At 66.1% G+C, this 57,671-nt stretch carries 50 protein-coding genes and 1 pseudogene (1 of these 51 running past the window's edge); 27 read left to right on the top strand and 24 right to left on the bottom strand.

What is annotated here, in order from left to right; genetic code table 11:
- The 4 genes in view from NG696_RS04150 to NG696_RS04135 are tightly spaced (at most 42 nt apart) and all read left to right on the top strand, a layout consistent with a single transcriptional unit that may run on beyond the window.
- Positions 1-15, top strand: partial view of an aldose 1-epimerase family protein gene (locus NG696_RS04150; protein WP_252566422.1) — the end only. Its footprint begins 945 nt before the window's first position; the window shows 15 of its 960 coding nt (coding positions 946-960); the start codon falls outside the window, past its left edge; its stop codon occupies positions 13-15.
- A 40-nt stretch (positions 16-55) separates the two neighbouring features.
- Positions 56-1,369: an AI-2E family transporter gene (locus NG696_RS04145; RefSeq protein WP_252566419.1), complete on the top strand. Its 1,314-nt coding sequence runs from the start codon at positions 56-58 to the stop codon at positions 1,367-1,369.
- 42 nt (positions 1,370-1,411) lie between these two features.
- Positions 1,412-2,650: a threonine ammonia-lyase gene (gene ilvA, locus NG696_RS04140; RefSeq protein WP_111906269.1), complete on the top strand. Its 1,239-nt coding sequence runs from the start codon at positions 1,412-1,414 to the stop codon at positions 2,648-2,650.
- 8 nt (positions 2,651-2,658) lie between these two features.
- Positions 2,659-3,276 (top strand): rhomboid family intramembrane serine protease, encoded by a 618-nt coding sequence (locus NG696_RS04135; RefSeq protein ID WP_252566417.1) that lies wholly within the window; start codon positions 2,659-2,661, stop codon positions 3,274-3,276.
- A gap of 53 nt (positions 3,277-3,329) precedes the next feature.
- On the opposite strand, the gene greA is transcribed toward NG696_RS04135, so the two are convergent.
- Positions 3,330-3,824, bottom strand: a complete 495-nt coding sequence (gene greA / locus NG696_RS04130) for a transcription elongation factor GreA (protein WP_056343498.1) — start codon at positions 3,822-3,824, stop codon at positions 3,330-3,332.
- Positions 3,825-3,975: 151 nt separating this feature from the next.
- The gene (locus tag NG696_RS04125; RefSeq protein ID WP_248761972.1) at positions 3,976-4,434 is read right to left on the bottom strand and encodes a DUF4307 domain-containing protein; all 459 of its coding nucleotides are present in this window, start codon (positions 4,432-4,434) and stop codon (positions 3,976-3,978) included.
- Positions 4,435-4,578: 144 nt separating this feature from the next.
- Here NG696_RS04125 and mca point away from each other — a divergent pair, with 144 nt between their 5' ends.
- Both mca and NG696_RS04115 read left to right on the top strand, forming a co-directional pair.
- Positions 4,579-5,484 (top strand): mycothiol conjugate amidase Mca, encoded by a 906-nt coding sequence (gene mca, locus NG696_RS04120; RefSeq protein ID WP_252574167.1) that lies wholly within the window; start codon positions 4,579-4,581, stop codon positions 5,482-5,484.
- 114 nt (positions 5,485-5,598) lie between these two features.
- Positions 5,599-5,958 (top strand): hypothetical protein, encoded by a 360-nt coding sequence (locus NG696_RS04115; RefSeq protein WP_252566413.1) that lies wholly within the window; start codon positions 5,599-5,601, stop codon positions 5,956-5,958.
- 39 nt (positions 5,959-5,997) lie between these two features.
- On the opposite strand, the gene trhA is transcribed toward NG696_RS04115, so the two are convergent.
- The gene (gene trhA / locus NG696_RS04110; protein ID WP_252566411.1) at positions 5,998-6,720 is read right to left on the bottom strand and encodes a PAQR family membrane homeostasis protein TrhA; all 723 of its coding nucleotides are present in this window, start codon (positions 6,718-6,720) and stop codon (positions 5,998-6,000) included.
- Positions 6,721-6,874: 154 nt separating this feature from the next.
- Between trhA and NG696_RS04105 the strand changes: the two genes are divergently transcribed.
- Together NG696_RS04105 and phoH2 are read left to right on the top strand one after the other, a co-directional pair.
- Positions 6,875-7,636 carry an isoprenyl transferase gene (locus tag NG696_RS04105; protein WP_252566700.1) on the top strand — a complete coding sequence of 254 codons (762 nt, stop codon included), beginning with the start codon at positions 6,875-6,877 and terminating at the stop codon, positions 7,634-7,636.
- Between the two features lie 241 nt (positions 7,637-7,877).
- Positions 7,878-9,308: an RNA 5'-3' helicase PhoH2 gene (gene phoH2, locus NG696_RS04100; RefSeq protein WP_252566410.1), complete on the top strand. Its 1,431-nt coding sequence runs from the start codon at positions 7,878-7,880 to the stop codon at positions 9,306-9,308.
- Positions 9,309-9,373: 65 nt separating this feature from the next.
- On the opposite strand, the gene NG696_RS04095 is transcribed toward phoH2, so the two are convergent.
- On the bottom strand, positions 9,374-10,021 hold the full coding sequence (locus tag NG696_RS04095; protein ID WP_252574164.1) for a GNAT family N-acetyltransferase: 648 nt from the start codon (positions 10,019-10,021) through the stop codon (positions 9,374-9,376).
- 70 nt (positions 10,022-10,091) lie between these two features.
- Positions 10,092-10,886: a hypothetical protein gene (locus NG696_RS04090; protein WP_252574162.1), complete on the bottom strand. Its 795-nt coding sequence runs from the start codon at positions 10,884-10,886 to the stop codon at positions 10,092-10,094.
- 59 nt (positions 10,887-10,945) lie between these two features.
- Here NG696_RS04090 and NG696_RS04085 point away from each other — a divergent pair, with 59 nt between their 5' ends.
- Positions 10,946-11,503, top strand: a complete 558-nt coding sequence (locus NG696_RS04085; RefSeq protein WP_058929652.1) for a prepilin peptidase — start codon at positions 10,946-10,948, stop codon at positions 11,501-11,503.
- 138 nt (positions 11,504-11,641) lie between these two features.
- On the opposite strand, the gene NG696_RS04080 is transcribed toward NG696_RS04085, so the two are convergent.
- From NG696_RS04080 to NG696_RS04060, 5 genes are all read right to left on the bottom strand, one after another.
- Positions 11,642-13,345, bottom strand: coding sequence for an MDR family MFS transporter (locus NG696_RS04080; protein ID WP_252574159.1), 1,704 nt, complete (start codon positions 13,343-13,345; stop codon positions 11,642-11,644).
- Positions 13,342-13,860, bottom strand: coding sequence for an acyl-CoA-like ligand-binding transcription factor (locus tag NG696_RS04075; protein ID WP_308291941.1), 519 nt, complete (start codon positions 13,858-13,860; stop codon positions 13,342-13,344). Before NG696_RS04075 ends, NG696_RS04080 begins: the two co-directional genes overlap by 4 nt.
- Before the next feature lie 317 nt (positions 13,861-14,177).
- Positions 14,178-15,599 carry a class II fumarate hydratase gene (locus NG696_RS04070; protein ID WP_056348011.1) on the bottom strand — a complete coding sequence of 474 codons (1,422 nt, stop codon included), beginning with the start codon at positions 15,597-15,599 and terminating at the stop codon, positions 14,178-14,180.
- A 76-nt stretch (positions 15,600-15,675) separates the two neighbouring features.
- Positions 15,676-16,290 (bottom strand): carbonic anhydrase, encoded by a 615-nt coding sequence (locus NG696_RS04065; RefSeq protein ID WP_252566397.1) that lies wholly within the window; start codon positions 16,288-16,290, stop codon positions 15,676-15,678.
- A gap of 9 nt (positions 16,291-16,299) precedes the next feature.
- Positions 16,300-16,980 (bottom strand): DUF4245 domain-containing protein, encoded by a 681-nt coding sequence (locus NG696_RS04060; RefSeq protein ID WP_252566394.1) that lies wholly within the window; start codon positions 16,978-16,980, stop codon positions 16,300-16,302.
- A gap of 219 nt (positions 16,981-17,199) precedes the next feature.
- Here NG696_RS04060 and glpX point away from each other — a divergent pair, with 219 nt between their 5' ends.
- Positions 17,200-18,222 carry a class II fructose-bisphosphatase gene (gene glpX, locus NG696_RS04055; protein ID WP_252566698.1) on the top strand — a complete coding sequence of 341 codons (1,023 nt, stop codon included), beginning with the start codon at positions 17,200-17,202 and terminating at the stop codon, positions 18,220-18,222.
- Between the two features lie 48 nt (positions 18,223-18,270).
- Here the strand turns inward: glpX and NG696_RS04050 are convergent, their stop codons facing one another.
- The 6 genes from NG696_RS04050 to NG696_RS04025 all read right to left on the bottom strand — a co-directional run bounded on the left by NG696_RS04050 (position 18,271) and on the right by NG696_RS04025 (position 25,019).
- On the bottom strand, positions 18,271-18,915 hold the full coding sequence (locus tag NG696_RS04050; RefSeq protein ID WP_252574156.1) for a putative endonuclease domain-containing protein: 645 nt from the start codon (positions 18,913-18,915) through the stop codon (positions 18,271-18,273).
- Between the two features lie 347 nt (positions 18,916-19,262).
- On the bottom strand, positions 19,263-20,237 hold the full coding sequence (locus tag NG696_RS04045; protein WP_252566388.1) for a lipid II:glycine glycyltransferase FemX: 975 nt from the start codon (positions 20,235-20,237) through the stop codon (positions 19,263-19,265).
- A 3-nt stretch (positions 20,238-20,240) separates the two neighbouring features.
- Positions 20,241-21,491, bottom strand: coding sequence for a mannose-6-phosphate isomerase, class I (manA, locus tag NG696_RS04040; RefSeq protein ID WP_252566385.1), 1,251 nt, complete (start codon positions 21,489-21,491; stop codon positions 20,241-20,243).
- Between the two features lie 87 nt (positions 21,492-21,578).
- Entirely contained in the window at positions 21,579-23,228 is a 1,650-nt protein-coding gene (locus NG696_RS04035) for an LCP family protein (protein WP_252566382.1), read from the bottom strand.
- 10 nt (positions 23,229-23,238) lie between these two features.
- A complete protein-coding gene (gene purE / locus NG696_RS04030; protein ID WP_252566379.1) occupies positions 23,239-23,826 on the bottom strand; it encodes a 5-(carboxyamino)imidazole ribonucleotide mutase in 588 nt (195 codons plus the stop codon).
- The gene (locus tag NG696_RS04025) at positions 23,823-25,019 is read right to left on the bottom strand and encodes a 5-(carboxyamino)imidazole ribonucleotide synthase (RefSeq protein WP_308291940.1); all 1,197 of its coding nucleotides are present in this window, start codon (positions 25,017-25,019) and stop codon (positions 23,823-23,825) included. Before NG696_RS04025 ends, purE begins: the two co-directional genes overlap by 4 nt.
- A 173-nt stretch (positions 25,020-25,192) precedes the next feature.
- On the opposite strand from NG696_RS04025, the gene NG696_RS04020 reads away from it, so the two are divergent.
- Positions 25,193-25,768, top strand: coding sequence for a GtrA family protein (locus NG696_RS04020; RefSeq protein WP_252566376.1), 576 nt, complete (start codon positions 25,193-25,195; stop codon positions 25,766-25,768).
- Positions 25,769-25,778: 10 nt separating this feature from the next.
- Here the strand turns inward: NG696_RS04020 and NG696_RS04015 are convergent, their stop codons facing one another.
- A complete protein-coding gene (locus tag NG696_RS04015; protein WP_252574154.1) occupies positions 25,779-26,477 on the bottom strand; it encodes a TIGR03089 family protein in 699 nt (232 codons plus the stop codon).
- Positions 26,478-26,889: 412 nt separating this feature from the next.
- Between NG696_RS04015 and NG696_RS04010 the strand changes: the two genes are divergently transcribed.
- Genes NG696_RS04010 through NG696_RS04000 form a run of 3 tightly spaced genes read left to right on the top strand, consistent with a single transcriptional unit; the run spans position 26,890 to position 32,382 of the window.
- A complete protein-coding gene (locus tag NG696_RS04010) occupies positions 26,890-27,435 on the top strand; it encodes a WhiB family transcriptional regulator (RefSeq protein WP_252566370.1) in 546 nt (181 codons plus the stop codon).
- A 29-nt stretch (positions 27,436-27,464) separates the two neighbouring features.
- Positions 27,465-30,797: a glycosyltransferase family 2 protein gene (locus NG696_RS04005; RefSeq protein WP_252574152.1), complete on the top strand. Its 3,333-nt coding sequence runs from the start codon at positions 27,465-27,467 to the stop codon at positions 30,795-30,797.
- Positions 30,790-32,382, top strand: a complete 1,593-nt coding sequence (locus NG696_RS04000) for a DUF5719 family protein (protein ID WP_252566365.1) — start codon at positions 30,790-30,792, stop codon at positions 32,380-32,382. Before NG696_RS04005 ends, NG696_RS04000 begins: the two co-directional genes overlap by 8 nt.
- A gap of 19 nt (positions 32,383-32,401) precedes the next feature.
- Here NG696_RS04000 and NG696_RS03995 read toward each other — a convergent pair whose 3' ends face one another.
- The gene (locus NG696_RS03995; RefSeq protein ID WP_252566362.1) at positions 32,402-32,917 is read right to left on the bottom strand and encodes a metallopeptidase family protein; all 516 of its coding nucleotides are present in this window, start codon (positions 32,915-32,917) and stop codon (positions 32,402-32,404) included.
- 120 nt (positions 32,918-33,037) lie between these two features.
- Here NG696_RS03995 and NG696_RS03990 point away from each other — a divergent pair, with 120 nt between their 5' ends.
- The 4 genes from NG696_RS03990 to NG696_RS03975 all read left to right on the top strand — a co-directional run bounded on the left by NG696_RS03990 (position 33,038) and on the right by NG696_RS03975 (position 36,635).
- Entirely contained in the window at positions 33,038-33,427 is a 390-nt protein-coding gene (locus NG696_RS03990) for a DUF3499 domain-containing protein (protein WP_058929636.1), read from the top strand.
- A gap of 78 nt (positions 33,428-33,505) precedes the next feature.
- Entirely contained in the window at positions 33,506-33,760 is a 255-nt protein-coding gene (locus tag NG696_RS03985) for a Trm112 family protein (RefSeq protein ID WP_252566359.1), read from the top strand.
- Between the two features lie 94 nt (positions 33,761-33,854).
- Positions 33,855-35,333, top strand: a complete 1,479-nt coding sequence (gene ahcY / locus NG696_RS03980; RefSeq protein ID WP_252574150.1) for an adenosylhomocysteinase — start codon at positions 33,855-33,857, stop codon at positions 35,331-35,333.
- Positions 35,334-35,396: 63 nt separating this feature from the next.
- On the top strand, positions 35,397-36,635 hold the full coding sequence (locus NG696_RS03975; protein ID WP_252566353.1) for a L,D-transpeptidase: 1,239 nt from the start codon (positions 35,397-35,399) through the stop codon (positions 36,633-36,635).
- A 30-nt stretch (positions 36,636-36,665) separates the two neighbouring features.
- On the opposite strand, the gene NG696_RS03970 is transcribed toward NG696_RS03975, so the two are convergent.
- Positions 36,666-37,466, bottom strand: a complete 801-nt coding sequence (locus NG696_RS03970; RefSeq protein ID WP_252574149.1) for an RDD family protein — start codon at positions 37,464-37,466, stop codon at positions 36,666-36,668.
- Positions 37,467-37,534: 68 nt separating this feature from the next.
- Between NG696_RS03970 and NG696_RS03965 the strand changes: the two genes are divergently transcribed.
- Positions 37,535-38,527, top strand: coding sequence for a stage II sporulation protein M (locus NG696_RS03965; RefSeq protein ID WP_252574148.1), 993 nt, complete (start codon positions 37,535-37,537; stop codon positions 38,525-38,527).
- 123 nt (positions 38,528-38,650) lie between these two features.
- On the top strand, positions 38,651-39,745 hold the full coding sequence (locus tag NG696_RS03960; RefSeq protein WP_252566345.1) for a TIGR01906 family membrane protein: 1,095 nt from the start codon (positions 38,651-38,653) through the stop codon (positions 39,743-39,745).
- Between the two features lie 44 nt (positions 39,746-39,789).
- On the opposite strand, the pseudogene NG696_RS03955 reads toward NG696_RS03960, so the two are convergent.
- Positions 39,790-41,211 (bottom strand): annotated as a pseudogene (locus NG696_RS03955) (AMP-dependent synthetase/ligase); the annotation flags it as partial.
- A 66-nt stretch (positions 41,212-41,277) separates the two neighbouring features.
- Entirely contained in the window at positions 41,278-42,960 is a 1,683-nt protein-coding gene (locus tag NG696_RS03950) for a dolichyl-phosphate-mannose--protein mannosyltransferase (RefSeq protein ID WP_374211169.1), read from the bottom strand.
- A gap of 46 nt (positions 42,961-43,006) precedes the next feature.
- Here NG696_RS03950 and rsmI point away from each other — a divergent pair, with 46 nt between their 5' ends.
- Together rsmI and NG696_RS03940 are read left to right on the top strand one after the other, a co-directional pair.
- Positions 43,007-43,966 carry a 16S rRNA (cytidine(1402)-2'-O)-methyltransferase gene (rsmI, locus tag NG696_RS03945; protein WP_374208667.1) on the top strand — a complete coding sequence of 320 codons (960 nt, stop codon included), beginning with the start codon at positions 43,007-43,009 and terminating at the stop codon, positions 43,964-43,966.
- A gap of 174 nt (positions 43,967-44,140) precedes the next feature.
- A complete protein-coding gene (locus NG696_RS03940) occupies positions 44,141-45,640 on the top strand; it encodes an NAD-dependent succinate-semialdehyde dehydrogenase (RefSeq protein ID WP_252566342.1) in 1,500 nt (499 codons plus the stop codon).
- Between the two features lie 82 nt (positions 45,641-45,722).
- Here NG696_RS03940 and NG696_RS03935 read toward each other — a convergent pair whose 3' ends face one another.
- The 3 genes from NG696_RS03935 to NG696_RS03925 are packed head-to-tail and all read right to left on the bottom strand — an operon-like array spanning position 45,723 to position 50,732.
- The gene (locus NG696_RS03935; RefSeq protein WP_252574147.1) at positions 45,723-48,209 is read right to left on the bottom strand and encodes a transglutaminase TgpA family protein; all 2,487 of its coding nucleotides are present in this window, start codon (positions 48,207-48,209) and stop codon (positions 45,723-45,725) included.
- A complete protein-coding gene (locus NG696_RS03930; RefSeq protein WP_252574145.1) occupies positions 48,206-49,609 on the bottom strand; it encodes a DUF58 domain-containing protein in 1,404 nt (467 codons plus the stop codon). Before NG696_RS03930 ends, NG696_RS03935 begins: the two co-directional genes overlap by 4 nt.
- Positions 49,610-49,622: 13 nt before the next feature.
- Entirely contained in the window at positions 49,623-50,732 is a 1,110-nt protein-coding gene (locus NG696_RS03925; RefSeq protein ID WP_252566334.1) for an AAA family ATPase, read from the bottom strand.
- A gap of 163 nt (positions 50,733-50,895) precedes the next feature.
- On the opposite strand from NG696_RS03925, the gene NG696_RS03920 reads away from it, so the two are divergent.
- The 5 genes from NG696_RS03920 (at position 50,896) to NG696_RS03900 (ending at position 57,115) form a co-directional block, all read left to right on the top strand.
- Complete coding sequence (locus NG696_RS03920; protein WP_252574143.1) at positions 50,896-51,798, top strand: TatD family hydrolase; 903 nt, start codon at positions 50,896-50,898, stop codon at positions 51,796-51,798.
- Between the two features lie 283 nt (positions 51,799-52,081).
- Positions 52,082-53,233, top strand: a complete 1,152-nt coding sequence (locus NG696_RS03915; RefSeq protein WP_252574142.1) for a resuscitation-promoting factor — start codon at positions 52,082-52,084, stop codon at positions 53,231-53,233.
- Positions 53,234-53,417: 184 nt separating this feature from the next.
- Positions 53,418-54,290, top strand: coding sequence for a 16S rRNA (adenine(1518)-N(6)/adenine(1519)-N(6))-dimethyltransferase RsmA (gene rsmA, locus NG696_RS03910; protein WP_252574140.1), 873 nt, complete (start codon positions 53,418-53,420; stop codon positions 54,288-54,290).
- Positions 54,287-55,249, top strand: a complete 963-nt coding sequence (locus NG696_RS03905) for a 4-(cytidine 5'-diphospho)-2-C-methyl-D-erythritol kinase (RefSeq protein ID WP_252574137.1) — start codon at positions 54,287-54,289, stop codon at positions 55,247-55,249. The genes rsmA and NG696_RS03905 overlap by 4 nt, the downstream gene beginning before the upstream one ends.
- A gap of 39 nt (positions 55,250-55,288) precedes the next feature.
- On the top strand, positions 55,289-57,115 hold the full coding sequence (locus tag NG696_RS03900) for an ABC-F family ATP-binding cassette domain-containing protein (RefSeq protein WP_252566320.1): 1,827 nt from the start codon (positions 55,289-55,291) through the stop codon (positions 57,113-57,115).
- Positions 57,116-57,671: the final 556 nt, after the last annotated feature.

Below are 57,671 nucleotides of genomic sequence, written 5' to 3'. Positions count from 1 at the left end.
GGCGGGGCCGGGTAGCCGTTTCGCATAAGGGGCGGTGCTGAGGAAGTATTAGGCTATGACGCCAGCCGAGGACGCCACCCCATCCGATTCAAAGCCCACAGGCACGGCGCCGGATACGGTCCGGCCGGTGGAAACTGTCCGCCCGGCCCGGGTGCGTGCGGACCGGGAGCTTGAGCAGGACATTCCCTACGGTATCCGGATCGCTGCGTCGTGGGCCTGGCGGCTTGGTCTCATCCTGTTGATGGCCAGCGCCCTGATTTGGCTGCTCAGCCGGATCAGCTTCCTGATTATCCCCGTTATGGTGGCCGCGCTGCTGGCCGGGCTGCTGAGCCCGGTAGTGCGCTGGCTGCAGAGCAGGCGCCTGCCAAACGGCGCCGCGGTGGCCATCACGGTTCTGGGGTTCATCGGTGTGATTGCTGGCGCCCTTGCCTTGGTGGGACGCCAGCTGGCTTCAGGTTTCGGCGAATTGTGGTCCCAGGCGCTGACGGGCGTGAAGCAGATCCAGGACTGGCTGGCCGACGGACCCCTGCACCTCACCGCCGACCAGATCGACCAGTACCTCAAGGAAGCATCCGCCGCACTCCAGAACAACAGCAGCAGCATCCTCAGCGGTGCGTTGTCCTTCGGCAGCACCGCGGGCCACTTCGCCGCGGGAATGGTGCTGGCCCTGTTCATCCTGATCTTCTTCCTGCTCGAAGGCGACAGGATCTGGGCCTTCCTGGTCCGCCTCCTCCCGAAGAAAGCGCGTGCGGCAACGTTCGGTGCCGGACGCAAGGGCTGGGCTTCCATGGTCAGCTACGCACGGATCCAGATGTTTGTTGCGTTTGTTGACGCGGTAGGCATCGGCGCCGGCGCGGCCATCATCGGGGTGCCGCTGGCCCTGCCCCTCAGCGTGCTCGTCTTCATCGGCTCGTTTATCCCGGTGGTCGGTGCCCTGGTGACCGGGGCCATCGCCGTCCTTCTGGCCCTGGTGGCCAACGGGCCGGTCAACGCCCTGATCATGCTGGCTATCGTGCTGCTGGTCCAGCAGCTGGAGAGCCACATCCTGCAACCACTCGTAATGGGCAAGGCCGTGTCCCTGCATCCGGTGGCTGTGATCCTCTCTGTGGCGGCGGGTTCGTACCTCGCAGGTATCCCCGGCGCGCTGTTTTCAGTGCCCATTCTCGCTGTAGCAAACTCCGCGATTCGCTACATCGCGGCCAGAACGTGGGAACATGAACAGGTGCTGGCAATCCCCGGAGGGACAGTGACGCCAGGCCCGGACCATGATGATTCCATCAGGGATGTCCGGTTGCCGGGCCGCTGGCCCAAACGCGGCAAGGACGCCGCAGCCAGCACAGAAGCAGCCAATCCGGACGCCCAGGCCTGAGCCAAGGCGCCGGAGCCGTAACCACCCAAGGAGAATAAGTCCGTGAACACCCTTGAAACCCTTCCCGTCACGCTGGACGATGTCCTGGAGGCGCAGAAGCTGCTTGAGGGGATTATTATGCGGACCCCGGTGGAATCGTCACGGGCCTTGGGCGGGATGGTGGGCGGCGACGTCTTCTTCAAGTGCGAAAACCTGCAGCGGGCCGGATCGTTCAAGGTCCGCGGTGCCTACGTTCGCATGGCCAAGCTCTCGGCTGAGGAGAAAAAACGCGGTGTTGTGGCCGCATCAGCCGGAAACCACGCACAGGGCGTGGCCGTAGCGGCCAAAAGCCTGGGCATCAAAGCCCGCATCTACATGCCGCTGGGCGTAGCCCTCCCGAAACTGGCGGCCACCCGCAGCCACGGCGCAGAAGTCATCCTCCACGGCCACAACGTGGATGAGGCCCTCGCCGAGGCGCAGCGCTACGCCGATGAGTCCGGCATGGTCTTTGTGCACCCTTTCGACAATGTTGATGTGGTGTCCGGCCAGGGAACCATCGGCCTGGAAATTCTCGAGCAGATCCCCAATGTGGACACCGTCCTGATGGGTGTGGGCGGCGGCGGGCTGTTGGCCGGCGTCGCTGTAGCCATCAAGGCCCGGGCCAGGGAACTTGGGCGGGAAATCCGCATCATTGGTGTCCAGGCCGAAAACGCCGCGGCTTATCCGCCGTCCCTCGCCGCCGACGCCCTGGTTCCGCTGAAGAAGGTGTCCACCATGGCTGACGGCATCGCCGTGGGCCGGCCCGGACAGCTGCCCTTCAGCATCATCCGTGAGCTCGTGGACGATGTTGTCACCGTCAGCGAGGATTCCCTGGCGCGGGCCCTGATCTTCCTGCTGGAACGGGCCAAGATGGTGGTGGAACCCGCTGGAGCCGTGGGGGTTGCCGCCTTGATGGACGGCAAGATCGAAAACCCCGGCACCACGGCCGTGATCCTGTCCGGCGGCAATATCGATCCGATGCTGATGCTCAAAGTCATCCAGCGGGGCCTGTCCGCCGCCGGGCGCTACATGACCGTCCGGATGATGCTGGATGACCGGCCAGGTTCGCTGGCCACTATCGCCCGCATCATCGCCGAAAACGATGCGAACGTCACGGGCCTGGACCACACCCGTGTTGGCGGCTCCATCAGCATGGGCGACGTTTCCATCACCGTGAACCTCGAAACCAAGGGCCACGAACATTGCGAGCAGGTCCTCGGCGCCCTTCGTGCCGAGGGTTTCCAGCCCATTGTGGTGCACTAGGAGCAGCCATGCTTGACGCGACGGGGGACGGAAAGCCGCGGAACCGGGAAACCACAGCCTCGCGGGCGAAAGGCGGGCTGTTGGTGGCCGGCGGCTTTGTGGCGGTGCTCTTTGTGATCGAACTGATCAACATGGTGACTCTGCACGCACTGAACCGGACCTTTGGGCTCCGGCCCCGGTCCGCGGACGGGCTTCTGGACATCCTGACGTTCCCGCTGCTGCACGCCAATCTGAACCACCTGCTGTCCAATGCCCTGCCCCTGATCGTCTTCGGCTTCCTGGTGTTCCTCTCCGGCGTGAGGGTGTTCCTGACGGCCCTCGGGTTCAGCTGGCTGGGCTCCGGACTGACAGTGTGGCTGATTGGCGACGGCGGCATCACCGTCGGCGCCTCCGGCCTGGTTTTCGGGTTGTTCGCCTTCCTCCTGGTGCGGGGTTTCTTCAACCACAGCTGGCGCCAGATCCTGCTCGCCGTGGTGCTGTTTATGGTCTACGGCGGCATCCTGCTGGGGGTGCTGCCCATCATGGGCAGCTACATCTCCTGGCAGGCGCACCTCGGCGGAGCAGCAGGCGGAGTTGTCGCTGCCCTGTTGCTGCGCCCCAACCACGCAAGAACGCCGGCCCCCTGACGGGGACCGGCGTTGGCCAGGCCTGGTTGGCCTGAAACGATCAGTGTGAAGCGTCAGCCTGCGTAAGGCTTGGCGGAGAGGATTTCCACCGTGATGTCCTTGCCGTTCGGAGCCGTGTAGCTGAGCTTCGCGCCCTCTTTGTGGCCGACGATTGCGGCGCCGAGGGGTGACTTCTCACTGAACACGTCCAGGTCTGAATCGCCGGCGATTTCGCGGGACCCCAGCAGGAATGTCTCTTCGTCGCCGGCGATCCGGGCAACAACGAGCATGCCGGGCTCCACAATGCCGTCGTCAGCGGGGGACTCGCCCACGTGGGCATCGCGCAGAAGGGCCGTCAGCTGGCGGATCCGGGCTTCGATCTTGCCCTGCTCTTCTTTGGCCGCATGGTAGCCGCCGTTTTCCTTCAGGTCGCCCTCCTGCCGGGCAGCTTCAATCTTCTGGACAATCTCCGCACGGCCAGGGCCGGAAAGGTGGTCCAGCTCTGCCTTCAGGCGGTCAAAAGCTTCCTGGGTGAGCCAGGCTGCAGGCGCGCTGTTGGTGGTAGACACGGACTTCTCCTAATGGTCGTACATGCAAAAGACCCCGCAACGGTGGCCACTTATGGAACTCAGCAACCAGCTCAGCGGGGTAAAGGTATTGACCCATTGTAGTCAAAACTCTGGACATACCCAACCGGGATGGGGCATAGATCACACGGCGCTACGTCCCGGCACCCGGAATCCAGCAGTCGTCCACCACACCGGAAACGGACAGGGACTCCGTCCGGAGTGTCACGCGCTGCGAAACTGTCCTCCCGCCGTCGGCCGTTCCGTCAGCTTCCCCGGGCGGGATGTCCACTACTTTCCAGCCCACCACTGCGAACTTGGAGTCGAGGGCCTTGACGGCGCACTTGACGGCCGTCCCCGGTTCCCTGGTGACCTGGAAATCAACCTCGGCCGCAGTGGCATCGATGGTGCTGAAACCGATGTCCTTGAACGTCACGTCAGAGCCGGCTGAGGACGTGGAGACCCAGGCCATGAACCCCACTCCGGCCGCCAACGCTGCTACGGCGATGCCACGTTTGACCGCACGCGGGAGGGGCTGCTTCTTACTGCCATAACGATTGGCTAGGCTAGTGTCTGCAGGCGGGGACACGGCGGGCTGATCCTGGGTAGTCACCAGTCCAGTTTAGTTCGATTCCAGGCCGTGGCCGTCCGGTCCGGATCAGCACCCCCGGCACAGCTATCCCGTCCGTCCAGTCATGCAGTCCCTTCAGTCCAGTGGCCGTCACAGCAGCCGCAGAAGAAAAAGGAGCCGTCCTCGATGACAGCGTCCACCAATACCCCGGCAACGCTGAGGCTGCTAGCCGTTCATGCGCACCCGGACGACGAGTCCAGCAAGGGCGCCGCGACCATGGCCATGTACGCCGCCACCGGAGTGGAAGTCATGGTGGCCACCTGCACCGACGGATCCCGCGGAGACATCCAGAACCCTGCCGTGGAAGGCGAGCCGCATCCCAAGCGGGACATGGCCGGGGCGCGCCGGCTGGAAATGGACCAGGCGGCCAAGGTACTTGGCGTCCAGCAGCGCTGGTTGGGATTCACGGACTCCGGGCTGCCCGAGGGCGATCCTCTGCCGCCGCTGCCGGCCGGATCCTTCGCCGTCCAGCCGCTGGAGCGCGCCGCGGCGCCGCTGGTGCGGCTGGTCCGGGACTTCAAGCCGCAGGTGATCGTCAGCTATGACGACAACGGGGGATACCCGCACCCGGACCACATCATGGCGCACCGGGTGGCAGTGGAGGCATTTGCGGCTGCGGGTGACCCCAGCAGGTATCCCGACGCCGGAGCGGCCTGGGAACCCAGCAAGCTCTATTACGACAGGGCCTTCAGCCCGGACCGGTTCCGCGCACTGCATTTTGCCCTGGAAGAAGCAGGCCTGCAGTCCCCGTACGCCCAGCGGCTGGCCGCGTGGCTGGAAACGGATGCGGAAGGCCACACCCCGCCGCAGGGTGCCCATGCCACCACCACGCAGATCGACTGCGGGGACTTTTTTGAGGCCCGCGACGACGCACTCCGCGCGCACCGGACGCAGGTGGATCCGCTGGGGTTCTTCTTCGCCGTGTCGGCCGAGATGCAGCGCCGCGTGTGGCCGTGGGAAGACTACTCCCTGATCGAGTCCAGGGTCCCCGCCGAATTGCCCGAAAAGGACCTTTTCGCCGGGCTAAGATAGAGCGGCAGCATATTCTATGCCGTGTAGAAAAGCTGTGGGCTGGTCCGGGTCCCGCGGACCCGCCTCCGGAATCCCCGGCCGGCTGCCCATCAGTTTCCACAGAAGGTTTGAACCGTGCATCACTTGCTCCTCGCCCTGACCACCACCCCCTCACCGCTGCCGACGCCCGGCCTGCGTGAGGGCATCTCCGAGGACCAGATCACCCCGGGCTTGTGGGGCTTCATCATGACGGCTTTCTTTGTGCTGGCCACCACGCTGCTGATTGTAGACATGGTCCGCCGCATCCGCCGCGTCCGCTACCGCGCACAGGTGGAAGAGGAGCGCCAGGCAGCGGCCGAGGCCGCGGACATTGAAGCTGCGGACGGCCACGACGGCCTCGGTGTTGCCGGCGACACGGATGCGTCCGGCGACAAGGCTGGCCTCGAAGACAACGGTCACGGCCAGGCCGCCGACCGGTCCCAGCCCCGCGACTGAAGCGGGCCGAACTCCCGCGTTCCTACCGGCCTCTACAGTTCAGCTGAGGACTGCGATGGCGATCGCCGTGAAATGTGCTGCGAAGGCCAGGACCGTCAGGGCATGGAAGAGTTCGTGGAAGCCAAAGTGCTCGTAGCTGAAGTTGGGTTTCTTGAGCGCGTAGAACACGGCACCGGTGATGTACAGAATGCCGCCCACACAGATCAGGACGGCGGCGGGGACGCTGGCCGCGAAGAACTCAGGCAGGTAGAACAGCGACCCGCAGCCCAGGGCGATGTAGATCGGCACGTATAGCCAGCGCGGCGCGTCCGTCCACAGCAGCCGGAACAGCACCCCGAGAATGGCCCCGGACCAGATGACCCAGAGCAGCAGGACCGCCTTGGGCTGTTCCAGGAGCGACCAGGCCAGGGGCGTATAGCTGCCGGCGATGACCAGCATGATGTTGGTGTGGTCCAGGCGCTTGAGGACAACCTTCACGCCCGGAGACCAGTTGCCGCGGTGGTAGATGGCACTGATGCCAAAAAGCAGGACGCCGGTGGCAGCGTAGATGGCCGAGGTGATCTTGCGGTCCGTAGTGGGGGCGAGGACCACCAGGACGAGGCCCGCTGCCAGGGCCAACGGAGCCGTGACGGTGTGGATCCAGCCGCGCCACTTGGGCTTGATCATCAGGAGCTCGGCCAGCCGGACGGCGGCGTCGTCCAGAGGGCTGTGGCCGTGGTCCGCCGAGGGCGCGCGGGGGCCGTCAGGAGTCTGGCTGTTCATGGCTTCAGAATATCCTCTCTTTGGATAAGTTACTCACGGGTAACAATCATGGCAGGTCATCCGGGAACGTCCCGTCACGCCGGTCCCGGTCCCGGACGGTAGCCTAGGATGTGCAATGCCGTCGAACAGCAACGGAAGTCAGGTGAGTCTCCTCGTGGAATTGCGCGGGTTCCTTTATGACTTCTACGAGAGGCGGCTGCTCAGCGAGTTGGCCGGCGGCCGCATTCCCAATCACATCGGCGTGATGGTGGATGGCAACCGGCGCTGGGCCAAACAGTTCAACGCACCCACTAGCCAGGGCCACCAGGCCGGCGCGGACAAGATCCATGAATTCCTCGGCTGGTGCCAGGAGCTTGGGGTCAAGGTGGTCACGCTCTACATGCTGTCCACGGACAACATGAGCCGGTCCAGCGAGGAGCTGGATCTTCTGATGGGGATCATTGCCAACACCCTGGACCGCCTGGACGAGGACGCCAACATCTCGGTCAACGCCATGGGCGCCCCCGAGCTCCTGCCCGACTACCTGGCGGAACGGCTCAACAAGCTCACCGCCCGCACACCGGTACGCGAAAAGATCCATGTCAACGTTGCGGTGGGCTACGGCGGACGCCGCGAAATCGTTGACGCCGTGCGGGAGCTGCTTCACGACGCCGTCGCCAAGGGCTCGGACATTTCGGCCCTCGCCGACACGCTATCCGTGGACGATATTTCCCGCTTCCTGTACACGCGCGGCCAGCCGGATCCGGACCTGGTGATCAGAACCTCCGGGGAGCAGCGGCTGTCCGGGTTCCTGATGTGGCAGAGCGCGTACAGCGAGTTCTACTTCTGCGAGGCCTTGTGGCCCGCCTTCCGCAAAGTGGACTTCCTCCGCGCCCTTCGCGACTACGCAGGCAGGCAGCGGCGCTTCGGGACCTGATCCGGCCGGTCCGTTCATCCGGAATTCACAAGCCGGCAACAGGAATCGCCGACGGATGGCACCGGAAATTACTGGACAGGGAATTACGTTATATCCATCAGCAGGCAAAAACGCCGGCTGATCGGGGAGGCCAGTACATGGAGCGAAATTTCGCACCGGTTGTATGGGAGGCCGGACCCGGCCTCCAGGCCGAGCCGCCTCACCAATAACAATTCCGGGCGTGCCCGGGGCTGGAGTCGATGTGGCTATTTCTGAACAACTGCCCGAGGCCGTTTTTGACCAGGGACAGAAAGCTACCTCTCGCACCACGCGAGCCACCTCACAAACCGGTGCAGCAGACGAAAAATCTGCGGCCGGTTTTGCTGTCTCCGGAAGGGACGCCACCATTAGCAGCTTCGTCATTGACACCTCCGTCCTGCTCTCGGATCCACGGGCGCTGCTGCGCTTCGCCGAGCACGAAGTCATTGTTCCAATCGTTGTCATCACGGAACTTGAGGGGAAACGGCACGACCCCGAACTGGGCTACTTTGCCCGCAAGGCGCTCCGGCTGCTCGATGATCTCCGCGTGAAACACGGTGGCTTGAGCAAACCCATCCCCATCGGAAACGAAGGCGGCACCCTCCTGGTGGAGCTGAACCACATTTCCGCCGACGTGCTCCCCTTGGGTTTCCGCAGCGGCGACAACGACAGCCGCATCCTGGCCGTGGCCAAGAACCTGGCCAATGAAGGCCGGAACGTCACCGTGGTGTCGAAGGATCTCCCCATGCGGGTCAAGGCCTCCGCCATGGGACTTACTGCCGACGAATACCGCAACGAGCTCGTGAAGGATTCGGGCTGGACCGGCGTCGCCGAGGTGGAAGCCAGCGAGGACGAAATTTCCACCCTGTACGGCCACGAGCCCGTCTTCATCCCCGCAGCCGCGGAAATGCCGGTCAACACCGGGCTGGTGATTCTCTCCAACCGGGGCTCCGCCCTGGGCCGGGTGGGCGCCGATAAGCAGGTGCGGCTGGTCAAGGGGGACCGGGACGTGTTCGGGCTCCACGGACGTTCCGCGGAGCAGCGGTTGGCCATCGATATGCTGATGGACCCCGCCGTCGGAATCGTTTCAGTCGGAGGACGGGCCGGCACCGGCAAATCCGCGCTGGCCCTGTGTGCCGGCCTGGAAGCCGTGCTGGAACGCCGCGAGCACCGTAAGGTGATCGTCTTCCGTCCCCTCTACGCCGTGGGTGGCCAGGAACTTGGCTACCTGCCCGGCTCCGAGTCGGAAAAGATGAACCCCTGGGCCCAGGCGGTCTTTGACACGCTCGGCGCCCTGGTCAGCCAGGAAGTCGTGGAAGAAGTCATGGACCGCGGCATGCTTGAGGTCATGCCGCTGACCCACATCCGCGGCCGCTCCCTGCACGACGCCTTCGTGATCGTCGACGAGGCCCAGTCACTCGAGAAGAACGTCCTCCTCACCGTGATGAGCCGCATCGGCCAGAACTCCAAGATCGTCCTCACCCACGACGTCGCCCAGCGTGACAACCTGCGCGTCGGCCGGCACGACGGTATCGCCGCCGTTGTCGAAACCCTGAAAGGACACCCGCTCTTCGGCCACATCACCCTCACCCGCTCGGAGCGCTCCCCGATCGCAGCCCTGGTAACCGAGCTCTTGGAGGGCGCAGAAATCTAGGTTAAGTAGGTGAGGGGCCGTGGTCCGGTTCGTCCGGCCACGGCCCCTCTCCATCGCAAACGCCCTCAGCCGACGCCAAGGAACTTGGCTGCTGGTTCGTGGCCCCTGACCTGGAGGGTCCAGTCGGGGCGTTTGAAGGTTGCGGGGGTGAGGCGCACTTTTTGGACTTCGACGGCCTTGCCGCCCCAGGATTGCCTGTTGGTGCCGTTGAGTTCATACCCGAGAGCGCGGGACACGCCCAGGGAGGCGGCGTTCCAGGCGGCGGCTTCGGATTCGGCCACTTCGGCGCCGAGCCAGTCGAACGCGTAAAGAGCGACGGCGGCCCGCATCTCCGTGCCGAGCCCCTGGCTGTGGAGGGACTGCTTGAGCCAGGAGCCGGTGCTGACGGTTTTGAGGGTGGCAAAGTCCTTGGCGCCGATGTCCTGGCAGCCGATGAATTCGTCCTGGTACCAGATGCCCAGGAGCAGGCTCCAGTCCTCATGTGTGGCCTGGCCGCGGCAGCGCCAGTACCACTGCGCCATGTTGTGTCCTAAAGTTTCCGCCGGCAGTTCCGTCCATGGAGTGCTGAAGGGGCTCCGTCCGGGTTCGTGGACTCCGCTGGCGGCCGCTGCAACTGCGGCGGGAATGTCGGCGTCGGTTATGGGACGCAGCACCAGGCGGGGCGTGGTCAGCTTGAGGCCGAAGAGGGGCCAGATGGAAGTCAGCGCGGTCATCAGGGAAGCCTAGCCCAGGGCGGGCCACGGTAGTCTGTCAAACGCCGGTGATGGCGAGCAGGACCCGCGCTCAGGCGCGGATGTCCCAGCTGATGTGGCGGCGGACGTCCGTAAGGTTCATGGACTCGGCCACGAACAGGTCGTCCAGCATGTATTCGTCCACGGCGAGGATCCGGATCCAGTGCCCGTAATCCGGGGTTGCCGCTTCCAGTGACTGGCTGGCCACGCAGACGCCGGTTTCCAGGTCAATCCGCACCCGGTTGCTGCCGGGCAGGCAGAGCGGAGCGGCAGGATCCGTTGGATGGTAGGACGCGGTAGGCGTCACGGTTGCCTCCAGTGCCGGCCGGCCATCGTGTTCGACGCGGCGAGCGGCGTCGACGTCCACGGCGTTAGTGCCCGGGAACTCAATGGGGACCGGTGCGTTCCCGGCGAGTTCCACGGGATCAAGGGCAGCCGAGAAACGGCCGTTCCCGAAGCCCGGCTCGCCGTATGCTGCCTCCGGCCGGCGCCTGACCAGGCCGCGGTCGTCGTAAACGGGCGCCACGAGGTGGGGCGGCAGCAGCCAGGACTTCCGGGTGGCGCTGACGTACAACCCGTCCTTGGAATCGTTGATGCCGGTGGTGCTGTGGAGGACAAGCCGGTCAGCGGTTTCCAGGCGCAGCGCCCCGGGCCGGCGCAGCCAGGCGCGGACCAGCGGTGCGGACGGGTCGGGGACGTCGGAAAACGGTTCATCCCAGTATTCAAAGCGCAGTGACTGCCATTTCCAAGGGGAAGACCGGCAAAGGTTCCGGAACATGGTGCTCAGGTCTGCAGCGGCGGCGCTGCCCTCCGGATCCGGCCGGCGCCTGGTGTCCCATGTCGACATATCCACAGTTTACGCGTGGGCTCAGCAGTGCGGCGCGCGAATCCAGTAGCATCCGAGGGGTGATCCGACGACTCGATGGACTGTGGGACGCCACCCCGCTGGCGTTCTGGCTGGTGCTGGCCGCATGTGCCTACTTTTTGGTTATGGCGGCCCGGCTGACGGTGATTGACGTTCGCCACCATCTGCTGCCCAACCGGATTGTCTTCCCGTCCTACGGTGTGGCGGGGGTTCTGTTGCTCGCGGCGGCCTTGGTGCACGTGATCGCCGGTCCTGCCGCGCTCGTGGGGTCACCCGACGGTGCCGCCGAGCTACTGGGGATCCCGGCGCTTCGCATCCTGGCCGGGGGCGCGGTGCTGTGGGCCTTCTATTTTGTCCTGCGGATGGTTTACCCGCCCGGCATGGGCTTTGGCGACGTGAAGCTGGCCGGCGTCCTGGGGATGTACCTTGGCTATCTCGGCTGGGGGCACGTTTTTGCCGGGACCTTCGCGGCTTTCCTGCTGGGGGGCCTCTGGTCCATGGCCCTGCTGGCGGCCCGCCGCGGCACCTTGAAGTCTTCCATCCCGTTCGGCCCGTTTATGCTCGCCGGCGCCACTGCCGCCATGCTCCTGCCCGCTTAGCGCGAGAGGACACTTGCGGCCCCGGTCCGCAGGCGCCACGAAAACAACAGGGGCGCCGCAACCCCCAAGATCGCGGCGCCTCTGCGGGCTTTTTGCTGCGGCTTCTGCCGCTAACGGCTTACAGCCGTACGACGCCGGTCAGCGGCGCTGGGAGACCAGCTCGCCGTCGTCGTCCTTCAGGCTGTCCGCGGGGTCAGGGACGGCGGTAGGCTCCTTCTCCGTTCCGCCCTTCATTAGGGCCAGGTGCTCTGCTTCCAGCAGCTCTGCCTCCTCGCCGCCGATGGCCTCGCCCCGGGCCACCATGCCGGCGGTGTCCGAAAGCGGGATCTGCTTCAAGGTGATGGCCAGGATCAGCGCGAGGGCGATGAACGGCACCAGATACCAGAAGACCGGAGCGAGGGAGTCCGCGTAGGCGTTCACGATTGCGTCGCGCAGCTGGTCCGGCAACTGGCTCAGGGCCTGCGGGTCCAGGGTGCTCGTGGACTGCGAGGCCTGCTCCGCTGACGCTCCGGCGCCGGTGAACGCGCTGGTCAGCGACTCCGAGAGCCGGTTGGTGAAAATCGCGCCGAACACTGCCACGCCCAGGGACGCGCCGACTTCGCGGAAGTAGTTGTTGGTGCTGGTTGCCGTGCCGATCTGATCGGCGGGGACAGAATTCTGCACCACCAGGACGATGACCTGCATGATCGAACCCAGCCCTGCGCCGAACACGAACAGCTGGACGCAGATGACCCAGATGGGGGTTTCGGCAGTCAGGGTGGTGAGCCACAGCATCGCCGCGATCGTCAGGGAGGCACCGAGGATGGGGAACATCTTGTACTTGCCGGTCTTGGAGATCCGGATCCCCGAATAGATGGCCATGCCCATGAGGCCCACCATCATGGGCAGCATCAGAAGTCCGGATTCAGCCGCAGAGGTCCCCGAAGACATCTGCAGGAACGTGGGGACGAAGGCGATGGCGGCAAACATGCCCAGGCCCAGCGTAAAGCCGATGGCCGTGGCGTTGACGAAGATCCGGTTCTTGAACAGGCTGAGCGGGATGATGGGATCCTCCGCCCGGCGCTCCACCATAACGAAAGCTGCGGCGGAGATGAGCATTCCGGCACCGAAGGCCCACGTCAGCGGTGAATCCCAGCCTTCATCCTTCTTGCCGCCGAAGTCGGTGAAGAAGATCAGGCAGGTGGTCGCGGCGGACAGCAGGATCACGCCCAGGATATCGATCCGCTTTTCGGCCTTCTTGTTCGGCAGCGTCAGCGTGAACCAGGCGGTGACGAACGCGGCGATGCCGATGGGGATGTTGATGTAGAAAGCCCATTCCCAGGTCATGTGGTCCACGAAGAATCCGCCGAGCAGCGGGCCCGCCACGGCGGAGAGGCCGAAGATGGCGCCCAGGGGGCCCATGTACTTGCCGCGGTCCTTCGCAGGGACGATGTCCGCGATGATGGCTTGCGAGAGGATCATCAGGCCGCCGCCGCCCAGGCCCTGGATGGCGCGGAAGATGACAAAGCCCCAGAAATCGGTGGCCAGGGCGCAGCCCACTGAGGCGAGGGTAAACAGGGCGATGGCCACAAGGAACAGGTTTCGGCGACCCAGGACGTCACCGAACTTGCCGTAGATGGGCATCACGATGGTGGTGGCAAGCAGGTAGGCGGTGGTAATCCAGGCCTGGTGCTCTACGCCGCCGAGTTTGCCCACGATAGTGGGCATGGCGGTGGAGACGATGGTCTGGTCGAGGCTGGAGAGCAACATGCCGGCAATGAGCGCCGAGAAGATGATCCAGATGCGTTTCTGGGTCAGCAGCAGCGGGCCGGCTGCCGCTTTGGGACCGACGGTAGTGGTCATGATGATCCTTTGGACGTGGTGGGGAGGTTCTGCGCGAACAGGGTCTTGAGGGCCCGGGCGTCTTCGAGGAGCAGCTCGGGAAAACTGCGGGTGTTCGACGCCGAGAAGTAGGTTCTGTGCGCGTGGTGGGCTACGGCGGTGATCGCGGTGACGGCCATGACCACTACCGGGTGATCGGCGGGGACGCCTTCACGTTGGGCGATGAGCTGGCGGGATGCGGCCTCGCGTTCGGCGCTGATGCCGACGATTTTTGCCACAAGTTGGGGTTCTTTTTTGATCGCGGCGATGAGCTGGCGGACATCCGTGGCGGACTCGGAGTCCACTTTCGACGCCCAGATGTCCAGGGTGAGCTGGATGAGGTCGGCCAGCAGGGATTCGGAGATGGTCCCCGGTTCGCCGCCGCCGGCCAGGAAGCCGGCCATCAGTTCGCCGGGGTGCTCGTCGTCGTGATGGCCGAGGATGGCGTCTTCCTTGGTGGGGAAGTAGTTGAAGAACGTCCGGCGGGAGATGCCCACTTCTTCGCAGACCTCCTCGACCGNCGGCGGGAGATGCCCACTTCTTCGCAGACCTCCTCGACCGTTAAGCCGTTGAGCCCTTTGGCCGCGGTCAACGAGCGCGCGGCGGCGGTGACAGACTGGCGCGTCTGCTGGCGCTTGCGTTCCCGGAGGCCGCCGTCGATGTTTGCACTATTTTCCATAGAGTAAAGTTTTGCACTAGATAATAAAGAGTGCAAAAAGAATGCAGGCACCACGTACGACGGCGGCCGGCGCCTTCCGTGGGGAAGGTGCCGGCCGCCGTCGAACGTTCGTGCTGGGTGCCTTGGGGCTCGGGGCTATGCCTTGTGCGGCGGGCGCGTCATGGACATAACGTCCAGGGCGGTATCCAGCTGCTCTTCGGTGACCTCGCCGCGCTCCAGGAAACCCATGGCGACGACGGTCTCACGGATGGTGAGGCCCTCGGCCACGGCCTTCTTGGCGATCTTCGCCGCGTTCTCGTAGCCGATGTACTTGTTCAGCGGGGTGACAATCGAGGGGGAGGCCTCGGCGAGGAAGCGGGCGCGTTCCACGTTGGCGGTAATACCGTCGATCATCTTGTCCGCCATGACGCGGCTGGTGTTGGCCAGCAGGCGGATGGACTCGAGCAGGTTGGCGGCCATCACGGGGATGCCGACGTTGAGCTCGAACGCGCCGTTGGTGCCGGACCAGGCGATGGCGGTGTCGTTGCCGATGACCTGGGCGCAGACCATGATGGACGCTTCGCAGATGACAGGGTTGACCTTGCCCGGCATGATCGAGGAGCCCGGCTGCAGGTCCGGAATGGCGATTTCGCCGAGGCCGGTGTTGGGGCCGGAGCCCATCCAGCGGAGGTCATTGTTGATTTTCATGAAGGAGATCGCGATGTTGCGCAGCTGGCTGGAGCCTTCGATGAGGCCGTCGCGGTTGGCCTGGGCCTCGAAGTGGTCGCGGGCCTCGGTCAGCGGCAGGCCGGTGTCCGTGGCGAGCAGTTCGATGACGCGTTCCGGGAAGCCGGCCGGGGTGTTGATGCCGGTGCCCACCGCGGTGCCGCCGAGCGGAACTTCGGCAACACGGGGGAGGGCGGCGTTGATGCGCTCGATGCCGTAGCGGACCTGGGCTGCATAGCCGCCGAACTCCTGGCCGAGCGTCACCGGGGTGGCGTCCATGAGGTGGGTGCGGCCGGACTTGACAACGTCCTTGAACTCCACGGCCTTGCGCTCCAGCGACTCGGCCAGGTAGCCAAGCGCCGGGATGAGGTCGTTGATCAGGGCCGAGGTGGCGGCAACGTGGACCGAGGTGGGGAAGACGTCGTTGGAGGACTGCGAGGCGTTGACGTGGTCGTTCGGGTGGACAACTTTGTCACTCCCGGCGGCTTTGAGGGCACGCGTGGCCAGCTCGGCGATGACCTCGTTCATGTTCATGTTCGAGGACGTGCCGGAACCGGTCTGGAAGACGTCGATGGGGAAGTCGCCGTCGTACTTGCCGGCAGCTACCTCATCGGCAGCCGCAGCGATCGCCTTGGCCAGCTCGCCGTCGAGCACCCCAAGTTCTGCGTTGGCCTGCGCGGCAGCCTTCTTGACCCGGGCCAGCGCCTCGATGTGCGCGCGTTCCAGGGTCTTGCCGGAGATGGGGAAGTTTTCAACTGCACGCTGCGTCTGTGCACGGTACAGGGCGTTCACGGGGACGCGGACTTCGCCCATCGTGTCGTGTTCAATGCGGAATTCTTCAGTGGAAGTCATGGGGCTAGCTTAGGGCGATCGGGGGCCCGGACTAAAACCGTGAACCGCATGCTACGGGCATTGATTCGGGCTGGGCCTAGACGTTGCCGATCCCGGAAACCACGTTCGCGCGGCCCTCGGCGAGGCTGTAGGAGAGGCCGATCACCGCGGCACGGCCGTCCTCGATTGCGGCGGAAATCACACGGGAGCTGTCCACAAGGCGCTGGGACGTCTGCTTGACGTGCTCCACCACCATGTCGTTGATCTCGTGCTCGCCGTTCCGCATGGACGTCAGCACCGAGGGCGTGATGCGCTCCACCAGGTCCCGCATAAAGCCCACGGGCATGTTGCCGGTGTCCACTGCGGACTTGGTGGCACTGACGGCGCCGCAGCTGTCATGCCCCAGCACCACGATCAGCGGCACCCCCAGCACACTGATGCTGTACTCCAGGGAGCCCAGTACGGCGTCGTCAATCACCTGGCCGGCGGTGCGCACCACGAAGGCGTCCCCCAGGCCCAGGTCGAAGATAATCTCCGCGGCGAGCCGGGAGTCCGAGCAGCCGAAGATCACGGCAAACGGGTGCTGGTTTTCCACCAGCGACGACCGGCGGGACGCGTCCTGGTTCGGGTGCGACGATTCGCCGGCAACAAAGCGTTCGTTGCCTTCGCGCATGCGACGCCAGGCAAGGGCGGGGGTCAGGTAGGTAGCCACGGGCTTACTTTACGGGGCGGTGCTGGCCGGCGGCGAAACTGTGACGGCCGGGTTGGCTTCCATGGACTGCACGACGGCGGCGGCGAGTTCGGCGAATTCGTCCACCTGAGCGCTTCCCGTCAGGACAACGGTGGTTCCGCGGTAATTCAGCACCATGCTTTTCTCGCCTTTGCCGGTGTCACGCAGCTCCCAGTCCTGTCCGCCCGCCGCACGCGTTCCCGTCACGGGAGCGCTCTTGGTCTGCTGGACGAGCCAGGTGGGGTTGGACTGGCGGGTCTGGACCAGGCCGATGAAGGACTCGTTCGGTGTCAGGTAGCCAACTTCCCAGGTGGGAACGCCGCTGCCGCTGCCCGACTCCCATCGTGCGTAGTTGGACGTGAATGACTTGCCGGTGTCCGGTGTTACGGGTGTGAATCCCGCCACATCCGTGGCGTTCCGGGCTACTGCGCTGACGTCGATGTCCGGGCGGAATCCGTCGCTCTTGGGGAGCGGGTTCATCAGGATGATGGGCAGGAAGGCGGCGATGCTGACCACCAGGGCAACGATCATGCCGATCACGGAGGCGTTGGCGCGCTTCGCCGCGGCGGCCGGGATTACTGGGCGGACGGGGGCTGCGTTGGCCGTGCCGGCGCCGTCGCCTTTAGCTCCGGAGTCGGAGGGGCCGGGCCCGGGGCTGGTTTTTTCCTGCATTTCACTCACCCCTCTATAGTCGCTCATGTTTACGCGCAACTCACAGTCGGGGGAGTGCGGGGGACTCCGGGCCCATGTTGCAGGGGGACGTCATGCCACGCCCCGGAGGCGCCGCCACGACTATGATCAGTATCAGAGGAATCACCGCACCGGCTGAATCCGGCCGCGCGGGTCCAATGATCGCCACTCGAAGAAGAGGTTCACGTGTCACCAGCGCCTATGACCCAGCAGTACTCCACGATTTCCCCCTCCCTGGCCGTGGGCATCGACGAGCCAGACCGCAACCTCGCCCTTGAACTTGTCCGCGTCACCGAGGCCGCGGCCATCGCCGGCGGCCACTGGGTTGGTTTCGGCGACAAGAACAAGGCGGACGGCGCGGCCGTTGACGCCATGCGCTCCTTCCTTCACACGGTCCACTTCAACGGCGTTGTGGTCATCGGCGAAGGCGAAAAAGACGAAGCCCCCATGCTGTTCAACGGCGAACACGTTGGCGATGGCACCGGCCCCGAGTGCGACGTTGCCGTGGACCCGATCGACGGCACCCGCCTGGCCGCCCTCGGCATCAACAACGCTTTGGCAGTCCTCGCCGTGGCTGAGCGCGGCTCGATGTTCGATCCGTCCGCCGTGTTCTACATGGAAAAGCTCGTCACGGGCCCGGAAGCCGCCGACATGGTGGACCTCCGCCTGCCGGTCAAGCAGAACCTGCACCTGATCGCCAAGGCGAAGGGCGTGAAGGTCAACCAGCTCAACGTCATGATCCTTGACCGCGACCGCCACCGCCCCCTGGTCGAAGAGATCCGCGAAGCCGGCGCACGCACCAAGTTCATCATGGATGGCGACGTTGCCGGCGCGATTGCCGCAGCCCGCTCCGGCACGGGTGTCGACGCCCTCATGGGCATCGGCGGCACACCGGAAGGCATCGTTGCAGCCTGCGCCATCAAGTCCCTCGGCGGCGTCATCCAGGGCCGGCTCTGGCCCACCAGCGACGACGAGAAGCAGAAGGCCATCGACGCCGGCCACGACCTGGACCGCGTGCTGTCCACCAACGACCTCGTGTCCAGCGACAACTGCTACTTCGCGGCCACCGGCATCACCGACGGCGATCTCCTTCGGGGCGTCCGCTACTCCAAGGACAAGGTCCTGACCCAGTCCATCGTGATGCGGTCCAAGTCCGGCACCATCCGCTTTGTTGACGGCGAGCACCAGGCCAGCAAGTGGGAAGGCTACGCCCGCAAGAACTAACAGGCATTCTGCGCGAACGGACACTTGAGGCCCCGGAACTGTGGGGACTCAAGTGTCCGTTCGCGCGTGTCCCCTGCCTCGCGAGCCATTTTGGACGTCCCCGGACCGGTGGCGGGACTGCAAGGCGGCCTTCACCAGTTCGAGGACGAAGGGTTTGTCTCCCTCAAGGTCCTCTTTGAAGACCCTGACTTCCGTCCAGCCGGGCCGCTCAGTGACGGTCCGGCGCTTGTCGTCGAGCCGCACTTGCCGGGCATCCGAGTGATGGGAGCCGTCGTACTGTAGCGCCAACCGGTGCTGAGTGTACGCAGCATCCGGCCACACCGCGGGCTGCCCCCAGCCATTGCGGATCATGTGGTTCAAAGCCGGTTCACCGAGGCCCGTGCGCGCCAGTGCCAGCCGCATCTTTGTTTCCTGTGGGGAATCGGCACCAACCCTGATTTCGTCGATGGCCAGCCGTGCCGTCTTCATGCCCCTCAGTCCCGGATGTGCGGCGATCATGGGGTTCAAATCACTAATTGTGGCCAGTGGCACTTTGGGCCGGGGAAAGTCCGTTCCGTGGCTGGCAACCACGGAATCGCCGACGGCAATCAATTCATCAACGGTGACCAGATTTGCCAAATCCAGCCAAGTCCGGGCTGGCGAGGTGACGCGGACGCCGTCGTGCATCAGAACCTCGCCCGGCTTGAACGTCATCCGGTGGCCTACGACGTTCTGGCGCCGGGGTCTGCTGCCTTCCCGTTCCCGCGCCACGTGGATCCGCCAGTCTTCCTCGAGCCACGAGTGGCAGCCCCAACTCCCATATTCTGCCGCCCGAGTTGCGCAACACCCCGAAAGCCGCCGCGGTGGCCGACGTAAATGATCCGGTAAGTAGCTCCTCAGGGAGCGGTGCGAGGCCCATACTTCAGTGTGCACACGTCCGGCGGTGGCAAAGAGGTTATCCACAGGCATTCTCCGCTCGAATGCGCGAGAGGACACCTGTGTCCCTTGGCCAGAGGCTCCGGGAGGGGCTTAAATGACCGTTCGCGCGGGGGTGAGGGGCTTTAAGTGACCGTTCGCGCCGGGCGCGCGGAGGGGGAGCGGAGGGCGCGGAGCTTGTCGCGCAGCTTGCGGGCCAGTTGGTAGGCGTTGTACCGGAGCCTCTGCACCGGGAGATCCCAGGTGCCGGGGTACGCCACCTCGCGGCCGCCGAAGGACTTCTTGAACGCGGTGAATCCTGCCCATTTGTGGCTGGGCTGGTCCGCGGGCGCAACACCCCACAGGTCGACGTGTTTCAGGCCGCGTTCCTTGGCGTCCGCCATCAGGGTCACCAGGAGCGGTATCCCCGCACTGAGCTTGCGGTGCGTGTCATCCAGGGCTGCGTGGGCATACGTCCGGGTATCCGCGGAATCGTAGGCCAACGCCGCGGCGATGGGACCGCCGTGCAGTTCGGCGATAAACAGCGTCGCGGCGCCTGCCGGCATGAGGGAGGCCGCCACCTGCGTCAGGTACGCGTCGCTCTGCGGCTTGAAGCCGTTCCGCCGGGATGTCATGTGCAGGAAGTTCAGCAGGATCCTGATGTCGTCCGGGTCCTGCGACGTCCGGAAGGTGACGCCCTTCTTGTGGATGTTCCGGTAGAGGTTCCGGTTCACGGGCTTCATCGCGGCCAGGACGTCCTTGAAGTCACCTTCGAGGTCAACGATCCAGCTGAGTTCAGGCTGCTGGTTCACGGGCGCCGGCTGCAAGCCGCGCCGGCTGAGGTCCGCGGCGGCCGGCATCTCGAGTCCGGCGGACACCGGCTCAATCCGGACAAACACAGCCCCGCACGACCGTGCCGTTGCCGCCAGGGCGGCCAGGGCGGCGTCGAACGCCTCCGCGGAGGATGCCACCGGCCCGTAGGGGGCGTACAGGACCTTTCCGGCCGGGTTTTTCTCCTCGACGGCCAGGAAGCTCCAGCCCGGGCCGGACTGCTGATGGACTGTGCGGCCAAGCGACGACTGGACATCCGCCCAGGCAGGCGTCTGCAGGAAGAATTCCACGGCTCAGGCCTTCAGGGATGTGGTCACGGCGAAGGCAACGGCAGGGGACTCGGCACCGGCCACCGGGTGGACATTGACCGGTGCTTCCGCGGCGGGCAGGAAAGCGCTGCCCCCGCGGGCCAGCTGCAGGTCGCCCTTGGGCGAATCGAGATACACCGATCCGGCAACGACAATAACGACGACGGCACCCGCCTGGGCCAGCGGCACCGGCTCCGCGCCGGGTGCCAGTTCGATCCGCTGAAGCTGGAACTCCCGGAAGGGCGGCTGGTAGAGCTCCTGGCCAAGGCCGGACACTTCCGGCGTGAGCAGGGGGACTGCCACCGGCTGGAATTCGATGGTCCGCAGCAGCTCGGGCACATCGATGTATTTCGGCGTCAGCCCGCCGCGGAGCACGTTGTCCGAGGACGCCATGACTTCAACACCCAACCCATGCAGGTAGGCATGCACGTTGCCCGCGGGGAGGTAGACGGCCTCGCCGGGGGCCAGCGAAATCCTGTTCAGCAGCAGCGAAATCAGCACACCGGGATCACCCGGGTACTTCTCGTTGAGGCTGATGACCGTGGACAGTTCTGCCTGGTACGGTGCCAGCGGAGCGCCGGAGATCAGGGCGGCCGCCACCATCGCTGTCGTGTGGGAGACCTCTTCGCCGCCCTTGATCAGCCGCTCGAAGGCAGTCCTGAGGCCGGCACCCTCGTCCGGGTTGTCCAGGACCTCGAGCAGCTCCACCAGCAGGGGCGGGATCCCGGTTTCCACCAGGTCGAAGCAGGCGGCAAGGTGGAGCAGAATCTTCCGGGTTGCTGCCGGAGAACGGAACCCGCAGAGCGCTTCGAACGGTGTCAGCGCGAAGATCATTTCGGGCTTGTGGTTGTCATCGCGGTAGTTGCGGTGCGTGGCATCGGGCGCAATGCCTTCAGCATTTTCCCGGGCGAATCCGGCTTTGGCCTGGTCGATGCTGGGATGAACCTGGAGGGACAACGGCAGCGCGGCAGCAAGGATCTTGGTCAGGAACGGGAGCCGCGGGCCAAACTCGGCCACAGATTCGCTGCCCAGGAAATGGTCCGGATCTTCGGCGATCAAGGCGTCCAGCGGTGCCACGGAGCCGTCCACCCGGCGGGCCATTGAAGGGGCGCCGGGGTGGGCGCCGATCCAGAGTTCGGCTTCGGGACGACCGGACTCGGGGCGTCCCAGCAGCCCGGCGATAGCGGTTGTGGATCCCCAGGCGTAGTCGCGGAGGACGTTTTCAATTTCGTACACAGCCGGTATCCATTCTTGGTCTTCAGGTCTACGTAGTCTTGCAGTCACGTGCTGCGGCCGGGTTTTCCAGGCGACGGCGCAGCGGGCCTAGAGCGGCGCGCATTGGCCGTTGGTGGCCACGAGTTCACGCAGCGCCTGTTCGTTGCCTTCGCGTTTGAGCTGGTTCAGCATCGCCTCGGTGATCGGCTCGCCGTCGGGCGTTGTGGTCACCGGCGTGAAGTCCGACGACGGCGGGGCAGTCTGCGCGCGGACTCCACCGGCTGCCAGGAACGCAGCCGTGGGCAGCTGCGAGGACGCCTGCAGCCGTCCGCCGGCCGCGGCGGGCTGCAAGATGCCGTCGACCGGCGTGGCAGCCTGGGGCTGCCCCGACGCGGAGGCCAGGAGCTGGTCCACCTTCTCGTGGATGATGTCAAAGTCGGGCACGGTGGAGAAGGATGCGTCAAAATCAGGTGGCCCGATGGTCAGCCGTTTGACTTCCTGGCCTTTGGCCTTCATGGCGAGATCCACGAAACTGCCCAGCTGGGAGGAGGAGATGTTGGAATCCACCACTTTGGTGCCTGCGCTGGCGATGTCCTCGAATTTGGACACCAGCGTGGCCGGATCCAGCTGTTTGAGCATGGCCTGTTGGACACACTGCTGACGCTGGATCCGGGCGTAGTCGTCGACGAATTCGCGCGAGCGTCCGTACCAAAGTGCGCGGTCGCCATCGAGTGTTTGTTCACCGGCGGGAATCCAGCCCAAGGGCATGCCATGAGTGCGGGTAACTTCGTCGAAGTAGCCGCTCATAGGCACCCAGCCGCCGGCCTTGATCCGGATTCCGCCCATGGCGTCGATCAGCTTGGCGAAGCCATCCATGTCCACCAGCACGTAGGCCTGGACCGTGATCCCGAGGGTCCCCGATACCGCCTCAAGGGTGGCCTGGGCGCCGGGGTCTGCGACGCCCGGGTACAGGTCCGCGTGCTCGTTGGTCACTTCGGTGTTGATGGCATTGATGAGGCACGCGTCGCCGCAGTCGTAGCCGTCCGGGTAGATCTCGCGCATGGGCGAGCCTTCGCTGAACTGGGCGTTCTGCAGGTTGCGCGGCACGGAGATGATGGCTGTCTGGCCGGTCTTTGCGTCCACGCTGAGTACGGACAGGCTGTCCGGGCGCCTGCCTGTACGGTCGTCGCCGGCGTCACCGCCCATCATCAGGAAGTTGTAGCGGCCGTCCACGGGATCGATCGCTGGTCCCCCCGCGAAGATGCTGCCGATGGCGTTGCGGCTCACATTCAGCAGGTACGCGGCATACCCGAGGGTGCCGCTGCTCAGGACCAGGGCGAGGAACATGGCGATGCCGACGGCGGGACGCGCCGCCGGTGCCAGCAGGACGGGGCGGATCAGCCGGAGTGTGTTGATGAACAGGCACGCCCATCCGAGCGCCAGGGCCACCAGGACCAGGATGATCACCAGCGAGGCAAACTGATTGGTGAGGATGTTGATCAGGAGCGACCGGTTCACGGCCAGCAGCAGCAGGGTGACCGCCAGCAAAGCCCAGGCGGTCAGGGTGACGCGCAGGGCAATCCGGCCGAGCTTGCGGTCGCCGGCCACAATCTGGGCGCTGCCGGGCACCAGAAGGGTCATCAGGACCAGGGCAAAGCCCCGTTTGGTCCGGACAGGGGCTGAGGCGCTGGTCGGATACCGGACGGGATCAGTGATGATCGTGCCGGTGGCTGGCTGCTGCGGTTCGCTTCTGGACATGTCCGGTTCCTTAACGGCTGCCCCGGAGAACACCATTGCCGTCGGCGAAGACTTCGCTGACTTTCTGCCTGAGGTTGGCTCCCTTGCGGGTGGCGACGTCGTTGAGTTCCTGGGCGAAGTGCACGAGGTCGGCGCGGAGCGAGGCTGCCAGTTCGTCCGTGCCCGACGCGAGGATCCGGACCGCGAGCAGGCCTGCGTTCCGGGCACCGGCAATGGACACGGTGGCTACGGGAACGCCGGCCGGCATTTGCACGATGGAGAGGAGGGAATCCATGCCGTCCAGGGTCTTCAGCGGGACCGGGACGCCAATAACGGGCAGGGGAGTCACGCTCGCCAGCATGCCGGGAAGGTGGGCAGCTCCGCCGGCGCCCGCGATGATGATGCGCAGCCCGCGTTCGTGGGCGGTCTGGCCGTACCGGATCATTTCGGTGGGCATCCGGTGTGCGGAGATCACATCGGCTTCAAAAGGGATGCCGAACTCAGCCAATGCATCCGCGGCGGCCTCCATGACCGGCCAATCCGAGTCTGAGCCCATGACCAGCCCAACGATGGGACGGGGGCCGGTGCGGGCGGTGCCGGTGGTGGTTTCGGTGGTCATGCGTTCTCCTCGGAAATCCGTGCTGATTCTTCGGTGGGAACCCGGCCGTCGCGGATGATGGCCGCCACACGGGTTGCGCGTTGCCGGACCGAGTCCACATCATCCGTGGAGGTCCCTACGAGGTTGACATGGCCAATCTTGCGTCCCGGACGCACTGACTTGCCGTAGCAGTGGACCTTGGCGGCCGGCTCGCTGGCGAGGGCGGCCGGGTAGGCGGAAAACAGATCCTGGTTGTCGCCGCCCAGGAAGTTTTTCATGACCACTATCGGGCCCAGGATGTCGGTGGCACCCAGCGGCAGGTCCAGGACCGCCCGCAGGTGCTGCTCAAACTGGCTGGTGACCGAACCGTCCTGGGTCCAGTGGCCGGTGTTGTGGGGGCGCATCGCGAGTTCGTTGATCAGGAAGCCGGCGCCGGAGCCCGGTGTTTCAAAGAGTTCCGCCGCCATGACTCCGGTGACGCCCAGTTCCGTGGCGACGCGCAGTGCCGCGTCTTCCGCAGCCGCGGCGACCTCGAGGGGGATGTCCAGGGCAGGGGCGATGACTTCGTCGCAGACGCCGTCCACCTGGATGGTGTGCACCACCGGCCATGCTCTCGCTTCGCCGCCCGGGGTCCGCGCCACCAGCGCGGACAGTTCGCGGCTGAACTCAACTTTGGCTTCGGCGAGGAGCGGGCTCATGGCTTCGAACCACGGAGCAGCCTCTTCGGCGGCCTCGGCGGAGTCGATGATCCGCACGCCCTTGCCGTCGTAGCCGCCGCGGGGCATCTTGAGGACAACGGGCCAACCCGTTTCTTCGCCGAAGACCACGAGCGCGGCGACGTCAGCGACAGCAGCCCAGGTGGGGTTCGGGAGCCCAAGGCTGTCGATGGCGGCCCTCATCACCAGCTTGTCCTGGGCATTAACCAGGGCGTCCGGACCGGGCTGGACATTCACGCCGGCGGCCAAAAGCGCGCGGAGGTGGTCCGTGGGGACGTGTTCGTGGTCGAACGTCATGACATCCAGGCCGTCCGCGAAGTCGAGGAGAGTCTGGAGGTCCTTGTAGTCGCCCACCGGTGAAGTGGACACAGCCGACACGGCTGAAACGTCCTCCGCCTCAGCCAGGACACGGAGTTCAAAGCCAAGGGCGGTAGCGGCCGGGGCCATCATGCGCGCGAGTTGGCCGCCGCCAACCACGCCGATTACTGGAAAAGTCACATATGCCAGCCTACAGAAAAGCTCACGGGATCCGGGCTTTGGGACGTCGGGGGGCCCGCTTTTCGGGTATTTCCGCGATCACCCTGCACTCCGCGTGGGGCCGGTTCACCGATTTCGGGTCTAAAATAGACCTCTGGCCGTGTGGCCCAATGAACGGACGGCCATGGAGGGTCATGTTTAGCGCACTTGCAGATCGTATCCGGGGGCTCGCCTCGCTATTTTGGCGTGAAGTGGCCAAGTTCGGAGCCGTGGGCGGGGTGGCCTTCGTCATTGACTCGGCAATCTTCATCTGGCTGTTCACCGGTCCGATGCACGGCAGCGAGGTCTGGGCCAAGGCCGTGGCAACCATCGTGGCAAGCATCTTCTCGTGGGTTGCCAACCGTTACTGGACGTTCCGCCACCGCAAGCAGGCCAACGTGGCCCGTGAGGCCGTGCTCTTCGCCATCATGAACCTCGTGGGACTGCTGATCGCCTCAGGCTGCGTCTGGTTCGCGAAGTACATCCTGGACCTGAACGACAAGCCCTCGCTCTTTATAGCCGGCAGCGTGGTGGGCCTGGTTCTGGGCACCATCTTCCGCTTCTTCGCTTACCGGTTCTGGGTCTTCAACGAAGAACTGGACCAGGAACCGGAGTTCTCCCACGACCACGAGCTCATCGAGCGGCACCACCAGGAGAAGGCTGCTGCTGCCGCCGCCCAGCGCGGGGAACAGCCGGACAGGGACTCACAAGAAAGCCGCCGTCAGCCCTGACGCAGGAAAACTATTTGCCGTGGATGCGTTCCGCGGCCAGCAGCTTGTCCGTCAGTTCCACATCGGGGTGCGCCAGCACCACTGAACCACCGCTGTGCCACGCGCCGAGCGAGTTCGCCAGCGCCGGCTCCAGCCCTTCAGAAGCCGGGACCAGAAGCCTGACGCCTTCCTCATGCGACGCCGCAAAACCAGTGATCAGGCTTTCGTGGATGTGCCGCTGGCCTCCGCCAGCCCGAATGGCACAGCCGGCCGCCGAAGGGTCCGTGTGTGCCATAAAGACGTCACCATGGGAGCGGACCTCGGCGGCGTAGTCGATGACTCCGGCAGGCAGGTCACCCGGCCACCGCATCGCCAGGGCCGGCAGCGCGACGGCGATAACGGCGTCGTGCTTCCCCACAACGGTTCCGGGCCGGTCGGTGACGAGGAGCTCCGCCTCCCCGCCGTCCAGGACTGTTTCCATGCCCAGCTGCCAGGCGGCCAGTGCCCAGATCATTGACTTCCAGTGGGCTGGCAGGTCAAGGGTCAGCCGCATGCCGGGCTCGGCATCGAGTTCGTCCTGCAGCAGATTGCTCGTTTTTGCCACCCAGTTGTCCAGCACACGACCGGAGAGTTCCACGCGCTCGGAGTCCGGGCCGTACCAGGTCAGGCGGGGCGACGTGGCGTGGCCGGAACGCAGGGTGGTCATCAGATCTATCGCCGGGATACTCATGGCTTTATCTTGTCACGGACCCCATGGGGCGTCCGTGGCGGGGATGCCGCGCGCCGAGTCCCTAAGGATCCCAGGCGGGTCCCGCAGGGCTGTGATGTTACTCACAGGAGTTTGTCATCTTATTTGTCTAATTCGGGCTGCGCCTGTATTTTTGGCAGCTACTCAGCGGAAACGGGACCTTTTGGCCGCCGATGCGGACCGTCAGGCCTCCGGCGCGCGGGGACTTCGAAAAACTCCCGGGCGTGGCGTGCCAGCGATTGGCCCGGAAAGTTGATTATTATCCCGTCCACGGCTTGACTCCCTACTAGTTACACGCGTGTAATTAGATATCGAAAGTCACTGCATCAATACGGACACGCAACCGAGTGTCCAAGTATTCAGGCAAGGGCTGCAACATTTGGGGAGGGTCGCAGTGGGGCAAGCAGAGCGTATCCATGAAGATGCCGTCGTCGCTGGACTGGCAACGGCTAAATACCGCGCACGGGGGGTGCCGAGCGACTGGTACGTCGATCCCGCGGATCCCGACGCCGCGGACCGCCATAACCGCAACACCAATGACTCCCTCCAGAACCAGGCCACAGCCTTCCTGGCGGCGCACGAAGCACTCCTTGACGGCGGACACGATCAGGACGATGACGACCTGGATCCGCCCATGGAACTACGCACCCCGGCACAGGGAACAAGTACTCAGCCGGTGTGGATCGGACTGCCGTTCAGGCAGGACTTCGACGACGAAGGCGAACTCGGCTGGCAGACTGATGCATTGTGCGCGCAAACGGATCCGGAAGCCTTCTTCCCGGAGAAGGGCGGATCCACGCGCGACGCCAAGAAGGTCTGCGGTGCATGCAATGTGCGGTCGCAGTGCCTGGAATATGCGCTGGCAAACGACGAACGGTTTGGCATTTGGGGTGGCCTTTCCGAGCGTGAGCGCCGGCGGCTAAGGAAGCGAGCAATCTAATTCTTCAGGAAGTACATGTCACTGCCGTTGTGGTGTCCCACAACGGCAGTGCCTATCTCCCCAGAACCCTGGCTGCCCTCGCGGACCAGACCCGGCCCGCGGACTCCGTCATCGGAGTGGACACCGGATCGCGTGACGACTCCGCCGTCCTCCTGGAACGGGCCTTCGGCGCAACCAATGTGAGCACCTTTCCGCCCGGCAAGAGCGGCATGGGCGGCGCCGTGCGCGCCGGGCTCAACACGCACGCGCCCTGGGCAGGCCAGTCCCAGCGCGCCGCCACCGAGTGGGTCTGGCTGCTTCACGACGATGCGGCTCCGGCCCCGGAGGCGCTGGCCGAACTCCTCAGTGCCGTGGAACGCGCACCATCCGTGACCGTGGCCGGCTGCAAGCAACTGGACTGGCACGTGGAACGCCGGCTGATCGACGTCGGACTCTCCACCAGCCGCTGGGCCGAGCGGCTTACCCTGATCGATGCCGACGAACTGGACCAGGGCCAGTACAACGGCCGCACTGACACGTTTGCGGTGAACTCGGCCGGCATGCTGGTCCGCCGTGATATCTGGGAGCTCCTGAAGGGCTTCGACCCCGCGCTGCCGGGCACCGGCGACGACGTCGACTTCTGCTGGCGCAACCGCCTCGCCGGGCACCGTGTGGTGGTAGTTCCCACCGCACGGATGTTCCACGTAGCCCACCGGCCCCATGCCCAGGGCAACGCTTCCGCGGCGCGAAAAGCCCAGGTCCATCTGCGCCTCAAGCACGCCCCGCTGTGGAAGGTGCCTATCCATGCTGTCGGTGCGCTGCTGGGCAGCATCTTCAAGCTCGTGCTCAGCATCGCGGTCAAGGATCCCGGGCACGGTTTCTCCCAGCTTGTGGCCACATTCGCTGCCCTGGCCCGGCCCGGTGCCGTGGCAAAGGCCCGCAGGACCGCGGCAAACAGCCGGCGGATCCGGCGGTCCGTCATCAAGAAGCTGCAGACGCCCCGGCGTGAAGTCTGGAACCACCGCCGCTCCCTGATGGAAGCCCTGGGCGCCGACAACTCCACGGCCGATGGCCTGGTCCATGACCCCCTGGCGGACCAGCCCACGGGGGACTCATCAGATGACTTCGCTGCCCTGACCACCACCGAACGGGGTTGGGTGGGGACCGGCGCCATCGCCGCCATCGTCATCGCGTCCGTGGCTTCCCTCACGGCGCTCACCGGGCTGTTCCGGGCCGACGCTGTTTCCGGTGGAGGCCTCATTCCGGTGTCCTCCACCCTTGGCGAAATCTGGCACCACGCCTCCAGCTCGTGGATCAGCCTGGGGGCAGGGCTTCCGGGCAAGGGCGACCCCTTCGGCTATGTGCTGTGGATCCTTGGCCTGCTCGGCGGGGGAGACGCCAACGCGGCCATGGCCTGGCTCCTGCTGCTCGCCGCCCCGCTTTCCGGGCTGACCGCATGGTTTGCGGCCGGGGGCCTGACCATCCGGCGCCGCTTCCGCCTCGTTGCCGCACTCTTCTGGGCGGCCGCTCCTGCCTTGCAGATAGCACTGAACCAGGGCCGAGCCGGTGCCTTGGTGGCCCACATCATGATTCCGCTGCTGGTCCTGGCACTCCTGCGCGCCACCGGGTCCGCTGTGGGCCACGGACGGTTCATTGTCCCGTCCGCGGATGACCGGCGTTTCACCGAAAAACCACCCGCACGGCCTGGGATCAACGGCATGCCGTCCTGGACCGCTGCCGCCGCCGCAGGGTTGACGCTGGGTGTTGTGACCGCGTCGGCGCCTTCACTGCTAGTCCCGGCCGTTGTGGTTATTGTGCTCTGCGGGCTGATGCTTGGCCGCCGTGGCCGCACCGTGTGGTGGGCTCTTTTGCCCAGCGCCGCGCTCTTTCTCCCCTTCGGGCTGTCCGTTATCGACCGGCCGCGGGCATTGCTGGCAGACCCGGGTGTTCCGCTGGGATTCGAGGCGGCCCCGCTGTGGCAGCAGTTCCTGGGCCAGCCGCTGCTGTTCTCCGCCGAAGGTGGCCTGTCCGGCCTTCCGTTCTTCAGCGGCCAGGCGATCCCATGGGCACTCGTGCTCGCACTGCTGCTGGCCGTTCCCGTCCTGCTGCTTGCCGTTGCCGCCCTGTTCCTCCCGGGTAAGCGCAGCAGGACGGCACATGTTCTCTGGGTGGCGGCTCTGGTGATCTTCGCCGGTGGCTGGCTCGCAGGGCACGTTGCCACCGGGGCAACTGCCGACACCCTGGTGACACCCTTCACCGGTCCGGCCGTCTCCGCCGCCGGGTTCGCCCTGCTCGGGGCAGCCCTGATCGGTGCAGAGCGTTTGCTTGATGCCGCGGACCGGGCGGCGTCGCCGAGTATTCGGCGCAACGTGGCCCTTCGCTCCGCGACGGCCCTTGCCATGCTGGTGCTGCTTGCCGGTCCGCTGGCCGGCATGGCGGTGTGGTCGGCGCAGAACCTGCTCCGTTCCTCAGTCGTTGCCCTCCCGGCCGACGTGCCGGCAGGGCCCGCGCTGGGAACGCCAAGGCTGGTGGAGCCAGGCAGCGCCCGGACGCTTCCCGCCACCGCCATAGACCGTGGCACCGGGCCGGAGCAGACACGCACGCTGCTGATCAGCACCCAGGAGAACGGCGCCTTTGACGCGGCCCTGATGCGCGGTGCCGGGACCACCCTGGACAGCTTGTCAACGATTGCCGCCGCCCGGAACATCCTGGGCGCGCCCGGCCAGGAGTCGGTCAGGGAGGACGACGACGTCACGGCGTCCATCCGCAGCGTGGTGGCCACGCTTGTGGCCGGCCAAGGCGTGGACCCCCGTCCCGAGCTTGAGCGCCTCGGTGCCGGATTCGTGGTGCTGCGCTCGGCAGATACCGCCGCCCAGCTCACGGCCAGCAGGATGGACGCAGTTCCGGGGCTCGTTGCCGTCGGCCAGACGGATGTCGGCTGGCTCTGGCGGATTACGCCGCTGAACCAGCCGGTACTGCAGCCCGCCGACGTTGCCCATCGCGTCAGGATCGTGGACGGCGCCGGCGCCACTGTGGCGCTGGTGCCCTCCAAATACGACGACGTCGACACTCCCGTCGCCGAGGGACCGGAAGGGCGGCTGGTGGTGCTCGCCGAACGGGCGGACCCGGGATGGAGGGCCTGGTTCGACGGGCGGAAGCTCACTGCCACGACATCCGGCTCGGCCCAGGCCTTTACCTTGCCTGCCACCGCCGGCCAGCTGACCATCCGCTACGACGCCCCTTGGGCCCTCTGGTCCGGAATCGCACAGATCACAGTGATCGGACTCACTGTAATGCTCGCCATTCCCATGCCCGCGCGCCGGCCCAACACAGGGCTCTCGAGGGACGAGGGATCTTTGCGTAAGGAACACCAGAATGCATAAGGACGCAGCCCGCAGGACCCCGCGCAAGCAGATGCTGGCAGGCATGGTCTCGGCCGTGGCGATTGTGGCCGCAGCAGGCGCGGGACTCGCTGCCGCCTCGGTCGCTCCGCAGCCGGCAGGGAGCCGCAGCATCCCGGCCGTGCTGGCTGCAGTTCCCGCAGGCGCCAGCGCGGGGGTGTGTCCTGGCCCGGCCCGCCTGCTCGAAGGAACGGAGGCGGGCACCGACCCCCAGTTCAGCCCCGAATCCGCGACCGCCAAGAGCGCTGTCACGGGCGCCGTCCTGAGCGCTCCCGGCGGTGTCCTTCCCGGCAGCAGGCTCGCCGCCCTTGACGGGACGCCCGCCGTCGAGATCGCCAAGGACGGCAGCCAGCCCGGCCAGGGGACAGGTCCCCAGGACCTGACCGCCGGCGTCCTCGCCGGGCACAGCGTGGATGACGCCAGCCTCCTGAGCGCCGACGCCCAGGCAGGCCAGAAGCCCTCAGCCGCCGGGCTTATGAAATTCACGGCCACGGACGGTGACCTGCAGGGCTCGGCGGCTGCCAATTGCCAGCCGCCCGCCAACGACCTCTGGCTCTCCGGTGCCAGCACCACCGTGGGCCGCGCCTCCGTCCTTGTCCTCAGCAACGCCTCAAGCACACCTGCCACCGTCAGCCTGGAGCTCTTCGGCAGCAAGGGTCAGATCCAGGCCCCAGGCAGCAGGGGGCTGCTGGTCGCTCCGGGAGGTACCCGCTCAATCGTCCTGGCTGGCCTGGCCCCTGGTGAAGCCCAGCTCACGGTCCATGTCCGGAGCGCGGGCGGTCCCGTGGCCGCGGCCATCCAGCAGAGTGTCCTGAGGGGACTGACGCCCGGCGGCGTCGACTTCATTGCTCCGGGCGCCGCTCCGGCCGCACGGCAGGTCATGACCGGCGTCGACATCCAGGACGCCGGCGCGATCTCCGCCCTCACGGGAAACAGCGGCTTCAACGACGCCGGCCCCGCGCTGGCCATCACTGTTCCGGGACCGTCGGACGCGGTGGTGGAGGTCAAGCTCTTCGGTCGTGATGGCCAGAAAGCGCTCCCCGGCGGCGGCGTTGTCACGGCAAGAGCCGGGGCCGTCACCGAGATTTCGCTGGCTGGCGTCCCCGCCGGCCACTACACGGTGTCCACCAGTTCGGACGTGTCGTTTGTGGCCGCAACCCGCGTCACCCGGGGCGTCACGAACGAGAAGGCCTCGGACGTTGCCTGGGCTGCCTCCGGTGTCCGGCTGGGAAGCCAGCATGTGGTGCCCGTGCCCCAGGGCGGTGACCGAACCCTCGTGTTCGGCGTCCTCGAGAACCGGGCCACGGTCTCCTACGCTGCCATCACCGCGGACGGCAAGATCCGCGCGGCAGCCACTGCCGACGTCGCCGGCGGCACCACAACGTCCATCAAGGTATCCGAGAAGGTGGACGAGTCGGAAGTGGTGGCGTACGTTGTCTCCGCGTCAGGTGACGCTGTCTACGGCGCGCTGCTCCTGGAGCAGGAAGGCCGGGACGACGTCTCCACGGTGGCCTTCACGCCGGCGGCTTCAGGGCAGGAAAAAGTGCCGGTTTCCCTGGGATACTGACCGGCCAGTACCGGCGGCGTCAGTACCGGCGGCGGTAGACCGGATCCAGGGTCTCCGGCGCTACGCCGAGCATTTCGGCGGTGTGTTCCACCACGACGTCGTGCACCAGGTCCTGGAGTTCCTCCCGGCTGGCGCAACCCTGCTCAACCACCCGGCGGTACAGGGTGATCACCGGGCCCTCCTCTGCCGTGGCGGGAGTGTAGACGCCCATGGGAGGCGGGGCGGCGTCGGCCACCAGTTGCTCCAGCTGCGGTGGTATTTCGTCGACGGCAAACCGGACGCCGTCGAGCGTTTTGCCCCAGATGTCGTGGAGTCGCTGCGCGGAATCCAGCACCATGTCGTCAAAGCGGTCCGACCGCGTCCGATAACCGGGGTGCGTTGGCAACACCAGCTCCCCGCGCAGGCCGCGGCCGTGGCGGTTCCGGCGGCGCATCGCAAAGCTTCGGCCGGGCGAACCCGAACCCGTTTCTGCGGCGCGGTCATCCGGGTCAGCCAAACGGACCGTAAAAGCTGAATCTTGGTTCGATGACTGCATACCTTGACTGTAAACCCGGGCGCAGAATTACGCGACATAACCCCGGTTTTCGCGCCAAGGCGCGGCGCCGATTCGGCAAATACTCCAAACAAGTTGGGATACGGAGTAGTCTGTGATGTCGTGGGAGCTATCCGTCAATGTTCAAGGTCAGCCTGCCGTCAGTCGGCGGTGGCAACTTTGACGTACGTCTATGCCGACTCCACCGCCGTCCTGGGTCCGCTTGCCACCTACGCCGAGCCGCATTGTTACGATTTGTGCGAGCAGCACGCCGGGTCGCTGACGGTGCCCCGCGGCTGGGAAGTGCTTCGCCTGGCGATGCCCACAAGCCCGCAGCAGCCCGGACCGGACGACCTCCTGGCCCTCGCCAACGCGGTCCGCGAAGCAGCGGCCCAGCCGCCCAAGTCGCAGACCACGCCTGGTCAGCGTGGCTCGCATTCAGCACTGGAGGCCCCGGCCGGCACCGAAGGCGTCCGCCGGGGGCATCTGCGCGTCCTGCGCGAACCTTCCTGAGGCGGATCTGGCGGTAGGCTGGAACCTGCTAATCAGTCAGCCAACGGCGCGAACGCGCCCCTGTCGGGAGCACCAATCATGCCAAAGATCAGTCCTGAACTGTTGTCCGTCCTCCGCTGTCCCGTGACCGGATCGACCCTGGTCCAGGAAGGCGAAGAGCTTGTGTCGACGGTGGCGGGAGATTCGGGTGTGAAGCTGCGCTACCCGATCGAGGACGGTATTCCGCTGCTGCTGCCGCCGGAACTTCTCCAGGCCGCCACGGCTGCCGGTTCGGACCAGCACGATCCCGCCGTCCGGCCGGCCACGGACCCAAGTCGGGCAGGTACTGCATAGGCAACGCCTGGACAACCCGCACCCCCACCAGCAGTCGACTTTCGCGCAGAGGCTTCAACGCCGTCGCCGCCATCGGACAAAGCAAAGGAACCCCATGACATTTGACTACAAGGTAGCCGACATCTCGCTGGCCGAAGCCGGCCGCCACCAGATCCGCCTGGCCGAGCACGAGATGCCAGGCCTCATGACACTCCGCAAGGAGTTCGGACCCACCCAGCCGCTGAAGGGCGCCCGGATCGCCGGATCCCTTCACATGACGGTCCAGACTGCCGTCCTGATCGAAACCCTCACAGCCCTCGGTGCCGAGGTCCGCTGGGCCTCCTGCAACATCTTCTCCACCCAGGACGATGCCGCCGCAGCCGTCGTGGTGGGCAAGGGAACGGTCGAGGACCCGCAGGGTGTCCCGGTGTTCGCCTGGAAGGGCGAGACGCTGGAGGAATACTGGTGGACTGCACAGCAGATCCTGGCCTGGCCGGGCGCGGACACCAATCCGGAGCTCGGCCCGAATATGATCCTGGACGACGGCGGCGATGCCACCATGCTGGTCCACAAGGGCGTTGAGTTCGAAGCTGCCGGCGCTGTACCTGCTGCAGACGAAGACGAGTCCGAGGAAGGCCGGATCTTCCTGGACGTGCTTCGCGCCTCGCTGCAGGAAGATCCGCAGCGGTGGACCCGGATCGGGGCCAGCCTGCGCGGCGTCACCGAGGAAACCACCACCGGCGTGCACCGGCTCTACCAGCTGGCTGAACAGGGCAAGCTGCTGTTCCCGGCCATCAACGTCAACGACTCGGTCACCAAGAGCAAGTTCGACAACAAGTACGGCATCCGCCACTCGCTGCCTGACGGCATCAACCGCGCCACCGACGTCCTGATGGGCGGCAAGGTGGCCGTCGTCTGCGGTTATGGCGACGTCGGCAAGGGAGCCGCAGAAGCATTCCGCGGCCAGGGTTCCCGCGTCATCGTCACAGAGATCGATCCCATCTGTGCCCTCCAGGCAGCCATGGACGGCTACCAGGTGGCCAAGCTGGAGTCGGTGCTGAGCCAAGGCCACATCTTCATCACCACCACCGGGAACAAGGACGTTATCCTGGCCGAACACATGGCCGGCATGCGTGACAAAGCCATCGTGGGCAACATCGGCCACTTCGACAACGAGATCGACATGGCTGGCCTGGCGCGGATCCCCGGCATCAAAAAGGTGGAGATCAAGCCGCAGGTGCATGAGTGGGTGCTCGACGCCGGGACCGCCGAAGAGCGCTCCATCATCGTCCTGTCCGAGGGACGCCTGTTGAACCTGGGCAACGCCACCGGCCACCCGTCCTTCGTGATGAGCAACTCGTTCGCCAACCAGACCATCGCCCAGATCGAGCTGTGGACCAAGCGGGACCAGCCCGAAGGCGAACGCGAATACAGCAACCAAGTCTATGTCCTGCCCAAGATCCTGGACGAAAAGGTTGCCCGCCTGCACCTCGACGCCCTCGACGTGGAGCTTACGGAACTCTCCAAGGAACAGGCCGACTACCTGGACCTGGACATCGCCGGACCGTACAAGCCCGAGCACTATCGTTACTGACGTGTGATGCCCCGGGTGCAGACGGTGCCCGGGGCTGTTATGTCCAAGCATTAAGATCGGACTATGGAACCTGTAGTTAAGCCACGCCGGCGGGGGACCGCCAAGAAGATTCTCTTGGTGGCAGCCGTGTGTGTCCTTGCCGCAACGGGCGGCGTGTTCGCCGCCGTCGCGCCGGGTTTTGCGCGCGGTGGCCTGGAGTCCGAAGCCAGCTCCGCAGTCCGGTCCGCACCGGGAGTCGCATCGCCCGTGGTGGCCCCGGTCAACGTGGACGTCACGCCGGCCAACGCCGCAAAGCAGGTGAACCCGGCCACGCCGGTGTCGCTCAAGGTGGGCAACGGCAGGATCGAGAGCGTCACGCTGACCAGCACCGCCGGTGAAGTAGTCCACGGCACGTTCGCAGGGGACGGCAGCAGCTGGACTGCGACCGACCCGCTGAAATTCAACACCGAGTACAGCTACACGTATGTGGTCACTGACGGGGCGGGACGGGATACCAGCACCACAAACTCGTTCAGCACGGTTTCGAGCACGCACGAGGCGGATGCCGCCATCTACCCGCTGGACGGGATGAAGGTTGGCGTGGGCCAGCCGCTGCAGGTCATCTTCAGCGAACCGGTGGTCAACCGGGATGCCGTGGAGAAGGCCATCAAAATCACCTCCAGCGCAGGGCAGGCCGGGGCCTTCCACTGGTTCAGCGACACCATGGTCCGGTACCGCCCGGAAGCCTTCTGGGCGGCGAACTCCACCGTCACCATGGACATGCAGCTTTTCGGCGTGGACCTCGGCAACGGCCAGATTGCCAACTTCAATAAAAAGGTCACCGTGAATTTCGGTGACAAGCGGGTGGCTATCGCCGATGCCGCCGCACACACTTTCACGCTCAGCGTTAATGACCAGGTAGTGAAAACCCTCCCGGTCAGCATGGGCGATCAGCGCTTCCCGTCAGCGCGCGGCTACGCGGTTCTGATGGAAAAGAACCGCTATGACCACTTCCGGGCGGCCAGCATCGGACTCAAGCCCGGCGATCCGGCCTACTACGGCGAAGTGGACGTGGAGTATGCCATCCGCCTCACCCTGAGCGGCGCCTACATCCACCAGGCGCTGGAGTCCGCCTACCCCTTCATCGGCAACACGAACGTCTCACACGGCTGCATCGGGTTCGCCCCCGACGGCGCCGCCTGGGTTTTCGACAACATGACCACCGGCGATGTGGTTCAGATCATCAACACCGAAGGCGACTACGCCGCCGTCGACGACGGCTATGGCGACTGGAACATCCCCTGGGCAGAGTACAACAACTAAGCACCGTTCGGCCAAGGCCCAGGCCCAGGCCTAGGGGCCGAACGGCAGGCGGTCCAACCGCTCCGCCGTGGCCGAGTTCCGGCGCCGGGACTGCTGCAGCCGCGCGAGTTCACGGTGACGGCGTTCGGCGGTAACGGCCGCCAGGTACTGGTCCGGGCTGGTTCCCGGGGGCGGCGGAGGGGCCACATGCCCGGCCAGTTCCGTGGCGATCGACTCGGCCATTCCGGCGGCGGACAGCGGTGACATGCGCCCGGCCTGCCGGATGAATTGGGCAGCCTGCCGTGCGGTCGCATCCGGAATCCGTCCGATGTCCGCTGCTGAGGCCCAGGCCTGAAGCTGTGGGGGTACAAAGACGCGGACCGGTACCTCCACCGGCAAGCGCCGGCGCAGCGCATACGTGCCGGCGAGGATGTCACCCAGCCGTTTGGAGCGGCTGTTGAAGAGGGCGACGCCGATGGCGAGGCCGCCCAGGGTCAGGTAGATTTCCAGGAATCCGGTCAGCCCCCGGATCACGGCGTGGCGGAACCGGATGGCGCCGCCGTCGTCCCGGACCACGCGCAGGCCGGCCGCCAGTTTTCCGAGCGAGAGCCCCCGGGTGAGGGTCTCCACGGCTACCGGGACAATCACGAAGCAGAAGACCACGCTCACCAGCGTCAGCGCCCGCATTGCCGCCTCGTCAAGGTCCTGGCCGGCGGCTGCGACGCCCAGCAGGATCAGGACCAGCAGGATGATGTTGAACAGGACATCCAGCAGCAGGCCAAGGGCACGGGCGGCGAAGGATGCGGGGCGCAATTCCAGGACCACGGCCTCGCCGGTGATTATCGAACCCAAGCGGATACCCCAATCCCTTGTCAACCATCCTGCGGACGATCACAGTCTATGGCGGCTAGGCTATTGCCGTGGATATGGATGCCTTCTCCGCCGCCAACGGGGACAAGTGGTCAAGGCTGCACCAGCTCGCCCATAAGCGGCGCCTCAGCGGCGAAGAGGCCGATGAACTGCTGCGCCTTTACCAGTCGACTTCGGCTCACCTTTCCTTCATCCGGTCGATTGCCCCGGAGAGTGGCCTGTCTGCGTCATTGTCCGCCACCCTTGCCCAGGCCCGGACCCGTTTCACGGGCGCACGGTCCAACGTGATGGCGGACCTGGCCCGGTTCTTCGTGGCTGCCCTGCCGGCGGCTTTGTACCGCCTGCGGTGGCTGACGGTGGTGTGTGGCGCCGCATTTGTCCTGGTCGCGGGCGCCTACGCGCTATGGATCGGGACGTCCCCCGAGGCCCTGCGGTCCGTTGCCTCCGAGGCTGCGGTCCGGCAGTACGTCGAGGAAGACTTCATTGATTACTATTCGGAGAATCCTGCGGCCTCGTTTGCGGGGGCCGTCTGGACCAACAATGCCTGGATCAGCGCGCAGGCGGTGGCACTGGGCATCACCGGCTTCTGGGTACCCATGATCCTGTTCACGAACGCCCAGGGCGTCGGGATCGCCGCCGGAGTTTTCGCCGCCGTGGGCCAGCAGGATGTCTTTTACAGCTACATCCTGCCGCATGGCCTGATGGAGCTGACGGCTGTTTTTATTGCCTGCGCGGCGGGCTTGAGGATCTTCTGGGCCATGGTGTCCCCGGGGCCACGGACGCGGGGACGGGCCGTGGCGGACGAAGGCAGGTCGCTGATCACCGTGGCCCTGGGGTTGGTGCTGGTGCTGTTCGTTTCGGGAATAGTGGAAGGTTTTGTCACGCCCAGCCCGCTTCCGGTATGGGCCAAGATCGGCATCGGTTTGGCGGTGCTGGCTGCCTACTGGGGCTACGTCCTGGTATGGGGACGGCGGGCCTATGACGCCGGTGAACGCGGCGACTTGGTGGCTGGCGACGCTGGATACAGCGAAATCGCCGCATGAATCCGGGAGCGACGGGGTGGCTCCTCGCCCTCGTGGAGGAGCGGGCGGTAGGCTCGATATCAGATACACGGCGCTGCCCGGATCAGAGCCGGCGGCGTGGAACCCAACGGAAGTGACGCTGCTGTGAACGACAATTCGCCGACCCCTGCCAAACGCACGGAGCCGCAGCCGGATCCGGACCTGGATACTTCGTCGGACTCGGAAGAGCCAGCTTTTGCCTGGCTGAAAGACTCCGGCTCCAGCACTCCCGACGTGTCCCCATCACGTAGCGGTGCCGGGCAGGGCGGTGTCACCCAGCCCGAAAGCCGCGCCGGCCGCAAAGCCGCGGAGGCCGCCGTCGAACCTCCCGCCGTCGTACCTTCTGTAGAAGAGTCACTCCGCAAAGAACCGTCCGCCCAGGGTGCCACCCGAAACGGTGCCCACTTCAGCGAGCCGCTGCCCACGTCAGCGCTGCAGGTCCGTCCGCCGCAGGAGGACGTGGAGCGCCGCAACGCGGAGCGCGAAAGCGCAGCAAACGCCAAGCCTGTGGCCCCGCGCATCTGGCAAGTCCTGCTGGCCCTTTTCTACCCGGTGATCCTGCTGGTGCTGGCCGTCCGCGCGGTCACCAGCCCGCTGTTCCTGTGGGCCGAGTACAACAGGCCCGGGTTCCCGGGCGACGGGTACGGGTTCAGCACCGACGACCGGATGACGTACGGTTCCTACGCGGTTGACTACCTCAGCAACTGGGCAGGGCCGCGGTACCTGGGTGATCTGGTCAACCGCAGCGGCGGGGACCTTTTCAAGGACGGCGAAGTCAGCCACATGGCCGACGTGAAAGTTGTCATCCTTTCCGCGTTTGGCGGGGGAGCACTCCTGATCGTCCTCAGCCTCGTGGCCATCGCATACCTGCGCCGCCGCAGCACCGGCGGTGTGCGCCGCGGACTCTTCGCGGGATCCATTGTTGCGCTGGCGATCATCCTGGGCCTTGGCGCGTTGGCCGTGCTCGGCTGGCAGCAGTTCTTCACCGAATTCCATCGGATCTTCTTTGCCAGCGGTTCCTGGACGTTTGCCCTTGAAGACACCCTGATCAGGCTGTTCCCGGGCCAGTTCTGGATCGATGCCGTCATTGTCATCGCCGCGCTGGTCCTCCTGGCGGCCCTGGTGACGCTCATCCTCACTTGGCCCACCCGCCGCCGTCGCGGCCTGGCCAAGGATGAGCCGATCGCCGCTGAGGCGTAGCCCCAAGCAACTGCACGTGCTCAGCCGTTTATTTTGCCGGGCTGCTTCTTGCGGCCGGTGATGGTCAGGAAGCCCTCTGGGTCCAGCTCGCCGAGATCTCCGGTACGGAAGAACCCGTCCACAAAGGCCTCCGCGGTGGCGGCTTCATTGGCGTGGTAACCCTTAAACACACCGATCCCCTTGATCAGCACTTCGCCGTCCTCGGACACGCGGATGGTGGTGCCCGGCAGGGGGACGCCCACGCTGCCCACCCTGGTCCGGGCGGGCGTGTTGGACGTACAGGGGCCGGTTGTCTCGCTCAGCCCGTAGCCCTCAAGGAGCGGGATCCCGGCGCCGCGGAAGAAGTGCGCGTCCTCAGGTGCCAGGGGGCCGGCCGCCGATACCGCGTAACGGACCCGGCCGCCCAGGAGCTGGCGGAGCTTCGGGTACACCAGCCGGTCAAAGACGGCATGCCGCGCCCGCAACGCCAGCCCGGGTCCGCTGCCCCCGCCGCGGGCCACGGTGTCCTGTGCAGTGGAGAAACGGATGGCGGCGGCTGACGCAGCCCTGAAGATCCCCGCTTTCCCGGACCCGGCAGCCTGGTGCGCGGCGTCCGCCCGGACTTTCTCGAAGATCCGGGGCACCGCCAGGAGGAACGTGGGTTTGAACGTGCCCAGATCCGCCGGCAGATCAGCTGGACGGCTGACGTGGCCCAGGGTGGCGCCCGCATGGAGGCACGCCACCTGGGCAGCGCGGGCGAGCACATTGGCCAGCGGCAGGAACATCAGGGTGCGCGCGTTCTGCCCCTTGAGGATCTCCGGAAGAAAGGCGACGACGTTGACGGCCACGAGCGCAAAGTTGCCGTGGGTGATCACGCAGCCTTTGGGCCGTCCGGTGGTGCCGGAAGTGTAGGCCAGGGATGCGATGTCGTCCAGGCCCGCGGCGGAGCGGTGGCGTTCCAGCTCGGCGTCCGTGACGCCCATTCCGGCAGCCGAGAGGCTGGCGAGGTTCGGGGCCGCGCCGTCGTCATCCATCCTCACCACGGTCACCAGCCGGTCCTTGAACAGGGCGGAAGACTCCAGGACGCCTGTAATAAGCGACACCTTGCCGCGGTCCTGGGCGAACACGCGGCGCACGCCGGCGTCGTGCAGGATCCACTCCACCTGACCGGGGGTCGAGGTCTCGTCGATGGGGACGCTCACGCCGCCGGCAAACCAGATGGCGAAGTCCACCAGGGCCCACTCATAGCGGGTGGCGGACATTACGGCCACGGTGTCGCCGGGCTCCAGGCCGCCGGCGATCAGTCCTTTGGCGAGGGCGCAGACATCGTGCAGGAATTTTTGCGCCGGGACGTCGGTCCAGCCGTTGGGGCCTTTGCGCGCGTAGAGGGCGTGGGCCGGGTTGGCGGCCTCCCGCTGTCGCAGGAGATCGGTGACATTGCTGCCGGGCTCCAGCTCCACCAGGAGTTTTGTGCTAGCTTCTCGCACGGGGGCGTCTCCGTTCCGCTGCCTCAACGCAGTTCGCGGCTGGTCAGGGTTTCATGCAATCCTGCCTTAGATCCAGGACGGCATCCACATCCGGTAGCGCCATTCTTGGTAGGGGATGGTCTCAGCCGTCCACACCGGGTAGAAAAATGCGGACAACAGGACTGCCCCGGCGACGAAGAGGGCCACCAGGTAAACACCGGACCGCCGGCGCCAGAGCGGGTCGGTGTCCCGGCCCAGGACGAGGCCCAGGCAGTACACCAGCGCGAGCACCAGGAAGGGCTCAAAGGAGACGGCGTAAAAGAAGAACATGGTCCGCTCCGGGTACAGGAACCACGGCAGGTAGCCGGCGCCCACGCCCGCAAGGATCGCCCCTGCACGCCAGTCCCGGCGCCCGGCCCACCAGAACAGCAGTACCACCAGTGAGATGGCCGCTCCCCACCAGATCATCGGGTTCCCCACCGAGAGAATGGCTGAGGCGCAGTTGGGCACGTCGCATCCCGGGACGCCCTGCTCCGGCTTCTGGTAGAAGAACGACGTCGGTCGGCCCATCACCAGCCAGCTCCAGGCGCTTGCCTCGTAAGGGTGTTCGGAGCCCAGTCCCTGGTGGAACTTGTAGGCCTCCAGGTGGTAGTGCGCCAGCGAACGCAGGGAGTCCGGCAGCCAGCCCCACTCCGCTGAGGGGTTGCTCTGGGCCCACCGCCGGAAGTAGGCGCCCTCGGAACGGAACCAGCCCGTCCAAGTGGCGGTGTAGACCACCACGGCAACCGGAACCATGCTGACAAAGGCAGGCAGTCCATCCTTGATGATTCCGCCGCTGATCCAACCGCGGATTCCCGCGACGCGCCGTGCATTGAGGTCCCACAGGACCGTCAGCAGACCGAAGCCGGCGAGGAAAAAGAGGCCCGACCACTTGGTGCCTATGGCGAGTCCCATGCACACGCCCGCGGCGAGACGCCACCAGCGGATCCCCAGCCACGGTCCCGCCAGCAGCTGGCTGGCTGCGGGCCGATCGTTCCGGGACGCGGCCGCGAGCCGTCCGAGCCGTGCGGCCAGCCGTCGTCGTCCGTCATCGCGGTCCAGTAGCAAAGCTCCGAAGGCCGCCAGGAGCCAGAACATCAGGAAGATGTCCAGGAGTGATGTCCGTGACATCACCAGGTGGTGGCCGTCGACGGCGAGCAGCAGGCCTGCGGCGGCAGCCAGCGGTAGTGACCGGAACAGTTTCAGTACAATCAGCGTGAGCAGCAGGATGGACAGGGTTCCGGTCAGTGCGGCCGCGAACCGCCAGCCGAACGGATTATCGGCCCCGAAGAGCCACATGCCGCCGGCGATCATCCACTTGCCCACGGGCGGATGGACCACGTACTCGGGAGTGTCCAGGAGGATGGCCGGGTTGCCTGCGTTGAACGAGTCGTTGGCCTTGTCCGGCCAGCCCCGTTCGTAGCCGCTGACCACGTAGGAGTAGGCGTCCTTGACGTAATACGTTTCATCGAAGACCAAGCTGTGCGGCGTGTCCAGCCGGACAAAGCGGAGGACGCCGCCGATCACGGAGGTCAGGGCGGGCACCAGCCAGAACCAGAGACGCAGCGACGGCGGGTAATCCCGCCAGCTGCGGGTGCTGCCGATCAGGCGCTCGCGGAGGGCTGTGGCAGAGAAGGCCTCCGCCGGACGGGCGATCCACGGGCCTCGTGCCGGCGGGATGGTCTGGCCGGCCTCGGCAGGCCGCATGGAGGTCTGCGTCACGAGCCCCATGCTACCTTTTGCAGCTTGGGCCGCTAGCCAGCAGTACGCTGGGGGAGTGGACCCTAACCCCAGCACCTTCGCCGATTCCCGCCCCGCAGAACCTTCCGTTGCCGCCGGGGAGGAGCCAGAGACAGAGGTTCACGCGACAGCGGACCCGGCTGCAGCGGCACCGGTCGCCACGGGGCCCGGCCGGATTGTGCTGGCGGCAACGCCCATCGGGAATACGGGAGACGCGTCGGCCCGCCTGATCGAGCTCCTGGGGACGGCGGACATCGTGGCCGCCGAAGACACCAGGCGCCTGCACCGCCTTGTCCAGAGCCTCGGAGTCACCGTCGCCGGGCGGGTCATCAGCTACCACGAGCACAACGAGGCCACCAAGACCGCGGAGCTGCTGGAGCACGTCCGGTCCGGCAAAACCCTGGTCATGGTCACAGACGCCGGCATGCCTTCAGTCTCGGACCCGGGGTTCAGGCTGGTGGAAGGCGCTGTGGCAGCCGGACTCACCGTGACCGCCGTCCCGGGCCCGTCCGCGGTACTGACGGCCCTGGCACTGTCCGGTCTCCCCACCGACCGCTTCTGTTTTGAGGGATTCCTGCCCCGGAAAGCCGGCGAACGGGCGTCGCGGTTGGCGGACCTTTCGGCCGAACGCCGGACCATGGTGTTTTTTGAGGCCCCGCACCGGCTGGAATCGATGCTGCGGGCGCTGCGCGAGCGTCTCGGTGCCGAGCGGCGGATCGCTGTCTGCCGCGAACTGACCAAGACCTACGAGGAAGTCATCCGCGGGACGGTCGGGGAACTGTTGCTGTGGGCCGAAGGCAACGAGGTCCGCGGCGAGATTGCCGTGGTGCTGGGCGGAGCCCCTGAGCAGGCGCCGGGCACCCCCGAGGACCACGTGGCGGCCGTCAACGAGCTGGTGGCCCAGGGAATCCGGCTCAAGGAAGCCGTGGCCGCCGTAGCTGAGGACGTCCGCGTCAGCAAGCGGGAGCTGTACTCGGCGGTCCTCGCGGCACGCTGAGCGTACGAAAAGGCCAGCTGTGCAGCTGCACAACGAAATCTCGCTTCAGCAGTGCGTCCAGGCGTAGACCCTCTGGCGGCCGCGGCAGTAGTGTGACAGTAAATCAGCCAATACGGCAGGCCGCCCAGGCCCTGCGTCAAGGCTGAACCAAACCTTACTGACGAGGGAGTCACCGTGACTGTCACCGCACAGCCAGCTGTTACCGCGGAGCGCGAAATCGCACTGCTGGCCTCTGTCCCCACCGGATTGCTGATCAACGGCGAATGGCGCCCGGCGGCGTCAGGCAAGACGTTCGACGTCGAGGACCCCGCCACGGGCAAGGTGCTCCTCAGCATCGCTGACGCCGGCGCCGAAGACGGCAAGGCTGCTTTGGACGCGGCCGCCGCAGCGCAGGAATCGTGGGCGAAGGTCCCGGCCCGTGAACGTGGCGAAATCCTCCGCCGTGCCTTTGAGATGGTTACGGCGCGTGCCGAGGACTTCGCGCTGCTGATGACCATGGAAATGGGCAAGCCTCTGGCCGAGGCCCGCGGCGAGGTCACCTATGGCGCCGAGTTCCTGCGCTGGTTCTCCGAAGAAGCCGTCCGCGCGTTTGGCCGCTACTCGGTCTCGCCCGATGGCAAGTCCCGCCTGCTGGTCACCAAGAAGCCGGTGGGCCCGTGCCTGCTGATCACGCCGTGGAACTTCCCGCTGGCCATGGCCACGCGCAAGATCGCCCCTGCTGTCGCGGCCGGCTGCACCATGGTGCTGAAGTCGGCCAACCTCACGCCGCTGACCTCGCAGCTGTTCGCCGCAGTCATGCAGGAGGCTGGCCTGCCGGCCGGAGTCCTGAACGTCATCCCCACGTCCACGGCAGGAGCCACCACCGGCCCGCTGATCAAGGACCAGCGCCTGCGCAAACTCTCATTCACGGGCTCCACCGAGGTGGGCCGGCGCCTGCTCGCCGACGCGTCCGATACCGTCCTGCGGACCTCCATGGAACTCGGTGGCAACGCCCCGTTTGTGGTGTTCGAGGACGCGGACCTGGACGCCGCCGTCGCCGGTGCCATGCTGGCGAAGCTGCGGAACATGGGCGAGGCCTGCACCGCGGCGAACCGGTTCATCGTCCACGAGTCCGTCGCCGACGAATTCGCCCAAAAGTTCGCCGCGAAAATGGGTGAGATGACCACCGCCCGGGGCACCGAACCGGAGTCCAAAGTGGGTCCGCTGATCGATGCCAAGAGCCGGGACAAAGTTCACGAGCTGGTGAGCGACGCCGTGGCCTCCGGCGCCAAGGCTGTCCTGGGCGGCGCCCCGGCCGAGGGCCCGGGCTACTTCTACCCGCCCACCATCCTCACCGGCGTCACCGAAGGCACGCGGATACTGTCCGAGGAAATCTTCGGCCCCGTCGCCCCGATCATCACCTTCGGCACCGAGGACGAAGCGGTCCGCCTGGCCAACAACACCGAGTACGGTCTGGTGGCGTACGTCTTCACGCGCGACCTGAACCGCGGCATCCGGATGGGCGAACGGCTCGAGACCGGCATGCTCGGCCTGAACGCCGGTGTCATCTCCAACGCCGCCGCACCGTTCGGCGGCGTGAAGCAGTCCGGGCTGGGACGTGAAGGCGGCCTCGAAGGCATCGAGGAATACCTCTACACCCAGTACATCGGCATCGCGGACCCCTACGCCGGCTGACCGGATCGTCCGCCGGCTGACAGGATTATCCTCCGGTCAGCCGCTTCCTCCACCGCCTGTAGGTAGCCGTTGCGGCGAGCCGCTATTGGCTACCACGCGGCCGGAACAAGCCGCCGCGCGCCCTCGACCAGGAGCGTGCGGCGGCTTTTGCCGTCCGGCGCGCCAGCCTGTTGAGCCCTCTGAACGGGGCAGCCAGGAGCCAGGCCCACCGGCCCAGAACCGACGGCGGGAGCCAGTAGGCACGGAGGCGTCGAGGGAGCGAGGCGTTGGCACGCATGGACTGCTGCACCGCCGCGATGCGTGGGGCAATGGCCACGGTCCTGCCGCGGCCGGCTGTGTCCTGGACTGGCGGGCCGTAGTGCCGGCGTTCGAAGTCGGAGGTGAGGCTGCGGATGGCTTGGTGCGCGGCGTCGTCCATGCCGCCATGTTCGCCGAGCAGCGATGAATGGCGGAGCCGTGCGGAATACGTCCGGGCTGTTTCGCTCGAGTCCGGTGGCAGCCCGTAGTCGGTTCCGAGGTCACGGATTTCGGCCCACGCCAGCGGAATCACGTCCTCCCGCGCCCGGTCCTCGGTGCGGAGCCGCCCGGCACGCCGCCCCACCCGCACAAGCCGTGGCGAAGCTGCCAGCAGGACCAGGCCCAGCGCGGCGCCCGTGCCCAGCAGCCATGGCAGGAGCAGCTGCCCGAGGCCCCCTGCGCCGCCACCTGCACCGGGGAGGGGCGCGGCGGTGGCGCTTGGCGTGGGGGTCGGGGCGGTTGCGCCGGGAAGGAGGTCGTCGTTATTACCCAGCGAACCGGGGATGCCGGGTGTGCTGGTTTCCGTGGCGTACGCGGGTATAACACCACGCGACGGCGTGGGTTCGAAGGGCACCCACCCCAATCCCTGGAAGTAGAGCTCGGGCCAGGCGTGGGCGTCCCGGGCGTCCACCTCATACTCCGGCAGCGCACCTTGCCCGGCCACTGAAACCGTGGAACCAGTGCTTCGGCCCGGCGCGTAGCCAACCGCGATGCGGCTGGGGATACCTTCCAGCCGGGCCATCACGGCCATCGCGGACGAGTAATGGATGCAGTATCCGCTCTTCTGGGTCAGGAAATCGGCCAGCACCGAAAGCCCGTTACCGTCGTAGCCGCCCTGGACAGGTGACTGGAGCGAGTAGGTGAACTCCCCTGAGCGAAGGTATTTCTGGATGGCCATGGCCTTGGCGAATGGTGTGTCACTCGAAGCTGTCACCGTGTCAGCCGTGCTGCGGACGATGTCCGGGACGTTGCCGGGAACCCTGGTGAAGTCAGCAGGGATTCCCTGCACGGCCTGCGACGACTGTTGAAGGAGGGTGGCCGTGAGCTTAGGCGCCGTGGACACCACAATGTATTGCTGTGCCCGCGTGTTGGTGTTGGAACCCTTGACGGCCAGGGTGGCCGGGTCCCATGTCCAGGCGCCATTGAGCCCGCGGATTGTTTCCGGCGCGTACGGCAAAGGCAGGTACGGGCTGGTGAACGTGCCCGTAACCACGGCAGTCACCTGGCGGACCTGCTCCTGGGCGACGATCTCGTAGCCCGTCTCAAGCTGTCCGGCCACGGGGCGCCGCTCTGCGTCGCGGTCATCAGGTCCCCAGGATTCGCCGTCGAAATTGTCAACAGTGACGGACCGCAGATACAGCGGCCCGGCCGCGTTGGTGGCATAGGTGATCCGCCCGCTTCCGGCCGGTGCCCGCAGGCTGTTTCCCAAGGTAATCATGGGGTTCAAGCCGGTCCCGGCGCCCCACGGGTTCAGCCGGGAGCCCTGCGGAAACGTGCCGTGGTCGAATCCCGGGATGACCGCCGGCACGGCCAGGGTTGCCACCAGTGCCACGGTTCCGGTCAGCACGGCCCGCCGGAACTGGCCGAGATTCCGGCCGCTGTCGGCCGCAGTGCGGGAATCCGGTGCAAACCACTGGCTGCACGCGAGGATCAGGAGGTACCCGGCCACCGTGGCAGTGAAGCCCAAAACCCCCACGCTTTGGGGCTTCACGGTGGCGGGGACTACCAGGATGGCCAGCAGGCCCAGCCCGGTTGTTGCCGGCATGCCAAGCGGCACGGCCAGCGCATCGATGAGGATGACTGTCAGGCCCAGGGCGGCGCAGCTGACCATAACGATTCCGGCGTTCGGAGCCACCGGGGCACTTTCCGCAAGTACCGTCTCGCTCGCCCGGCGGACGAACCTGTCCACTTCAGCCAAGGTTGCCCCGGACGGGATGAAACCGGCAATGCCCGTGCTCCGGAAGAACGTCAGGGTGAGAATCGCGATCAGGGAGGCAAAGCCGCCTGCCGCCACCACGAGAGGCTGCGCGCGCAGCGCGCGGAGCGTGGCGATGGTCAGGCAGACCACCACCACCGTGGTCAGGATGGGCAAGTACCAGGCCCAACCCCGCAGAACACCGTTGAGGGAAATCGCGGCGCCGGCCACGGACAGGGCAACGGCACCGGCCATGGCCCAGGGGTACGCCCCGACCCGCGTCCGTGCCGGGGCCTGGCCCGGGGCACCTGTGGCTGCCTGCCTGCGGGACGCGTTGCGTTCCGGTGCCAGCGTCACCGCCCCACCCCCGCTCCGCGGCGTACGTCTGCCGCTGCCGTGGCCGGCGCGGCACCACCATGGTCGAAGTGGGTCCAGGCGTCCGGGACCGGAACCGAGGCTGGCACCGCCACTGCCCGCCAGCCGCCCCGGCGGAGAGCCTCCAAAGAGTCCTCGGAATCCGCGGGCCTCTCGGAAACGATGATGGCGAAGGCGTTCGCGCCGTAACCTGCCGCTGGAGCGAGGGCTCTGGCCTCGCTCGGAGAGATCCTGCCGAGCACGGCAATAAGGGGTCCCCGCATCCGGTGGGCCGAGAGTTTGTCCATCAGGTGATCGTCGAAAACGGCCGGTCCGGCATCCTGGCCACCGTGGTCCCGGGCAGCGTGGTGCGGACCGGACAGCTGGATGGCGGCGAGGCTTTCGGCGATCGACTGGAGCCCGGACACTCCGCTGAACTCTTCCGCTTCCGGTTCCGGTGCGGACGGGGAGCGGAGGAACGCGGGTTCGCCGCGGGGGTCCAGGAGGCGGAGGGCATAGTTCCGCTCCGAGAGGTGTGTGCAGATGGAGATCGCGGCCACCACGGCCCACTCGAACGTGCCGCTGGTGATCATCTCGTGGCCGTCCACGGCCGCATTGCCCCCGAAACCGGAGCCGGGCCCGCCGGAAAACGCCGCGAACCGTTGGTCCAGGATGATGGTGGCCTCCGGCGTCGTGACGGATTCCTCCTGGCGCACCATCAGGGCGCCGTGGTGGGCGGTGGCTGCCCAGTGCACCCGGCGCATGGGATCGCCCGGGCGGTACTCGCGGGTCATGACGTCGTCGTCGCTGGGGTTGGCGCGGGTACGGGTTGCTGTGATGCCGTCGTTGCCGCGGGCCCCCGCGAGGCCCGTCACGGGAAGCTCGACGGCGGCGGGCGTCACGGTGAGCGTGTCGCCGTCGTCAATTGACCGCCGGTGCAGGGACAACCCGAACGGATCAGTGAACTCGGCGGTTACCGGGCCGATCAGGTACTGTCCGCGTTTGGTGGAGCGCAAATGGTATTCGTACCTGCTGGTCCCGCCCTTGGCTGAGCGGGCCGGGAAATGGAAAGCCGGGGACTCGCCGAACCGCGGCGGCAGCCGTTCCTCCATGATCGCCCGGCCGCCACCGAAACCGGTCCGCGCCACGGCTAGCCGCACTGTGGTGGCGGCGGAGGTCTCCACAGGGGAAGGGTTGAACTCGCGGTAAACCTGGAACCGGGGCTTGAGCAGCCGGATCCCGGCCAGCGAAACCAGGGGAAGGACGATGAGCAGGACACTCAGGCTCAGCAGGTCCCGCCGCCCCATGAACTGCGCAGACAGCAGGCACACGGCGCCGGCGGCCAGGAGCCCCCAGCCACGCTGGCTGAACAGGTGCCGGGGTAGTCGGTCACGCAGCGCCATGTGACAGCCCTGCCTAGTGGTTCCGGCGCAATCCGGCCGGCGGGGCCGATGACCGGGCCGGGTTGTTCACCGGGTCCTGGTTCACCGGGAGCCGGGAGAGGATGCCCCGGATGACGCTGTGCGGGGTCTCGCCGGCGCCGGCCGCCTTGCGGTCCAGGATGATCCGGTGGAGCAGCACGGATTCCGCCACGCTGACGACGTCGTCTGGCAGCACAAAATCACGGCCGTCCAGCGCCGCCGTGGCCTTCGCGGCCCGGAGCAGCTGGAGCATGGAGCGTGGGCTGGCGCCCAGCCGGAGCAGGGGGCTTTCGCGCGTTGCGCGGCCTACTGAGACGGTGTATTCCTTGAGGGCCTGGGAGACGTAAACCTGTTGGACCGTGGCGATCATCGCTGCGACGTCCGCCGCGGTGACCACAGCGGAGACCTTGGCCAACGGGGAGGTTGCCTGATGGGTCTCCAGCATTTCGATCTCGGAGTCCTTGTCCGGATAGCCCATGGAAATCCGCGCCATAAAACGGTCGCGCTGGGCCTCGGGGAGTGGATAGGTGCCTTCCATCTCGATCGGGTTCTGGGTGGCCACCACCATGAAGGGTTCGTCGAGTTTGTACGAGTCCCCGTCCACGGTCACCTGGTGTTCCTCCATACACTCCAGGAGGGCGGATTGGGTCTTGGCGGACGCGCGGTTGATTTCATCGCCAATAACGATGTTGGCGAAGACGGCACCCGGGCGGAACTCGAACAGCCGCGACGCCTGGTTATAGATGGACACGCCCGTCACATCCGAGGGCAGCAGATCAGGAGTGAACTGGATGCGGCTGACCGTGCAGTCAATGCTCCGGGCGAGGGTTTTGGCCAGGAGGGTCTTGCCCACACCTGGCACGTCCTCCAGGAGCAGATGGCCCTGGGCCAGCAACACCGTCAGGGCCAGCCTGGCCGCATCCGACTTTCCGTCAATGACGGTGTTGATCGAGGCGAGGATCCGCTGGCTGGCCGCGTGGAATGCTTCCGCGTCCATGGCTGCTGCCTTGTGACCGTTGAGATGGCCCGCCTGCTCCGTCACGGCGGTAAAGTTCCGGCTGGCAGGGGTTACCGCGTTGACGGCGGTGCGGCGGTGGGAGTCCATCTGCAACCTTTCAGCCCGGGGATCACCCGGAACGGGACAGCAGGCCTGCCTTCGCCCGGCGGTGGGCGTTCGCATCTGTTCGTACCAGCCTACTAACACAACTGCCCTGGCTGACAGAGAGTTCCGGGAATTCTGCCGGATCCGCCGCCGCTAGGCTTGAGGAATGTGCAATTCGCTGATTCCCGCCGCTTACCGTGCCGCCGGGGTGGACTCTGCAGATGCCGGCCGGCAGGCGCGGCAGGACTATCCGCCGGCGCCGGAGCCGCTGCCCGTCCCTGTGATGGACAACCATACGCACCTGGATTTCCCCGACGGCGAGAGCCCGGTGGGCATCGCCGCGGCGTTGGATGCGGCCCAGGCCGTCGGAGTGCAGGGGGCCGTCCAGGTGGGCTGCGATCTGGAGTCTTCCCGGTTCACGGTCCGCGCCGTTGACCTGGACAGCAGGTTGCTGGGGGCAGTGGCACTGCACCCCAACGACGCCCCGGACTATGCCAGACGCGGCGAGCTGGAGGATGCGCTGGCGGAGATTGAGCAACTGGCCGCCCACCCCCGGATCCGGGCCATCGGCGAGACCGGCCTTGATTTCTTCCGCACCGAAGGGGAAGGCCTGGCCCACCAGCGCTATTCGTTCCGGCGGCATATCGATATCGCCAAGCGCCTGGACCTGACGCTGCAGATCCATGACCGCGACGCGCACGAGGACGTGGTGCAGGTCCTGCGCGAGGAGGGGGCTCCGGAGCGGGTGGTGTTTCATTGCTTCTCGGGTGATGAGGCGCTCGCCAGGATCTGCAATGCCGCGGGCTGGAACATGTCCTTTGCCGGCACGCTGACCTTTAAAAATGCGGCTAACCTCCGCGCCGCGCTGGCGGTGGCAGACCCGGACCTGGTGCTGGTGGAAACGGATGCCCCGTTCCTGACTCCGCATCCGCACCGCGGCCGTCCCAACGCCAGTTATGTGGTGCCGTACACCGTCCGCGCCATGGCCGAATTGACAGGAACTGAGCTCGCGGAGCTCTGCACCCGGATTAGCGAGAATACCGTGCGGGCGTACGGATCGTGGGACTGATCTGGGCCTCGTCGCATTGCTTGGCCAACATACCTCGTATGTAAATTTCTTGGCTGCTTTATAACGCTACGGTTACAGTGGAGAACTATTAGCCGGGGTCGGGGAAGGCCTTCGGATAATTTCACTTCATTCGCAGCAGGACCAAGCAGGGCTTTGATGCCCTCTGCCTGCCGAGCGGAGTGTGGCGGCGCAACGGTGCCCGGAGCTTGTCCCCAGGGTCATGCGCCGGCTATTTCACTGCGTTTTTCCCCGTGCCCGGATGGATCTAAAGTTACGGGCAATCGTGGTCAAGCTCTTCACAACGGACGGCAAGTTCAGTTTTATCAAGGTGGGCACCCAACTGGTGCTGCTGTGTGCGCTGGTATTGGGCCTCGTGGCCTTCGTCGGAAATAACAAAACCGTTACCCTCAACGTCGACGGAAAAGTGACTTCGGTCCAGTCCTTCGGCGGCACCGTGGGCCAGGTCGTAAAAAGCGCCAACGTAGAACTGAAACCGGCTGACCGCGTCTCGCCCTCGGCGGACGCCAAAGTGGAGAACGGCACCGTGATCAACGTCAACATGGCCAAGGCCGTGAAGGTCAGCCTGGACGGCTCTGAAAAAACCATCAACACCACGGCGCCGGATGTTGCGGGCCTCGTCGCCGAACTCGGAGTGGCCAGCTCCTCCTCCGTGTCCGTCCCGAAGGACGCCCAGCTCGCTGTGGCCGGATCGTTTGTCTCCATCTCCACGCCCAAGACCGTCAGCATCGTTGCCGATGGCAAGGCCTCCACGGCCACCACCACCGCGGGGACCGTCGCCCAGGTGCTGGAGGACGCCGGCATCACCCTCGGCGTCGACGACCGCACCTCCCAGCCGGGCAACGCGCACGTGGTCAACAACATGGTGGTTAAGGTCTCCCGGGTGGATACCAGCCAGACCGCGGCCACCACTGAGGATGTTGCTTTCGACAGTATGACCACTGAGAGCGCTGAGCTTCTCAAGGGCGAGAAAGAGGTCACCCAGGCCGGCGTGGCCGGCAAGGTGGATAAGAGCTACAAACTGGTGATGGTTGACGGCCGTGAAGCCTCGCGGACGCTGGTCTCCGAAACTGTTTCCGTCCAGCCCGTGACGGAAAAGGTCACGGTAGGCACCAAGGCAAAGCCCGCAGCCGCCGCCGGAACGAACACCGGCGCCTCGGCCCCGGCCATGATGAACGAGGCCATGTGGGACAAGATCGCCCAGTGTGAGTCCACCGGAAACTGGTCCATCAACTCGGGCAACGGCTACTACGGCGGCCTCCAGTTCGACATCCGGACCTGGATCGGCTCCGGCGGCGGCGCCTACGCCCCCAACGCCAGCCTCGCCACCAAGGCACAGCAGATCGACATCGCCAACCGCGTGTACGCACAGCGTGGCCTGCAGCCGTGGGGCTGTGGCTGGGCCGCTACGAGCTAGGCACCAATGAGCACCTGCGCTGGCGGCAGCTGACCACAGCCGCCAGGCAATCAGAAGACAGCGGCCGGCCCCGGATTGTCCCGGGGCCGGCCGCTGCCGTTAAGCGGAAACATACACCGCGTAACACGCACGATGCGCGCGGAAAGCGGATGGCCCGTCACGGCGGCCGGGATAGGATACCTAGGTGACTGAACCGACTGCCGCCGCGCCCGCACCCCTCTTCGGTGCTTCCGACATACGCCGGCTGGCGGAAGAAATCGGTATCCGGCCCACCAAGACACTGGGACAGAACTTCGTCATCGATGGCAACACGATCCGCCGGATCGTCTCCGTTGCCAACATCGGGCCAACCGAGACGGTGCTGGAAGTCGGGCCCGGCCTTGGTTCCCTCACGCTGGGCCTGCTGGACGCCGCGCAGACGGTGGTCGCCGTCGAAATTGATCCGGTCCTGGCGGCAAAGCTGCCGGAAACCGTCAAAGCATGGCGGCCGGACGCGGCGGGCGCTTTCCACCTGGTCCAGGCGGACGCCATGAAGGTCACATCGCTTCCCGTTGTGCCCACCGCCATTGTGGCGAACCTGCCCTACAACGTGGCGGTGCCGGTGGTCCTGCACCTGCTCCAGCATTTCCCCAGCCTGCAGCACGGTCTGGTGATGGTCCAGGACGAGGTGGCTGACCGGCTTGCCGCGGGGCCAGGATCAAAGACCTACGGGGTGCCCTCGGTCAAGGCGGCCTGGTACAGCAGCATGCGCAAGGCCGGGGTGATCGGCATGAATGTCTTCTGGCCTGCGCCGAAGATCCAATCCGGGCTCGTGGCCTTCACCCGGCGGGAACCGCCTGAAACAACCGCCACCCGTGAGCAGGTGTTCGCCGTGATCGACGCCGCCTTCGCCCAGCGCCGGAAGACGCTGCGGGCCGCCCTGGCCGGCTGGGCCGGCGGCGCAGCCGAGGCCGAGCGCTGCCTCATCGCCGCCGGAGTGGCTCCATCGGCCCGGGGCGAAGTCATCGACATCCACGCCTTCGCCCGGATTGCCGAAGCCCGCGAGGCCGGGTCGTGAAGGCAGCCGCCGGGAAGTTTCCCGCACGGACGGTCCGTGTGAAGGCGCCCGGCAAGGTCAATGTTTCCCTGGACGTGGGACCCTTGCGCGCTGACGGCTACCATTCAGTTGCCAGCGTGTACCTGGCCGTTTCCCTCTATGAGGAAGTGGCTGCCACCAGCACGGAGATGCCGGGGATCACCGTCAGCATCAGTCCTGACAGCACCTTGGACTTGGACGGCGTGGATATTCCGCTGGACGAGAAGAACCTGGCCTACAAGGCCGCAGCCATCATGGCCGATGTCTCCGAGCATTCCACCGGCGTGCACCTTGAAATCACCAAGCGGGTCCCCGTGGCCGGGGGCATGGGCGGAGGCTCGGCCGATGCCGCAGCCACCCTGCTGGCCTGCGACGCGCTCTGGAACAGCGGGCTGTCGCGGGATGAGTTGGCACATCTGGCCGCCGAATTGGGTGCCGACGTCCCGTTCTCCCTCGTCGGCGGAACCGCCGTCGGGCTTGGCGTTGGCGACGACCTTTCGCCGGCACTGGCCAAAGCCCAAACGGACTGGGTCCTCGTGGCGGCGGACTATGGGCTGCCCACCCCCGAGGTCTTCCGCACCCTGGACCGGCTCCGGGAGGCAGAAGGACTGGACGTTGCCGAGCCCACGGCCGTGGATCCCAATGTCCTGCAGGCGCTGCGGAGCGGTGACGCCGATGCCCTGAGCCGGGTCCTGGTGAACGATCTGCAGCGGGCCTCCATTGAACTTTCCCCCGCGCTCCGCGATACGCTGGGACGAGGTGAAGCGCTCGGCGCCCTGGCCGGAATCGTATCCGGTTCCGGACCCACCGTGGCGCTGTTGACCCACAATCCCGCCGCAGCCGAAAACCTGGCGGAGGACCTGCGGCACTACGGGCTGACGGCATTCCCTGTCCACGGACCCGTGCACGGCGCGCGCATCATCTCCGATACTCTCCTTTAAGAGTCCCCTTCCTTACTGAGCAGCAGAAAGCAGTCCCTCTTGGCACACCTTCTTGGCGGCGAAAACCTTACGGTTTCGTACGCAACGCGCACCGTCCTGGACGGCATCACCCTCGGACTCGAGGAAGGTGACAGGATCGGCATGGTGGGCCGGAACGGCGACGGCAAGTCCACGCTGATGCGCCTGCTGGCCATGCGCTCCACCCCGGACTCGGGCCGGGTGACCAAGCGCAGCGAAGTCAACATCGGCTACCTGGACCAGAGCGACGTGCTCGACGGCGACCTCACGGTGGGCGCTGCGATCGTCGGCGACCAGGCCGACTATGAATGGGCCCGCAACCCCCAGATCCGCGAAGTCATGGGCGGCCTGGTGTCCGACGTCGACTGGCATGCCAACGTCCACGCCCTCTCCGGCGGGCAGAAGCGGCGGGTGGCGCTGGCCAAGCTGCTGATCGAGGACCATGACGTCATCATGCTCGACGAACCGACCAACCACCTCGACGTCGAAGGTGTCGCCTGGCTGTCCCGGCACCTGAAGACCCGGTGGCGGGCCAACCAGGGCGCCTTCCTGGTGGTCACCCACGACCGCTGGTTCCTGGACGAAGTCTGCACCAAGACCTGGGAAATCCACGACGGCATCATGGACCCGTTCGACGGCGGCTACGCGGCCTACGTGCTGGCCCGTGCCGAACGTGACCGCGCGGCGAATGTTATGGAAGGCAAGCGCCAGATGCTCGTGAAAAAGGAACTCGCCTGGCTGCGCCGCGGCGCTCCGGCCCGCACGGCCAAGCCGAAATTCCGCATCGAGGCCGCGAACGCCCTCATCGCCGACGTCCCCGAGCCGCGTGACTCCACAGCCCTGAGCAAGATGGCCACCGCCCGGCTCGGCAAGGACGTCCTGGACCTTGAGAACGTCACGCTCGACTTCCTCGGCGGCGACCCCGGACAGAAACTCTTCGACAACATCACCCTGCGGCTTGCCCCCGGTGAGCGGCTGGGCCTGGTGGGCGTCAACGGCGCCGGCAAGACCACCCTATTGAAACTCCTCAACGGCCAAATTGAGCCGTCATCCGGCAAGGTCAAGCGCGGCAAGACCGTGGTCACCGCCGTGCTGACCCAGGAGGTCAAAGAGCTCGACGACGTCTCGGACCTGCGCGTGATCGAAGTCATTGAGCGCGAAAAGCGGTCCTTCAACGTGGGCGGCAAGGAATTCACGGCGGGCCAGCTCGTGGAGCAGCTCGGCTTCACCAACGAGAAGCAGTGGACCCCGGTCCGGGACCTCTCCGGTGGTGAGCGCCGGCGCCTCCAGCTCCTGCGCCTGCTGGTGGGGGAGCCGAACGTGCTGATGCTCGATGAGCCCACCAACGACCTCGACACCGACACCCTCGCCGCCGTCGAAGACGTACTCGACGGCTGGCCGGGCACGCTCGTTGTGGTCAGCCACGACCGCTACCTGCTGGAGCGCGTCACCGACCACCAGATGGCCCTGCTGGGCGACGGCAAGATCCGCGCCCTGCCGCGCGGCGTGGACCAGTACCTCGAACTGCGCGAATCCGCCCTGGCCGGCTCCACGATCACCGGCGGCGGCAACCCCGTCACCGGTCCGAGCGGCAGCTCCGCCCCCGCAGCCTCCGGTTCCTCCGAAGCCGAAAAGCGCGACGCCCGGAAGGCCAAAAACCGGATCGAGCGCCAGCTGGGCAAACTGGAACAGCAAGAAAAGAAGATTCACGACCAGATGGTCAAGAGCACCGCAGCATCCGACTTCGACGCCCTCGCCGACCAGAACAAAAAACTCAAGGACCTCGCCACCGACCGCGAAGCCCTCGAACTCGAATGGATGGAAGCCCTGGAAGTCCTCGGCGAATAACCTGCCCGCGAGTAGCCCGGCGCTACTTGGGTTGGGTGCCGGAGCCGACCCTTCGTTGTTTGCGCTGGCTTGGGTGCCGCAGCCGGCCCTTCGACGTCGCTTAGACACGACGCAAAGGGGCCACTCGCTCGCTGAGCGAGCTTCCGTCCCGATGCGCCGCGATGCGCTCCTTTTCGAAGGACCGTCTCCGGCGAGCGGAAGTCACCTACCCGATGGACCGCCTCCCGACAAAGCACCTCACCTCCCTCCGTGGAACAGCAGGCACCCGAGCGGAACGTTCGGCAGGGGGTACTCGTGGAGGGCGCCCGAACAGACGTGTCGGCTGTAGCGGCGCGGCGGAGATCGCCGAACGGAACTTTCGGCAATAGCGGGGCGGGGGACCTTCGCGTAGTCGCGCATCGCGGGCCATCGGGCACACAAGGTCGCTCAGCGACCGCTGGGCCCCTATGGCTCGTGTCTAAGCCTTGATCCACCGATGTTGCTCGGGGCGCCGACGGCGGTTTAAACCGAGAATGCCCGTCTTTTCAAGGAAAATGGAGCTTGTCTAGAACCCATT

The sequence above is a fragment of the Pseudarthrobacter cellobiosi genome, assembly GCF_023913755.1.
In the GTDB taxonomy this organism is placed as follows: domain Bacteria; phylum Actinomycetota; class Actinomycetes; order Actinomycetales; family Micrococcaceae; genus Arthrobacter; species Arthrobacter cellobiosi.
This window is presented reverse-complemented; position numbering and strand designations above follow the sequence as displayed.

Excerpts from the sequence above, each read along its gene's own strand:
- NG696_RS04090 (WP_252574162.1), bottom strand. The coding sequence starts at position 10,886 with ATGTCGACATGGGACACCAGGCGCCGGCCGGATCCGGAGGGCAGCGCC.
- NG696_RS04145 (WP_252566419.1), top strand. The coding sequence starts at position 56 with ATGACGCCAGCCGAGGACGCCACCCCATCCGATTCAAAGCCCACAGGC.
- NG696_RS04035 (WP_252566382.1), bottom strand. The coding sequence starts at position 23,228 with ATGTCCAGAAGCGAACCGCAGCAGCCAGCCACCGGCACGATCATCACT.
- NG696_RS04050 (WP_252574156.1), bottom strand. The coding sequence starts at position 18,915 with ATGACGTTCAAGCCGGGCGAGGTTCTGATGCACGACGGCGTCCGCGTC.
- NG696_RS04020 (WP_252566376.1), top strand. The coding sequence starts at position 25,193 with ATGTTTAGCGCACTTGCAGATCGTATCCGGGGGCTCGCCTCGCTATTT.
- NG696_RS04060 (WP_252566394.1), bottom strand. The coding sequence starts at position 16,980 with ATGCAGGAAAAAACCAGCCCCGGGCCCGGCCCCTCCGACTCCGGAGCT.
- NG696_RS04070 (WP_056348011.1), bottom strand. The coding sequence starts at position 15,599 with ATGACTTCCACTGAAGAATTCCGCATTGAACACGACACGATGGGCGAA.
- ahcY (WP_252574150.1), top strand. The coding sequence starts at position 33,855 with ATGACATTTGACTACAAGGTAGCCGACATCTCGCTGGCCGAAGCCGGC.
- NG696_RS04080 (WP_252574159.1), bottom strand. The coding sequence starts at position 13,345 with ATGACCACTACCGTCGGTCCCAAAGCGGCAGCCGGCCCGCTGCTGCTG.
- NG696_RS04135 (WP_252566417.1), top strand. The coding sequence starts at position 2,659 with ATGCTTGACGCGACGGGGGACGGAAAGCCGCGGAACCGGGAAACCACA.
- NG696_RS03975 (WP_252566353.1), top strand. The coding sequence starts at position 35,397 with ATGGAACCTGTAGTTAAGCCACGCCGGCGGGGGACCGCCAAGAAGATT.
- NG696_RS03985 (WP_252566359.1), top strand. The coding sequence starts at position 33,506 with ATGCCAAAGATCAGTCCTGAACTGTTGTCCGTCCTCCGCTGTCCCGTG.
- NG696_RS03925 (WP_252566334.1), bottom strand. The coding sequence starts at position 50,732 with ATGGACTCCCACCGCCGCACCGCCGTCAACGCGGTAACCCCTGCCAGC.
- purE (WP_252566379.1), bottom strand. The coding sequence starts at position 23,826 with ATGACCACCGAAACCACCACCGGCACCGCCCGCACCGGCCCCCGTCCC.
- NG696_RS04015 (WP_252574154.1), bottom strand. The coding sequence starts at position 26,477 with ATGAGTATCCCGGCGATAGATCTGATGACCACCCTGCGTTCCGGCCAC.
- NG696_RS03950 (WP_374211169.1), bottom strand. The coding sequence starts at position 42,960 with ATGGGGCTCGTGACGCAGACCTCCATGCGGCCTGCCGAGGCCGGCCAG.
- NG696_RS04000 (WP_252566365.1), top strand. The coding sequence starts at position 30,790 with ATGCATAAGGACGCAGCCCGCAGGACCCCGCGCAAGCAGATGCTGGCA.
- NG696_RS03920 (WP_252574143.1), top strand. The coding sequence starts at position 50,896 with ATGTGCAATTCGCTGATTCCCGCCGCTTACCGTGCCGCCGGGGTGGAC.
- mca (WP_252574167.1), top strand. The coding sequence starts at position 4,579 with ATGACAGCGTCCACCAATACCCCGGCAACGCTGAGGCTGCTAGCCGTT.
- NG696_RS03930 (WP_252574145.1), bottom strand. The coding sequence starts at position 49,609 with ATGGCGCTGCGTGACCGACTACCCCGGCACCTGTTCAGCCAGCGTGGC.
- NG696_RS03995 (WP_252566362.1), bottom strand. The coding sequence starts at position 32,917 with ATGCAGTCATCGAACCAAGATTCAGCTTTTACGGTCCGTTTGGCTGAC.
- NG696_RS04095 (WP_252574164.1), bottom strand. The coding sequence starts at position 10,021 with ATGACCGCGCTGACTTCCATCTGGCCCCTCTTCGGCCTCAAGCTGACC.
- glpX (WP_252566698.1), top strand. The coding sequence starts at position 17,200 with ATGACCCAGCAGTACTCCACGATTTCCCCCTCCCTGGCCGTGGGCATC.
- trhA (WP_252566411.1), bottom strand. The coding sequence starts at position 6,720 with ATGAACAGCCAGACTCCTGACGGCCCCCGCGCGCCCTCGGCGGACCAC.